This is a genomic window from Streptomyces sp. NPDC032091 (assembly GCF_055580265.1).
The window spans coordinates 1-57671 of record NZ_JBVILR010000015.1 but is presented as its reverse complement, the minus strand read 5'-3'; the positions used below and the strand labels follow the sequence as shown (position 1 = coordinate 57671).

Below are 57671 nucleotides of genomic sequence, written 5' to 3'. Positions count from 1 at the left end.
GCAGGGCGTCGGCGAACTCGTCGACGGCCTGGTAGAGGTCCAGCTCCGCTTCGGGACGCAGCCGGTCGGGTCCGTCGCCGCGCTCGACGGACGAGTCCAGGACGAAGCGGCCGGAGGTGACGTGCCGGGCGCCGAGCGCGGCCAGGACGGGGCGCAGGGCGTAGTCGATGGTCAGGACGTGGGCGAGGCTGCCGCCGGTGGCCAGGGGCAGGATCGTCTTCCCGGCCAGGCCGTCCTGCGGGAGCAGGTCGAGGAAGGCCTTGAGCAGTCCGGTGTACGAGGCCTTGTAGACCGGGGTCGCGATGACCAGGCCGTCGGCTGCGGCGACGGCCTCCAGGGCGCGGCGGATCTCCGGCTCGCCGCGGCGGGCCGACAGCAGGTCGGCGGCGGGGAGCAGGCGGATGTCGAGGTGGGCGGTGTCGAACCCGGCGTGGTCGAGGCGGCGCAGCACGTGCTCGGCGACGACGACGGTGCGGGAGTGGGCGGAGGGGCTGCCGGTGAGGGCGAGCAGCTTGGGCACGGGGGCTCCTTGTGGTTCCGGGTCAGACGGTGGTGGAGGCTCCGGAGGCGATGCCGAACGCCGGGTCCGGGACGCTCTCGGGGCTGATCAGGCGGGAGGGCACGCCGTCGGGGCCGACGGGGACGTCACCGTCGACGGTGACGCGGCGCAGGGTGCGCTCGTGGTCGTCGGAGTCGTCGACGCCGTAGTGCTGGGTGGCCCGGTTGTCCCAGATCGCGACGTCACCGGCCCGCCACTGCCAGCGGACGGTGTTCTCGGGGCTTTCGATGTGGGCCTGGAAGAGGTCGACGAGGGCGCGCGAGTCCCGGCCGGTCAGTCCGGCGATGCGCTGGACGAAGTTGCCGAGGAGCAGGGTGCGTTCGCCGGTCTCGGGGTGGACGCGGACCACGGGGTGCTCGGTGAGGAAGGTGGTGGAGGTGAACACCTCGCGGTACTGGGCGAGGGCCTCGGGGAGGGCGTCGGGCTTGAGGGCGGCGTAGTCGTACTCGTTGGAGTGGATGGCGCGCAGGCCGTCGGCGAGGGCGCGGAGCGGGGCGGGCAGGTGGGAGTAGGCGGTGGCGGTGTTGGCCCACAGGGTGTTGCCGCCGTACGGGGGGATGGTGACGGCGCGGAGGACGGAGAAGGCGGGGTAGGCGGGGACGAAGGTGACGTCGGTGTGCCACTGGTTGGCGCGGGCGCCGTGGTGGGAGTCGATGCCGAGGGCGTAGCGGCCGTCCGCGGAGGGGACGGTGGGGTGCGCGACGGGCGTCCCGAGCAGCCGGGCGAAGGCCTCGTGGCCGGCCTCGTCGAGGTGCTCCTGGCCGCGGAAGAAGACGACCTTGTGGGTGAGGAGGGCGGCGCGGATCTCGCCGATGACGGCGGCGTCGAGCTCGCCGCCGAGGCGGACACCGCCGATCTCGGCGCCGATGCGGCCGCCGAGGCGGGTGACGGTGGGGGCGGTGACGGTGGTCATGGGGACTCCCTGGGGTGGGTACGACGGGGCTCCGCCGGTGCCGGCGGGGCCGGCCCGGGCCGGTGGCGGAGCGGTACGGAAGGACGCGCCGGACCGGCCGACACGGCGGGACGACCGACGGGGCGGGGTACGGCGTGGGCGGGGCGGGCCGGGGTCGGCCGACGGGTGGGTCGCGGGCCGGGTGGGCCTCTGGCCGGGGTGGCCGACGGACAAGCGCCGGGCCGGGGTGGCCGACGGGTGGGCCTCGGGGGCGGCGGCGGCCGGGCAAGCCGGTGCGGGGTGCCCGGGTGGGCCGGCGGTGGGCCGGGGGTCAGGCCCCGAAGGGGGCCGGACAGCGGCCCGGACACGCGCCCGGCGCGGTACAGGGGCCGGGGGTGTGGAGCCGCGGGGCGAGGTGCGCGTTCGCGGTCATGGCTCGGAGCGTGTCAGCGCCGCTGGGCGGGGTCAACCCCGGGGGCCGGGGGTGGCGGGGGGCTGCCGCACCTGCTCTGACCTGGGGTTTCGCGGCGCCGGGCGGCCGAAAAGGGGTGGCTGGATTTCATGGGGCCGCAACGCCGCTGCCATGCGGGTTTCGCGTGGCGGGGGCGGGGCCCGGTGGGCCGCTGCGCGGGCGAGGTCCCCGACCCGCCCTTCCTCCGTTCCCCGGGCTCCGCCCAGACCCGAGGCGAACGCAGGTCGTTCCCTGCGGACCGTGTCCTGGGGGCCGGCCCCCAGACCCCGCGCCTCAAACGCCGGCGAGGCTGGAACGGGCGCCGGACCGGCGGTGCCGGCCGCAGATCCGGACGTACCCGCCCGGCCGGGGCGTGGGCTCATCTGAGAGGGCGAGATCACATCCGGTGGTTCTGGTAACCGTCGAGTAGCCACCCCTAGCATTCGAGCCATGACGGTCCTGCCTGACGACGGGCTCTCCCTGGCCGCCGAGTTTCCCGCCGCGACCCATGAGCAGTGGCAACGCCTCGTCGAGGGCGTACTGCGCAAGTCCGGCAAGGAAGTATCCGGCGAGGCAGCGGAAGCAGCGTTGTCCACCCCGCTCGAAGACGGGCTCACCACCCGCCCGCTGTACACGGCGTCCTCCGGCGCGGACGCGAAGGCCGGCACCACCGGGTTCCCCGGCTTCGCGCCCTTCGTCCGCGGCGGCACCCCGGCCGGCACCGGCACGTCCGGCTGGGACGTGCGCCAGCGGATCGCGGGCAGTGACCCCGTACGCGTCAACGAGGCGGCGCTGGCCGACCTGGAGAACGGCACCACCTCCCTCTGGCTGACCGTCGGCCGCGACGGGATCCCGGTGGCGCAGCTCGGCCGGGCCCTGGACGGGGTGTACCTCGACCTGGCTCCCGTCTCCCTCGACGCCGGCGCCGAATCCGCCGAGGCGGCACGGACGTTGCTCGCGCTGTACGCGGAGCGCGGCGTGGCCCCGGAGGCGGCCCGCGCCGCCCTCGGCGTCGACCCGCTGGGCCACGAGGCCCGGACCGGCGAGGCCCTGGACACCGCCCCGGCCGTCGAGCTGGCCCGCGAGGCGGCCGCCTCCTGGCCGGGCGTGCGCGCCCTGTCCGTGGACGCCCTGCCGTACCACGAGGCCGGCGGCTCGGCCGCCGAGGAGCTCGGGCTGTCCCTGGCCACCGGCGTCGCCTACCTGCGCATCCTCACCGAGGGCGGGCTCGCCACCGAAGCCGCCCTCGGGCAGCTGGAGTTCCGCTACGCGGCGACCGCCGACCAGTTCCTGACCATCGCCAAGCTGCGCGCCGCCCGCCGCCTGTGGGCCCGCGTCGCCGAGGCCTGCTGGGCCCCGGAGGCCGGCGCCCAGCGGCAGCACGCCGTCACCTCGCCGGTGATGATGACCCGCCGCGACCCGTGGGTGAACATGCTGCGGACCACCGTCGCCTCCATGGCGGCCGGCGTGGGCGGCGCGGACTCCGTCACCGTGCTCCCGTTCGACTCCGAACTGGGCCTGCCCGACGCCTTCGCCCGGCGCATCGCCCGCAACACCTCCACCATCCTCCTGGAGGAGTCGCACCTGGCGCGGGTGATCGACCCGGCCGGCGGCTCCTACTACGTGGAGCAGCTCACCGACGAACTGGCGCACGCCGCCTGGGAGTTCTTCCAGACCGTCGAGCGGGCCGGCGGCCTCGCCGCCGCCCTGCGCTCCGGCCTGGTCGCGGAGCGCCTGGCGGCCACCTGGGCCGCGCGCTCGAAGAAGCTGGCGACCCGCCGCGAACCGATCACCGGTGTCAGCGAGTTCCCGCTGCTGTCGGAGAAGCCCCTCGTCCGCGAGGCCGCCCCGGCCACGCCCTCCGGGGGCCTGCCCCGGGTGCGCCGGGACGAGGCGTACGAGGCGCTGCGCGCCCGCAGCGACGCGCACCTGGAGTCGACCGGTGCCCGCCCGAGGGTGTTCCTCGCCGCGCTGGGCCCGGCCGCCGCGCACACCGCGCGGGCCGGCTTCGCCTCGAACCTCTTCCAGGCGGGCGGCATCGAGCCCGTGCACGACCCGGTGTCGGTGGACGCGGCGACCGCCGCCGCGGCGTACGCGGCGAGCGGCGCGGACGGCGTGGCGGTGCTGTGCTCCAGCGACGCGCTGTACGAGGAGCAGGCCGCGGAGGTGGCCGCCGCCCTGCGCGCGGCCGGTGCCTCGACGGTGTTCCTCGCGGGCCGGCCCGGCACCTCGGCCGGCGCCGTGGACGAGTACGTCTTCGCCGGCTGTGACGCGGTCGCCGTGCTGTCCTCCGTACTCGACCGGATGGGAGTCGCGCAGTGAGCGGCATGAGCAGCATTCCCGATTTCTCCGGGCTCCCCCTCGGCGGGGCCGCCCCGGCCGCCACCGAGGACCAGTGGCGCGCGGCGGTGAAGGAGTCCACCGGGGCCGCCACGGGCGACCTGGTGTGGGAGACCCCCGAGGGCATCGGCGTGCAGCCGCTGTACACGGGCCGGGACCTGGAGGGCCTGGACTTCCTGGGCACGTACCCGGGCGTGGCCCCGTACCTGCGCGGCCCGTACCCGACGATGTACGTGAACCAGCCCTGGACGATCCGGCAGTACGCCGGCTTCTCCACGGCGGAGGAGTCCAACGCCTTCTACCGGCGCAACCTCGCGGCCGGCCAGAAGGGCCTGTCGGTGGCCTTCGACCTGCCCACGCACCGCGGGTACGACAGCGACCACCCGAGGGTGACGGGCGACGTCGGCATGGCGGGCGTGGCGATCGACTCGATCTACGACATGCGGCAGCTGTTCGACGGCATCCCGCTGGACAAGATGTCGGTGTCGATGACGATGAACGGCGCGGTGCTGCCGGTCCTCGCCCTCTACATCGTGGCGGCGGAGGAGCAGGGCGTCTCCCCCGACAAGCTCGCCGGGACCATCCAGAACGACATCCTCAAGGAGTTCATGGTCCGCAACACCTACATCTATCCGCCGAAGCCCTCGATGCGGATCATCTCGGACATCTTCTCCTTCACCTCGCAGAAGATGCCGCGGTACAACTCCATCTCGATCTCCGGGTACCACATCCAGGAGGCGGGGGCCACGGCCGACCTGGAGCTGGCCTACACCCTCGCCGACGGCGTGGAGTACCTGCGGGCCGGGCAGGGCGCCGGGCTGGACGTGGACGCGTTCGCGCCGCGCCTGTCGTTCTTCTGGGCGATCGGCATGAACTTCTTCATGGAGGTCGCCAAGCTGCGCGCGGCGCGCCTGCTGTGGGCGAAGCTGGTGAAGCAGTTCGACCCGAAGAACAGCAAGTCGCTCTCCCTGCGCACGCATTCGCAGACCTCGGGCTGGTCGCTGACCGCGCAGGACGTGTTCAACAACGTGACGCGCACGTGCGTCGAGGCGATGGCCGCGACCCAGGGCCACACCCAGTCGCTGCACACCAACGCCCTCGACGAGGCCCTGGCCCTGCCGACGGACTTCTCGGCGCGCATCGCCCGCAACACCCAGCTGCTGCTCCAGCAGGAGTCGGGGACCTGCCGGTCGATCGACCCGTGGGGCGGCAGCGCGTACGTGGAGAAGCTGACCTACGACCTGGCGCGGCGGGCCTGGCAGCACATCCAGGAGGTCGAGGCGGCCGGAGGCATGGCGCAGGCCATCGACGCGGGCATCCCGAAGCTGCGCGTGGAGGAGGCCGCGGCCCGTACCCAGGCGCGGATCGACTCGGGGCGCCAGCCGGTGATCGGCGTCAACAAGTACCGCGTGGAGAACGACGAGCAGATCGACGTCCTCGTGGTCGACAACTCCTCGGTGCGGGCGCAGCAGATCGCCAAGCTGCGCCGGCTGCGCGAGGAGCGCGACGAGGCCCGTACGCAGGACGCGCTGCGGGCGCTGACGAACGCGGCCGAGCGCGGCGCGGGCCAGGGCCTGGAGGGCAACCTGCTCGCCCTGGCGGTGGACGCGGCGCGGGCCAAGGCCACGGTCGGGGAGATCTCGGACGCCCTGGAGAAGGTGTACGGGCGACACGCGAGCCAGATCCGTACGATTTCCGGTGTGTACCGCATCGAAGCAGGCGAGTCCCCGTCCCTGGAGCGCACCCGTGCGCTCGTCGACCGGTTCGAGGAGGCGGAGGGCCGCCGTCCGCGCATCCTGGTCGCGAAGATGGGCCAGGACGGTCATGACCGCGGCCAGAAGGTGATCGCCACGGCCTTCGCCGACCTGGGCTTCGACGTGGACGTCGGCCCGCTGTTCCAGACCCCGGCGGAGGTGGCCCGTCAGGCCGTCGAGGCGGACGTCCACGTGGTGGGCGTCTCGTCGCTGGCGGCCGGCCACCTGACCCTCGTCCCGGCGCTGCGCGAGCAGCTGGCGGAAGAGGGCCGTGAGGACATCATGATCGTGGTGGGCGGTGTCATCCCGCCGGCGGACGTCCCCACGCTGCTGGAGATGGGCGCGGCGGCGGTGTTCCCGCCCGGCACGGTCATCCCGGACGCGGCGCACGACCTGGTGACGCGGCTCGCCGCGGACCTGGGCCACGAGCTGTAGGCGGACGCGGGATGCCCCCGAAGATCGACATCGATGTGTACGTGAAGGGCGTGCTCGACGGGAAGCGCGCGCACATCGCGCGCGCCATCACCCTCGTCGAGTCCACCCGGGCCGACCACCGGGCGCTGGCGCAGCGGCTGCTGACGGAGCTCCTGCCGCACTCGGGCAAGGCGCGCCGGATCGGCATCAGCGGGGTGCCGGGGGTGGGCAAGTCCACCTTCATCGACGCGTTCGGCACGATGCTGACGGGCCTCGGGCACCGGGTCGCCGTCCTGGCGGTCGACCCGTCGTCCACGCGGACGGGCGGCTCCATCCTGGGCGACAAGACCCGGATGGAGCGCCTCGCGGTCGACCCGTCGGCCTTCGTCCGCCCCTCCCCCTCGGCGGGCACGCTGGGCGGGGTCGCGAAGGCCACGCGCGAGTCGATGATCGTGATGGAGGCGGCGGGATACGACGTGGTCCTGGTGGAGACGGTGGGCGTGGGGCAGTCGGAGACGACGGTCGCGGGCATGGTCGACTCCTTCCTCCTGCTGTCCCTGGCCCGTACGGGCGACCAGCTCCAGGGCATCAAGAAGGGCGTCCTGGAACTCGCGGACGTCCTCGCGGTGAACAAGGCGGACGGCCCGCACGAACGCGACGCGAAGGCGGCGGCCCGGGAACTGTCGGGCGCGCTGCGCCTGATGCACCCGGCGGACGCGGCGTGGACCCCGCCGGTGCTGACGTGCAGCGCGCGGGAGTCGACGGGGCTGGAGGAGGTCTGGAACCGCCTGGAACAGCACCGGGTCCTGCTGGACGCGGGCGGCCGGCTGGCGGCGAAGCGGGCGGCGCAGCAGGTGGAGTGGACCTGGTCGATGGTCCGCGACGAGCTGCTGGAGCGCCTGCGGGCGGCCCCGTCGGTACGCGAGCTGGCCCCTGCCCTGGAGGCGGGGGTCCGAGCGGGCACGATTACCGCGACGTCGGCGGCGGAACGGATCCTGGCGGCGTTCGCGGGGGGTTGATGCCCCCGGCTGGGGGGCAGCCGCCCCTCAGCACAGCTCCACGGACGGTGGCAGCAGGTGCGCGCCTCGGATCCGGTCAGGGCTGTCGGGGTCCCTCTGGAGATACACCCTCTGGAGTGCGGGCAACACGGCCAGCGGCGCTATGTCGATCTCACCGGCCACCGCCGGGTCGCGAAAGAAGTGGAGCATCTCCAGGCGGGGGAAGGCGACGGGCAGCCGGCGGATGGCCGCCTGATCGGTCTCCTCCCCTCCGCCGTAGAGGCTCAGATGGGTGAGGGCCGCCAGGACCGCGTCTGCGGGAAGCGTGGCCAGCGAGGTGGCGGACACCCTGAGGGAGGTCAGGGGGGCGGCGAGGATCTCCCGCCACTCGGCTGTCGTGTTAGGCCAGGACGAAGGGTTGAGCACCAGCCGCCGAAGGCCGGCCAGTGCCCCGAGCCCGCGCAGCGCGAACGCGGGACCCGGATCGCCGGTGATGAGGAGTTCGGCCAAGGGGGCGTCGCGTGGCAGCTCCTGCGCCGTCCAGCTCAAGGCGGCGGGGCCGTCGACCAGGAGGCTTTCCAACTCCTTCAGCCCGGCCAGCGCGCTCAGGTCGAGATCCGGTCGGGAGGTCTCGACGATCAGACGCCGGAGCGGCAGCCCCTCCAGCCCCGCGAGGTCCACCAGTTCTCTGCAGCCCTTGATGGTGAGGACCCGCAGCGCGGTCTGGCCCGCCAGGGCTCGCAGGTCGGGCAGGGTGGCGCCGTAAAGCAGGATGTCCGTGGGGTCGTTCCGCCTGGTGAACGCCGCCAAGGCGGCCCCGGACACGTTGCTCCGGATGTCCAGGCGGTCGGGCCGGACCGCCAGGCGTTCCAGCTCCAGGAGCTGTTCGTCGGACTGCACGGTGTACACGAGGTCCGTCGCGTCGAGGCGCGCGATGACCTCGTCGCCGTACTCGGTACCGCTGAACCGGGCCCAGGCCCAGACGAGCTGGGCGCGGACCGGGAGGGAGGGATGCCGCGCGAACCGCGCCAGGAAGGAGACAGCGGCCTCGGAGGCGACGTGCGAGGCCGCGATCACCACGTGGTACGCCGCGATCTCGTCGAGCACGTCCGGGCCGGGGAGCAGGCCGAGGATCAGCGGGCCGACTTCCGCCAGGGCCCTGGCCTCGTCCTCGTTGCGGGGTGGGATGAGGGTGGCCGTGCGGGCCTCCACCTCCGCGCGCGTTTCCGGTGCGAGTGTCGTCGCGGATTCCAGGCAGGCCGCCGCCAGGAGGTAGATCCGCGCCTGGGTGCGCCGGTCGGCGGAGCCGTCGCCCAGGGCGAGCAGGTCGTGGAAGATCGTCACGCGTTCGGCCGGGCGGGCGAGGGCGACGGCCATGCGGATGACGTCCTCCCACTGGTCGTCGCCGGCGTGGGCGATCAGCAGGCCGAAGTCGCCCTCCTCCACGGCCGCCCGGGCGCCCAGGAAGTCCTGGAAGGTGCGGTGGACGAAGTCCACGGTGTCGGGGCCCGGTTCGCGGAGCAGGCCGCTGCGCTGGAGGAAGTGCTCGAAGACCGCGGGGGCGTCGCCCAGGGCCGCCGCCTCCGGGACGGCGGGCAGCGCCCGGGCGATGATGTCCTCGGCCCGGGAACGGTCCATCACCGTGCGGCCGTTCTTGATCAGCCAGTAGGCCAGCCGCTGGAGCAGGTCGAGCTGCGGCTCCTCCCGGAGGTCGGGCACGCGCATGTCCCGCTCGCGGTCGCGGCGGCTGACGAGCATGGAGAGGGCGGCCTCGTAGAGGTCCTTGCGGCCGTGGGGGAGGTAGCCGCGCCGGTCGCGGTGCAGGGCGCAGATCAGGCCGCACATCAGGGGGTTGGTGGCGAGGCGGCCGAGATCCGGCTTGAGGCGTACGGCGGTGAGGAGCTGGGCCTCGTACGCCTCCAGCTCCTTGTCCTCGTCGGTGCCCTGGCGGGCCGCCGCGTGCCAGCGCCTGATGAAGGTGGCGGTCTCGGCGGGGCCCATCGCGGAGAGCGTCAGCTCGGTGAAGCCCTCCTCGCCGAGCCAGTCCGCGCCGACGGCGGAGGGGCGGGAGGTGACGAGCCAGCGGTTGTCGCCGTCGTAGAGGTCCATCAGGTCCCGCAGCCAGGTGCGCGTCCGCGCGCGCTCGGCGTCGGGGACCTCGTCGATGCCGTCGACGAGGATCAGGCCGCGGCCTGCGGAGAGCACCCGGTGCGCCCAGCCGTCGGGCTGGCCGCCGCCGAGCGGGCAGTCGGCGGCGGTGAGGAAGTCACGGGGTGCGGGGAGCCGTTCGCCGTGGCGGGTGAGGGTGCGCAGGGGCAGGACGAAGGGGACGCGGTCCTCCAGGTACGCCATCTGCGGCGGGAGGTCCTGGCGGGCGGCTGAGACGGCCAGCCACTGCACGAGGGTGGTCTTGCCGGATCCCGCCTCGCCGCGCAGCAGGACGCGACGGCTGCCGGCCAGTGCCTGGTCGGCGGGTTGCGCCGTGGGGGCGTGGGCGAGGGCCTTGAGGAGCTGCTCGGCCCGGTCGGCGTCGACGGGACCGTCCACCTGGAACACGCCCGAGGGGAAGTCGTACGGGGCGTCCGGGTCGAGGTCCCCGGCCGGGACCGGCGTCAGGCCGTTCAGTCCGGTGGCCTCCAGGCTCAGGTACGCCGCGTCCAGCGGCCACCGTGCCGGGGTGCCGGTGAGGTCGATGCCGTAGATGGTCAGCTTCGCGTGCTTGCGGGCGACGTACGGCAGGTACTCCGCCTCGAACGCCGCGTCCCGCACGCCCGGGAGGGGGTCGCGGCGGATCAACTCGTCGACTTTGGCGGTCAGTTCGGCGATGCCCCGGGTCTGCTCCACCAGCGCGTGGGCGACGAACGTCGAGCGCTGGATGAAGAAGTGCAGGATGTGCAGGCAGGCGGCGTCCAGCAGCCGCTCGTAGAAGTACGTGCCGTCGGCGGTGAGTTCGCGTTCGGGGCGGTCGGCGGCGGCCCGCAGCGCGCGGGCGAACGCGGCCGCGCCGAGGCGGACCGCCTCCACGTCGCTGAGCGTCAGGTCGCCGAGGGAGTGCAGGGTGGTGGCGAGGGCGTCGGCCACCGCCCGCTGTTCGCCGGCGGTGACGGGGCGTTCGCCGTGGCGCAGCGCCTGGCGGACCAGCTTCCCGGCGAGGCCGCGCAGATCGGACTCCGTCAGGGTCCGCTTCTCGCCGCGGAACGAGACGTAGCCGGAGATCCTGATCGGCTTGTCGACGAGGCCCGCGCCGGGGCCCTCCGTGACGAAGAGCTTCCTGACGAGCGGGCCGATGGCCGCCGAGGCCAGCCGGCTGCCGATGATCCCGGGCTCCATCTGCGCGTCCCCCCGCGACGTCGTGATCGTTGCGGGGGAATCCTATGGCGCCCGGGACACGGGCGGGCCGGAACGGCTAGGCCGTCTCTTCCGGATCTTGCCTGGCCCGCGCCGCCCGGCAAGATCCGAAAGAGACGACCTAGGCGTCGACGAGGACCGGGTCCTCCTCCGCGAGGGCCGCGCGGAGGATGCGGGACTGCTCGACCGGGTTCTCGGAGGCCAGGAGGGCGGAGAGGACCGCGATGCGGGCCTGGCCGGCGCGCAGGGTGCCGGTGGGGACGGCTCCGGCGGCGACGAGGTCGACGGCGCCGCCGTGGGTGTAGATCTCGGTGACCGGGCCGGCCGGGACGCGGGTGGTCAGGGCGACGAGGACGCCGCGGGCCACGGCCTCCCGGACCGCGTCGACGATCTCGGGGGTGGCGTTGCCGGCGCCGGTGCCGACGAGGACGACGCCCCGGGCGCCGGCCGCGACGGCGGCGTTCAGGAGCACCGGGTCGCCGTCGGCGTGGTGCATCACCATGTCCACGCGCGGCGGGAGCTCCGGCATCGCGGGCAGCGGCAGGGCCTGCGGCCGGCGGGGGCTGCGCAGCACGGTGACCTTGCCGAAGCCGATCTTGCCGAGTACTTCCCGGGAAGGGTCGGCGAACGCGTCCAGGGCCACGGCCTGGGTCTTCATGGTGCCGCGGGCGGCGTGGACGCGGCCCGCGAAGGCGATCAGGACGCCGAGTCCGCGTGTGGTCGCGGCGGTGAGCAGGGCGTCGTAGAGGTTGCCGGGGCCGTCGCCCTCGGTGGAGCCCATGGGCAGCTGCGAGCCGGTGAAGACGACGCTGCGGGCGTCGTGGTGGTGCAGGTCCACGAGGAACGCGGACTCCTCCAGGGTGTCCGTGCCGTGGGTGACGACGATGCCGTCGACGGCCGGGTCGGCGAGGACCTCGTGGACGGTGCGCAGCAGGGTCAGCTGGTGGGCGGTGGTGAGGCGGGGGCTGTTCACGCTGAAGAGGTCGACGACCTCGACGGTGATGCCCTCGGGCAGCGGCGCGGTGGCCATGACCTCGCGGCCGCCGGCCTCGGCGGCGAAGCCCGAGCCCGTCCACCGGCTGGCTATCGTCCCGCCGGTGCTGATGACGACGATGCGCCCCATGGCCACCCTTCCCTGTTGTCTGGACCCCCCCGGACCGGGGATCGCACAAAGTTCCTAGAAAGGGCAATGATAGTGAGATCTACGCGCAATGCGATTGCGTGTTATAAGACGGGCATGCCAAATCGTGGGGGATAATTGCGCGATGGATGCCATCGATCGTGAAATCTTGCGCGAGCTCCAGCGCGACGGACGGCTCAGCAACCAGGAGCTGGCCCAGCGGGTCGGTCTGACCCCCTCGCCCTGCATGCGCCGGGTCCGGCAGCTGGAGCAGGACGGGGTGATCCAGGGCTACCGCGCGGTGATCGACCCGGAGGCGGTGGGCCGCGGGTTCGAGGTCCTGGTGTCGGTGGAGGTCCGGCGCGACCGGGAGGCGGTCGAGGCGTTCGAGGCGGCGCTCCAGGACATCCCGGACGTGATCGAGGCCTACCGCCTCTTCGGCAGCCCCGGCTGCCTGCTGCGCATCGCCGTCACCGACCTGCGGGCGTACGAGCGCCTGTGGATCGAACGTCTCACGGCCCTCTCCGGGGTCACCGAGGTCAACTCGCAGATCATCATGAAGCGCATCAAGGAGCCGACGGGCCTGCCCGTCTGAGCCCGTACGGGGAGTGCCCGGCCGGACATGCCCGTGGGCCGGGCTTCCGCCCGGCCCACGGCCGTACTCCCTGCCCGCCGCCGCCGCGCTACGCGGCCGCGGCGTGGTCCTGCCCCCGCGCCGGGGAGTTGCTCCGCGCCACCCACCGCGCCAGCACCGCGGCGGCCGCGCCCGAGTCCACCGCGCGGGCCGCCGCCGCGAGGGCGGGGACCAGCCGGTCGGCCAGCGGACGGGCGGACGGGGCGCCGGCCGCCAGGGCCGCCGCCGCCGAGAGCAGCACCGCGTCACGGACCGGCCCCCGCTCCCCGGCGAGGAGCCGGCGCGCCACCGCGGCGTTGTGGGCGGCGTCGCCGCCGCGCAGCGCCTCGGCCCCGGAGAGCGGCAGGCCGACCTCCCTCGGGTCGAAGCCCTCCTCGCGGACCTCGCCCGCGGCGACGGACCACACCCGTGAGGTGGTGGTGACGGTCAGCTCGTCCAGCCCGTCGTCGCCCCGGAAGACCAGGGCGTTGACGCCGCGCCGGGCGAGGACCCCGGCGATCAGCGGGGCGAGCCGGACGTCGGCGACGCCGACGGCCAGCGTGCGCGGCCGGGCCGGATTGGTGAGCGGGCCCAGGGCGTTGAAGATCGTGGGGATGCCCAGTTCCCGGCGGGGTGCCGCGGCGTGCCGCATCGCGGGGTGGAAGTCCGGTGCGAAGCAGAAGGTGATGCCGGCGGTCTCGGCGAGTGCGGCGACCCGGTCCGCGGGCAGCCGCAGCACCACCCCGAGCTCTTCGAGGACGTCCGCGGAGCCCGAGCGCGAACTGGACGCCCGGTTGCCGTGCTTGACGATCCGGGCGCCGGCCCCGGCGGCGACGATCGCGGCCATGGTGGAGATGTTGACGCTGTCGGCGCCGTCGCCGCCGGTGCCGACGATGTCGACGGTGTTCCCGGCCACCCGCAGCGGGGTGGCGTGTGCCAGCATGCCGTGCGCGAGCCCCTCCAGTTCCCCCACCGTCTCCCCCTTGGCGCGCAGGGCGACGAGGATCCCGGCGATCTGGGCCGGGGTGGCCTCCCCGCGCATGACGGTGTCCATCAGCCAGGCCGTGTCGGCCGCGGTCAGGTCCCGGCCGCGCAGCACGGTGTCGAGGAGGCGGGGCCAGGAGCGGTTCCCGGGGACGGCCGGTGTGCGGCCGTCACGTCCGAAGGCCATCTCAGCCCCAGTCCTCGCTGCCCGGGACCGGGCTGGTGGGGGGGACGGCCGGGGCGGCCGGGGCCGTGTCCGCGACCACCCGGACGGTACCGCCGTCGGCGGCGGACCCCGCATCCGCGGCGCCGGCCTGTACGGCGGCGACGACCGCCACGGCGGCGAAGGCCAGGCCCGCGGTCTTCCGGATGCGATTGCTCCGCGTGAACTTCATGGTGCTCATTCCCCCTGTTGGAAAGTCTGTCGGGGTGGCCGCCGTCGTTTCCGTCGCGGTGTCCCCCGGTTCGAGCAAAACACTAGGAGGACCCGACTTCGGCTCGTTATCGTCTCCGCTTCGCGGGCGAAGCACGGACGATAAAGCCCTGTCCAGGGGGGATAACCTCCGTGTGCCCGGAGGTTATCCGGCTATTGCGCGGGGCCCGCGGGCGCCACCATTGACCCTGGTGGCGGGCCCCTGCCGCCCACGGAGGCGAGGAGCGCGCGCATGATGCCCATGACGGTTCACGGGACCCCGCTGCAGCCGTCCTCGGCACGCACCGTCACATGTCACGTGTGGGTGTCGCGGCGGCTGCCGCGGCCCGAACGCCACTTCGGCCTGCTCGACGAGGCCGAGCGGGCCCGCTGCTCCGGCTTCGTGCACGAGCGGGACCTCTCCCTGTTCGTCACGGGCCGCGTGCTCGCCCGGAGCGCCCTGGGTTCCCTCACCGGCCTCGCGCCGGACGCGGTCCGCCTGCGCACCCGGTGCGCCGGCTGCGGCGGGGCGCACGGCAAGCCGCAGGTCATCGGCGAGGCGGCCGGCTGGGAGCTGTCGATCTCGCACTCCGGCGATCTGGTCGCGGTGGCCATGGCCGACGGGCATCCCCTCGGTGTGGACGTGGAGCAGTTCGTCACGCCCGAGGAGCCGGGCATCCCCGTCGAGTACGCGCTCGTGCTCACGCCCGAGGAGCAGGCGGCCGTCGAGGCGCTGCCCGTCGCGGAGCGGGCCGGGGCCTGCCTGACGCTGTGGACCCGTAAGGAAGCGGTCCTCAAGGCGACCGGCGAGGGGCTGAACACTCCCATGGACTCCTTCACCGTCAGCCCCGCCGGTCGGCCGCCCGCCGTGCTGTCGTGGCACGGCGCCGAGACCTCCGACCGGCCCTTTCCCGCCATGGTCGATCTCCCGAGGATCGACGGCTGCTTCGGGGCCCTCGCAGTTCTGGGGGCGGATTCCATAACTCCGTACGTGCGCCCCGGCGCGGAAATCGTGGCCGAAAGACTGCGATAACGAAAGGAAATCGCGCACCGATAGCTTCGCTGCATCGTTCCGGGCAACCGGACATCCCGAACAGGAGATGCAGCGTGATCGGTGACTTTGCGGACGGGCGTACGGACGAGAGCGCCGTGCCCCGTCCCATCGCGTGGAAGGCTCCACCCGCGGAGCCCGGGTCATGACCGCGCCGGACGCGGATCCCGTGGCCCGGTTCCTGATCGCCGCGGCCGTGGTGATCCTCGTCAGCCATCTGCTCGGATCGCTGCTGGGCAGGCTCGGCCAGGCCCCGGTCATCGGGGAGATCCTCGGCGGTCTGCTGCTGGGGCCCTCGGCACTCGGCTGGGTCTGGCCGGACGCCGCCGCCTGGCTGCTCCCCGCCCAGGTCACCTCGGCGCTCACCACCACCGCGCAGCTGGGCCTGGTGACCTTCATGTTCCTGCTCGGGTGCGAACTGCGCCCGCAACGAGTGCGGTCCGGGCGGACGGCCGTCGGGGCCGCGGTCCTCGGCGGCATGGGTCTGCCGTTCCTCGCGGGGGCGGCCATCGCGGTGCTGGCACCCGGCATGCTGCGGGGCTCGGCACCGGATGACGCCGGCTACGTGCTGTTCTTCGGGCTCGCCCTGTCGGTCACCGCGCTGCCGGTCCTCGCCCGCGTCCTCGTCGACAGCCGCCTGGACACGACCAAGCTGGGGTCGTTCGCCCTGGTCACGGCCGCGTTCGGGGACGGCCTCGCCTGGCTGGTGCTGACCGCCGTGCTCGCCTTCGGCGGCGCCGCCGGCAAAGGCGGCACCGGCCACATGGCACTCACCACCTGCCTGCTCCTCGTGCTCGTCGCCTGCACCCGGATGTTCGTCCATCCGCTGCTCACGGTCCTCCTGCGACGGACCGAGGGCGACGGCCACACCGGACGCCTGGTGCTGCCGCTGCTGCTCGCCGGCGCGTTCGGCTACGCGGGGCTGACGCAGATCATCGGCCTGCACCCGGTGATCGGCGCCTTCCTCTTCGGGATGGCGGTCCCCCGCGGCTCCGCTGCCGCCGCCCGGATGCAGCGGCAGCTCCAGGGCTTCACCCAGGCGGTGCTGCTGCCCCTGTTCTTCGCCGGCGTCGGGCTCACCGTCTCCCTCGGCGAGCTCGGGCTCGGCGCCGGGCACTGGCTGGTCCTCATCGGCGTCGTGCTCGCCGCCTCCCTGGGGAAGTTCCTCGGGGCGGGCGGTGCGGCATGGGTCTTCGGAATGCCCCGCACGCAGGCACTGCGCTTCGGCGCGCTGATGAACTGCCGGGGCGTCACCGAGCTGGTGGTGGCCGGGATCGGCTGGCAGGCCCACCTCATCAGCTCCGCGGGCCTGACCGTGCTCGTCGTGACGGCCCTGGCCACCACGGCCATGACCGGCCCGCTCCTGAAGGTGCTCGGCACGGCCGCTCCGGCCGCCGCCGACACCGCCCCCCGACCCTTCGTTCCCGCGGCCCGGCCCTCGTCCGAGGGCGCCGCCCCCCGCATCCTCGCCAACAGCACCCCTGTGGAGGTCTGACATGTCCCCGATCGGCACCGCCCGGATCACCGAGCGCAAGGCACACCTGGCCTCCCTGGACCAGGAGATCATGGAACTGATCCACGAGCGCAACGCCACCTGCGAGCAGCTGCGCGTCCTGCGGCGACTGGCCGGGCTGCGGGAGTTCCAGCTGGCCCACGAGAACGAGGTGCTCAGCCAGTACCACGAGGCCCTCGGCCGGCCGGGCACCGCGATCGCCCTCCAGCTGCTCTCCCTGGCGCGCACCGAGCGCGGCGCGGCCGTCCGCCCCGTTCCCGACCGGCGGGTGACGCCCACCGCCGCCTGATACCCGCCCGGGGAGGGGTCGTCCCCCACCGGCCCCTCCCCCGGCGCACCCCCTCGCTCCGCCCCGTACCGCCCCCCTCGCCTTCCGCCCCGCGCGGAAGGCGCTTTTCCCGTTTCCAGGAAAGGACGTCCACCATGGCCCACGCCACCCGCTCCGGGTTCGCGGCTCTGCTGTCCCTGCCGTTCCGCCGCGACACCTGGCGGCACATGCTGTTCGCGCTGCTGCTCCCGCTCACCTTCGCCCTCGTCCTCTCGCTCCAGTACGTGATGAAGGCGGCCCAGGAACACGGCCACCCCCAACTCGGCCCGGTCGTCCTGGTCGTGGCCCTGGGCGCCATCGCGCTGGGCGGCCCCGCCTTCGAACGGATGCGGCTGCGGGTCTTCTTCGGCGAGACCGTCGCGCCCCGCGAGGGCGGACGCGTACGGCACGGTCTGGCGTTCTTCGTCGTCAACATGCTCCTGTCGACGCTGTCCTTCGCGGCCGCGGCCGGCTGGGTCATCGTCTGCGCGCGCAACCTCACGTACCCGATCTGGGGCTGGACGCCGTACCCCACGCCCGCGTGGGGCGGCCCGACCCCGCTCGGGGCGGTGGCACTGCACTTCGCCGCCGGCGTGGTGGCCTTCTTCGTGATGCCCTGGGCCGTCATCCACACCACCAACTGGCAGCGCGCCGCCGTACGCCGCCACCTCGGCCGGGAGCGGTGACGGCCCACTGCCGCACCACTCCCCCGCATGGCTGTGCCCCCGACGGACGGATCCGTCGGGGGCACAGCCACGAGGGGGGCCGGATTGCTAGGCCGCCCTCGCCAGGAGGGCCGGGCGGGGGGCCGTGCGGCGGGCCGGTACGGGGGCCGGGGCCGCGGCGGGGGTGCCGGGGGGCAGGGCGGCGAGGAAGCGCAGCACCGCGAGGACCCGGCGGTTGTCGCGGTCGTCCGCCGGGAGGCCCAGCTTGCCGAAGACCGCGGCGGCCCGCTTCTCCACCGTCCCGGCGGAGACGCACAGCTCGTCGGCGATGGCGCTGTTGGTGCGCCCCAGGGCCATGAGGCGCAGCACGTCCCGCTCCCGGCCGCTCAGCGAGGCCAGGTCGTCCCCGGCCGCCGGGCCGGCGGGACGGAACAGCGGCGCGAGGACGCCCACCGCCCTCGGGTCGACGACCGGCTCCCCGGCGGCCACCCGCTCCAGGGCGTCGAAGAGGAACTCCGGCTCGGTGACGTGCTCCTGGAGCACGAAGCCGGCGCCCCGCTCGCCGCCGGCGAACAGCCGTGCGGCCAGGGCGGGTTCGGGGGCCGTGCTGTAGAGCAGCGCCGCGGTGGAGGGCAGCTCGCGGCGGGCCGCGACCACCGCCTCCACCAGGTCGCCGCCGCCGGCGCGGCCGGCGTTGACGAGCACGGCGTCGGGCCGGTGCCGGCGGACCAGGGCGGGCAGCGCGGCCCCGCCGGGGACGGCGGCGGCCACCTGGCGTCCGCCGCCGTCCAGTACCTGGGCCAGGCCCGCCCTCAGGACGGCCGAGCCTTCGACGATCACAATCCGCATGGGGACCACTTCCTTCGCCCCGCACCCGTGAGGAGTGCGGGGCGATCGGGGGGAACGACGCACGGGCGGAGGGTCACGCGTGCGCGGGGGCGTACCGCCGGGCGGCGGTCAGGAAGTTCTCCAGGAGCCGCATGCCGCCCGAGGTGGCCACGCTCTCCGGGTGGAACTGCACGCCCCAGATGGGCAGGGTGCGGTGCCGCAGCGACATCACGCACCCGTCGTCCTCGGCGTGGCCGGTCGCCCGCAGGGTCTCGGGCAGCGGCTCGGCCACAACCAGGGAGTGGTAGCGGGCCACCGTCATCCGGGGCCCGATCCCTTCGTACAGACCGGTCCCGTCCTGGCGTACGACACTGGTCTTGCCGTGCCGGACCCGGTCCGCGACCTCCACCCGGGCGCCGTGGGCCAGTCCGATCGCCTGGTGGCCCAGGCAGATGCCGAGCAGCGGGGTCCGGCCGCCGAAGGTGCGGACGAGCTCGACGTGGCCGGAGTCGGCGGGGTGGCCGGGGCCGGGGCCGAGGACGACGGCGTCCGCGTCGAGGGCGACCAGGTCGTTGACGCTCCTGGTGCCGGAGCGCACCACCTCGGTGTCGGCGCCCAGGCCGCGCAGGTACTGGTCGATGATGTGGGTGAAGCTGTCGTAGGCGTCGACCACGAGGACCTTCACGGCAGCAGTTCCTTTCCGGTCAGCGCCCAGTGGGCGGCGCCCATCTTGTGCAGGGTCTCGTGCCATTCCGCCTCGGGCGAGGAGTCGGCGACGATGCCCGCGCAGCTCTGGGTGCGGTAGGTGGTGCCGTCGTGGACCACGGTCCTGATGCACAGGGCGAACCGGCTCCAGCCGCGGAGGTCCACGAGGCCGACCGCGCCGGCGTACATCCCGCGCGGCTGGTCCTCCAGGTCCTGGATCAGTTCCATGGCCCGGATCTTCGGCGCCCCGGTGACGGTGCCCGCCGGGAAGGAGGCCCGCAGCACGGACCAGGTGTCGTGGGTGCGGTCGAGCCGGCCGCTGACGGTGGAGACGAGGTGGAAGACGTGCGAGTACGTCTCGACCGTCATCAGCCCCTCGGTCTCCAGGGTCTGCTCCCGGCAGACCCGTCCGATGTCGTTGCGGCACAGGTCCACGAGCATGGTGTGCTCGGCCCGTTCCTTCTCGTCGGCGCGCAGGGCGGCGATGCGCCGCTCGTCGGTCTCCCGGTCGCCGCTGCGCGGGGCCGTGCCCGCGATGGGCCGCATCACGATGCGCTCGCCGTCGTCGGCGTAGAGCATCTCGGGGCTGGCGCCGATCAGGGTGGTGCCGGATCGCGGCACCAGGTACATGTACGGCGAGGGGTTGCGGGCGCGCAGCCGCCGGTAGACCTGGAGGGGGTCGAGGTCGGTGGCGACCTCGATGCTGTGGCCGATCTGGATCTGGTAGACGTCCCCGATGCCGATGTGGTGGAGGCAGCGCCCGGCCCGGGCGAGGAAGGTCTCCTTGTCGGTGCTGTCGCGCACCGAGTGCGGCTCGGGGGCCTCGGGGACGGGGTCGCCGGACGGCGGCCGGAGGGCGGCCGCCGTCAGGTCGTACGCGGCGGCCGGCGGGAACTCCGCGGCGTGCGCCCGCAGGTGGCGGACCTCGTGCGCGGCGAGGTCGTAGTGGACGGTGTCGCGGAAGAGGGTGAGGACGCAGTCGGGTCCCCCGGTGTCCGCGGGCCGCTCGGGCAGCTCCTCCATGTGCCAGGCGGCCCCGTACCCGACCGTGGCGAGGAAGCCGAACGCGAAGCCCGCGGCCGGTACCCGGGTGTGGACGGTGAAGAGCCGCTGGGCGGCGCCGAGGAACTCCCAGAGCAGGCCGGGGTGGGTGAGCCCGCGCGCGGCCGGCCCGAGGGCCGGCATCCCCATGCGGTCGGCGACGCCGAGCAGCGCGCGGGTCAGTCCGTCGCAGCCCCGGATCAGCAGGTGGGAGGCGTGGACCTCGATCTCGGCGAGCCGGCCGTAGCCGACGACGGCCGAGCTGCGGTCCTGGAGCGGCCCGGCGGGGCTCTCCAGGACGTAGACGTCCTCGCTGCCGAACCGCTCGCACAGGGCCGTGTAGAGGTCGAGCGGTTCGTGGTCCGGCAGCGGCGTCTCCTCGACGTGTACGTCGATGGGCGCCGGCCCGGGCGCGGCGGCCGGGGTCGGTGGTTCGAGCAGGGTGGTCACGGGCTCTCATTCCTTGGTGCGTCAGCGGAGGGGTCCGCTCAGTCGAGTACGTAGCCGTCCTGGGCCCGCAGACCGCGCGACCGGCGCAGGTCGGTCAGGACGAAGCTGCGCTGGAGCCAGCGGTCCTGGCCGTCGTAGCGCGGGCGGAAGGACGTACGGCCGTGGACGGTGACCCGGTTGTCGACGATGGCCAGGTCACCGGGGGTGAGGCGGATCGTCTGCGCGGTCAGGTCGAAGAGCCGGTTGAGCTCGTCCAGGGCGCTCTGGGCGCGGCGGGTGGTGGCGCGGGTGGCCGCGAAGTCGACCCGGACGTCGGGGTCGTCGGCCGCTCCCGTGAGCACCGCGTGCGGTGCGGCGGCGCCGGGGACGGAGCCGAAGGAGGGCGGGGCCTCGGTGACGAACTCCTCCTTCTGCAGGGCCGCCCGGCTGGTGTCGGACAGCAGGGGGAGGACCTGGCGGACGCAGGCGGTGCGCAGTCCGGCGACCCCTTCGTGGTCGGCGCGCAGGCACAGCAGCATCACGAAGTCGGGGCGGTGGGGGTGGAAGGCGTTCTCGGTGTGGAAGGAGAGCAGGACCGATCCGGCGTTGCCCTGGAAGTCCTCCTGGCCGGGTACCGGGACGACGTCCTGGACGAGCGCGCCGGTCTTCTCGGGGCGGAAGGCGGCCGGGTCGCCGAGGCCGGAGGCGACCATCAGCAGGACGGCGGCGGCGACGTCGGCGGTGCGCTGGACGGAGCCGCGGACGGTCGGGGTCTCGGGCAGCGTCTCCTCGCCGACCGGCAGGCCGCGGACCAGCAGGGCGCCGGAGGGGCCGGAGTCGCGGCGGAAGGAGCGCAGGGCCCGGCGCAGGCCGACGGGCAGGTCGCACCAGGCGGTGCGGGCGGCGTCGACCCATTCGGGGGTGTCGATGCGGCCGTCGGCGACGGGGGCGAGGGCGCGGGCGATCTCGCCGACCCGGGCGGCGTCCTGCGGGCCGACGGTCACGGCGCCGCCCGGGGAGCCGGCGAGGGGCTTGTCGAGTGCCAGGGTCATGTACTCATCCCTTTCTGGGCTGTGCCGCGGTCGCTGATCGCCGCCACCAGGGGGGCGGCGATGCGCCGGTAGGTCCGGGTGGAGAGGGCCACGGACCGGTCGAGGCGGGCGGCGTTGAAGTAGATCTCGTCCTCGTCGAGCAGGTCGCGGTCGACGAGGAGGTGGAGCCGGGGGTCGAAGGAGAAGGGCACGATCGAGCCGCTGACGCAGCCCGTGAGCCGTTCCGCGGTGGCGCGGTCGGCGAAGCCGGCCCGGCCGCCGCCGGCGAGGGCGCCGACGGCTTCGGTGTCGACCCGCCGGTCGCCCGGGACCACGGCGAGCACGTAGCGGCGCGCCGAGCGGCCCCGGGCGACCCGGAGGACGATGGACTTGGCGGCCTGCCGCAGCGGGTGTCCGCGCAGCAGGCTCGCCGCCTCGGTGGCGCCCTCCGGGGCGTGGCGCAGGACGCGGTGGCCGGCCGTGCGGTCGGCGAGCAGGTCCATCAGCCGGCTGTGGGCGGTCGGCGGGGTGGTGGTGTCAGCCCGCACTGGCCATCGCCTCGATGACGGAGCGCGGACGCATGTCGGTCCAGTGCGCGGCGACGTAGGCCTGGCTCTCGTCGTGGCCGGCGTCCTCCAGGACGGCCTGCCAGCCGGCGGGGACCTCGGCGAAGGACGGCCACAGGGAGTACTGGCCCTCGTCGTTGACGAGGACGTGGTAGCGGCCCTCGGGGTCGTCGAACGGGTTGCTCATCGTCGTTCCCTTCAGAAACGGTGTGGTGGAGGTACCCGGCGCGTACCGGGTACCGGGTTCACGCGGCGGATCCGACGGCGGGTTCGGCGGCGGTGTCCGCCAGCTCGTCGCCGTACACGCCGCGCACCCAGTTGCTCTGGTAGACGGTGTCGAGGTAGCGCTCGCCGAGGTCCGGGGAGATCGCCACCGAGACCAGACCGCCGCGCTCCCCTCCGTGCCGGGAGAGCCACTCGGAGGCTCCGGCGACGACGGTGCCGGTGGAGCCGCCGAACAGGAAGCCGCGGGCGGCGAGGCGGTGGCACATGCGGACCGTCTCGGACTCGGGGACGACCACCACGTCGTCGACGAAGGACTCGTCGAGCAGCGGCGGCCGTACGCCCGCGCCGAGGCCGGGGAGCATCCGGGGTCCCGCCGGGTGGCCGAAGGTGACCGAGCCGACGCTGTCGACGGCGACGATCCGCACCTCGGGGCGGTGTTCCTTGAACCAGCGGGCGCTGCCCATCAGGGTGCCGGTGGTGCCGGCCCCGATGAAGAGCACGTCCACGCCGGGGAAGCGCTGGGCGATCGGCGGGGCGGTCCAGCGGTAGTGGGCCCGCCAGTTGTTGGCGTTGAGGTACTGGTTGAGCCATACGTGCCGGGAGTCGGTGTCGCACAGCCGGCGCACCAGGTTGAGCCTGGCGCCGAGGAATCCCCCTTCCGGGTCGGGTTCGGTGACGATGCGGACCTCCGCGCCGAACGCCTCCATGAGGCGCCGGGACGCGAGGTTGCAGCGCGAGTCGGTGACGCACAGGAAGCGTCGTCCCTTGCTGGCCGCGATCATGCTGAGCGCGACGCCGAGGTTTCCGGAGGAGGATTCGACGAGGATGGAGTCCTCGGTCAGCACCCCGCTCTCCTCGGCCGCCTCGATCATGGAGAGGGCGGCCTTCTGCTTGATTGATCCGCTGAAATTGAATCCTTCGCATTTGAGATAGACCGGTGTACCGAGAACCGGCCCGAGGTCGACGTAGAGATCGTCCTCGTTGAATTCCTGCGGGGCCGAGATGATCGGCATGGGTCCTCCCGCCCTTAGAGGTGAGGCTGAGAATGGCGGGCGGGTCAGCCGTAACGGCGCATCTCGTGGAAGAAGCCGTCGACGACGGACAGTTCGCCCGCCTCGCGCACGGTGTCGTAGACGTGTTTGCCGAGCGCGAGGTCGAGAATCCCGAGTCCGAACGGGGAGAAGATCACCGGTCGGTCAGCGGGCGGTCGGAGGGTGCCGTCCAGGACGTCGTGGAGGGTCCCGTGCACGAAGTCACGGTTGCCCACGCGCTGTTCGGCGAGGTGGAGCGAGGTGCCGGCCTTCAAGCAGTGCTCGACGTCGTCGACGACGTTGGTCGCGGCGAGCACCACCTCGGGCGCCAGGTCGCGCAGCGACACGTGCAGCACCAGCGGGTTGTGGCCGAACCAGTCGGGGTCCTGGACGTGCGGTTCGCCCGCGACGGTGGCGAAGACGACGAGGTCGCTGGAGCGGATCAGCTCCTCCGCGCCGTCGTGGACGGTGACCTCGCCGGGGGTGCCGGCGCGGTGCAGGTAGTCGGCGAACCCCTGGGCGTGGTCGCGGCTCAGGTCGTACACGCCGGCGGCCTCGAACTCCCAGCCGGTGCCGGCGAGGAAGGCGTGGATGTAGCGGGCGATCAGGCCGACGCCGAAGAAGCCCACGCGCCGGGGGCGTTCGCGGCCTTCGGAGAGCTTCGCCGCGGCGAGCGCGGCCGAGGCCGCGGTACGGGCGGCGCTGATGATGGAGCTCTCCAGGCAGGCCAGCGGGTAGCCGGTGGCAGGGTCGTTGAGGATCAGCACGGCTGAGGCGCGCGGCAGGCCGGCCGCGACGTTCTCGGGGAAGCTGGAGATCCACTTCAGCCCGTCGACGGCGTTCTCCCCGCCGAGCGAGGCGGGCAGGGCGATGATCCGGGAGCTGGGCCGGTCGGGGAAGCGCAGGAAGTACGACGGCGGGTTGACGGTGGCGCCGGCGCCGTGGACGCGGTAGGCCGCCTCGACGATGCCGGTGACCTCCCGGTGCCGGCCGGCGAGCACCCGGTCGACCTCCGCGCCGGAGATCACGGCGAAGGCGGGCGGGGCCGCGGTGCTTGAAGACATGGGGGTTCTCTCCTCGGGGTGGGCGGGGCGGGCGGGGCGCGGTGGCGGCCCGGTCAGGGGGCGAGGACGTGGCCCGGGAGGCGGACCGGGTCGCCGAGGACCACGACGATCTCGCGGTCGCCCTCGTAGGGCTCCCGGCTGTGCGCCATCCGCAGGTTGTCCACGATCAGCACGTCGCCGGTGCGCCACGGCTCGCGGTGGGTGGCGTCCTGGTAGGCCCGGTTGAGGGTCTCGATGACCTCGGGCGGGATCGGGGTGCCGTCGCCGTACGCCGTGTTGAAGGGCAGCGAGTCCGGCCCGTAGACGTCGGTCAGGTACTCGCGGACCATGGGGTCGAGCGTCAGCTCGTTGAGGAAGGCGATCTGGTTGAACCAGACGGGGCGCCCGTTGCCCGGGTGGTCGGTGACCGCGGAGCGCCGCTGGCGGGTGCGCAGCGCCGCGTCGGGCAGCCACTCGTGGGCGATCCCCTCGCGGTCGCAGTACGCGGCCACCTCGGCGGGGTTCTCGGTCCCGAACGCCTCGGTCCAGGAGACGCCGACCTCGCGGTAGGTGCGGGTCAGCTGCCAGCCGTCGCGGGCGAACCGCTCGACCAGTTCGGCGGGCAGCGCCCGCAGCACCTCCTGGGAGTCCGCGACGGCGGTGGCGCCGCCGGAGGCGGGCGCGGTCAGACAGCCGAAGAGAGCGACGGAGGGCACCTCGGCGGCGTAACTCACCTCGTGGTGCATGCACATGGGCTCGTCGGAGGGCCACTCGGAGGAGGACAGGGCGCCGGGGGCGAGGACGCGGCGCGGGGCGAAGGCCTCGCGCTCCGCCATCGCCTCGATGCCGAGCGCGGCCGCGATCGCGGCGACGGCCTCGGGGGTGCGGGGGTCGAGTCCGCGCACCACGACGGCGCCGCACTCGTCGAGGACGCCGCGCACGGTCGCGCGGTGCGCCGCCGCCCAGGACAGCGGGGCCCCGTCGGCCTCGGCGGTGATCACCGCCGGCCGCCCGGGCCGGGCCTCGGGCACGGGGGCCGTGAGGTCTAGCAGGGAGGTCATCTTCCGGTCTCCTTCTCGGTACGGAGCGGGGGGTGGGGGTTCGGCCGGGCGACACGGGCCGCCGCCGGGGCCCCGCCGGGGCCCGCGGGGGCCCCGGGGTCCGGGGCCCGGTGGACGTCAGACCGCGGCCGTCGCCAGGCGTTCGGCCATGCGCCGGTCGAGGAATTCCGCGAGGTCGGCGAGGACGGGGTGGGTGGCCAGTTCGACCACCGTGACGAGCCGTTCGAGGCCGATGGCGAGCCGCACCGCGGTCAGCGAGGTGCCGCCGAGTTCGAAGAAGTGCGCGTCGCGGGCGATCCGGTGGACCGGCACCTTCAGCGCCGTGCTCCACAGTTCGGCCAGGTGGCGCTCGGTGTCGGTCGCCGGCAGTTCGGGGCCCGCCACCGGCGCCTGCGCCGCCGAGTCCACGGCGCGCTGGGCCAGTTCCTTCTTGTCGATCTTGCCGTTGGCGGTGAGCGGCATCGTGTCCAGGCGGATCAGGCGGGCGGGCACCATGTACGAGGGCAGGACGGCCGCGAGCTGTTCGCGCAGCCGCACCGGCTCCCGGCCGTCGGCGGTGGTGACGTAGCCGACCAGGGTGCGCTCCTCGCCGCTGCCGACGGGCACGACGGCCACGTCGCGCACGCCCTCCGACCGCATCATGCGGTTCTCGATCTCCCCGATCTCGATGCGGAACCCGCGGATCTTCAGCTGGGCGTCGCGGCGGCCGTGGAACTCCAGGCGGCCGTCGGGCGCCCACCGGCCGAAGTCGCCGGAGCGGTACACGCGGCCGGGCCGGGCCGGGTCGGTCAGGAAGGCGGCGGCGGTGCGTTCCGGGTCGTTGACGTACCCGCGGCCCACGCAGACCCCGTGGAAGACGATCTCGCCGGGGGCGCCCGACGGCACCGGTTCGAGCCGTTCGTCGACGACCTGGATGCGGACGTTGCGCACCGGCCGGCCGAGCGGCACGGAGGACCCCGCGGGAGGCGTGCGCATCACTTCGTGGTTGGTGTCGTCGCTGGTCTCGGTGAGGCCGTAGGCGTTGGCCAGGGGCACGTGGGGGAAGGCCTCGAACCAGCGCTCGACGAGTTCCTTCTTGAGCGCCTCACCGGTCGCCGAGACCATCCTGAGGTCCGGCAGCAGGCCCGTCCGGCCCTCCAGGTAGGTGAGCAGGACCTCCAGGTAGGAGGGGACGAGCTGGACGACGTGCACGCGTCCGGTGCGCAGGATCTCGGTGAAGCGGCCGATCTCCAGCACGGCCTCCTGCTCGACGATGTGGGTGCGGCCGCCGACCACCAGCGCGGAGACGAGCTGCCACAGGGAGATGTCGAAGCACTGGGGGGCGGTCTGGGCGACCGTGGTGTCCTCGGTGATCTCCAGGTCCTCGATCTTGGCGAGGAGGTGGTTGACGAAACCCGCGTGCTCGCACATCGCGCCCTTGGGCTCCCCCGTGGAGCCGGAGGTGAAGTAGATGTAGGCGAGGGCGTCGGCGGCGACGGGAAGGTCCGGGTCCTGCTCGGCGAGGTCCCCGGGCAGGGCGTCGATCCGGTGGACGAGGGGGGTCGCGTCGGCGCCGGCCGCCGGGTCGGCGTCGATGGCCGCGACGGCCCCGGCCAGCCCCGGGGAGACGTCCGTGACGGTCAGCACCTGGCGGCAGCCGCTGCGCCGCAGCATGGTCTCGATGCGCGAGGCCGGGAAGTGCGGCTCGACCGGGAGGTAGGCGCCGCCGGCCTTGAAGACGCCGAGGACGGCGGCCGCCCAGTCCAGGTCCCGCTCCGTGACGACGGCGACCACGTCCTCGCCCCACAGGCCCTCGCGGCGCAGCTGCCAGGCGATCCGGTTGGCCTGCCGGTTGAGCTCGCGGTACGTCAGCGAGCGGTCTCCGTGCACCACGGCGACGGCGTCCGGCCGCAGCCGGACCTGCTCCTCGAACAGCTCGTGGAACCGCTGTTCGGGCAGCGGCCGGTCGGGGCCGGCGAACCGCTCCCACTGCAGGGCCAGCTCCTCCTCGCCGAGCAGGTGCCGCGCGTGGTGCGGGGCCTGCGGCTCGGTGAGCGCCCGGTGCAGGGCCGTGACGTAGTACCCGGCGATGCGGCGGGCCGCCGAGGCGTCCAGCACCTCGCGGCGGTGGCGCACCAGCAGCCGGCCGTCCTCGACGGCCACCCCGAGCACGACCCCGGCCGGCAGCTCGTCCGGCAGGTCGGCGGCGCGTTCGGCGACGAGGGCGTCGTACATGGCCGACAGCCCGCGCGGTGCCTGCGCGGCGAAGCCGCGGATCGCGTACAGGGTTCCGGTGGCCGCCTCGACCAGCTCGGTCCAGCTGCCGTCGTCGACGACGACCCGGGCCATCAGGGCGCTGCCGCCCGCCGGCTGGAAACCGGTGACGGTCTCCCGGTCACCGGTGAGTGCCGCGACCACCTTGGCGTGCACGGCGAGCAGGAGCGGGGCGCCGGCCAGCGGCCCTTCCCCGTCGGCGGGGAACTCCCCGTCCAGCTCCGCCCGGATCTCGCCCGTGCCGGTGGAGTCGGGCTCGCCGGCCCAGCTCGGCAGGGGGGTGTGGCCCCCCGCGCGGGTGACATGACGCCAGTACTCCCGGCCCGCCACACCGCCGACTTCGTCCGCCCCGTTCACCACGAGCGCTCGCCTCCATCGGGAATATCAGCTCATTCGCGTGGGCCGATTCCCGGCTCCACCTCTACGGAAAAGACGATATGGAGCCGCCTTATCGACGGAATATCGGTCCTGTTCCGGCGAATGATCGGACGCGAAAGCCCGGAGGCGGCGACCGGTCGGACCGGTCGCCGCCTCCGGGCGGGCGGGTACTGCTGATTTCACAGGCGCGTCGAGAGCATCCTGCCGATTTCGGCGGCCGGCGCCGGCCCGACCAGGGACTCGTGGGTGGCGGCCACCTCGAACCGCTCGATCACCCCGGACAGGTAGGGCTCCCAGGCGCTCTGGTCGGCCCATTCGCGCACGTTCTCCGTGGCGGCCACGAGCAGCAGGTCGCCCTTGAACAGCGGGGGCCGTACGGGCGAGACCAGCCGTACGTTGTTGACCAGGACGTCGAGCACCGCGCCGCGCTGCTCCTCGTCGAGGTGGCGCAGCTCGCTGTCGCTGAGCCCCATGTACCGGACGACCCGGGCGTGGACCCCCGCGGTGTCGGCGGGCACCGCGTCGGGGTCGTCGCCGTGCAGCCGTGCGTACGCCTGGAACAGGTCGCGCAGCACCTGGCCGGCGCTCAGTTCGTGGCGCCGGTGCTCCTCGACCGGGAAGGCGTCCAGCAGCACCACGTGCTCGACCTCCTCGCCTCGCGCCTGGAGTTCGGCGGCGAGCAGGTGGGCGAGGGTGCCGCCGAGGGACCAGCCGAGCAGCCGGTAGGGGCCGTGCGGCTGGACGGTGCGCATCTGTTCGACGTACCCGTCGAGCATCTCCTCCAGCGTGGCCGCCATCGGCGCGGTGCCGTCGAGGCCGGTGGACTGCAGGCCGTACAGGGGCTGTTCGGGGTCGAGGGTGCGCAGCAGGCCGGAGTAGGACCAGCCGAGGCCGCCCACCGGGTGCACGCAGAACAGCGGGGGGCGCGAGCCGGTGGTGCGCAGCGGGAGCAGCGGCGCGAAGCCGGAGCCTTCCCCGCCGTCCTCGCCGTCGATCCGGGCGAGCAGCAGCGCGGGGGTGGGTGCCTCGAAGACCTCCCGGACGGTGGGCTCGGCGCCGAGCACCTGGCCCATGAGGCCGGCGAGCTTGGAGGCGAGCAGGGAGTGGCCGCCGCGGTCGAAGAAGTTGTCGTCCATGCCGACCGAGTCGACGCCGAGCACCTCCGCGAAGAGGCGGCACAGCACGTCCTCGCGGGCCGTGCGCGGGGCGCGGCCCCCGGACTCCTCCGCCGGGGCGGGCAGGGCGCGCTCGTCCAGCTTCCCGTTGGGGGTGAGCGGCAGCGCGTCGAGGACGACGACGGCGGACGGCACCATGTACTCGGGGAGGCGGCCGTGGAGGGCGCCGAGCACCTCGGGGACGTCGACCCCGTCGGGTCCGGCCACCAGGTAGGCGACCAGGCGCCGGATGCCCGGCCGGTCCTCGCGTACGACGACGGCGGCCCGGGTGACGCCGGGGCCCTCCAGGAGCGCCGCCTCGACCTCGCCGCGCTCGATGCGGAAGCCGCGCAGCTTGACCTGCCCGTCGGTGCGGCCGACGAAGTCGAGCCGGCCGTCGCGGGTGCGGCGGACCAGGTCCCCGGTGCGGTACATGCGGCCGCCGGCCGGTCCGTGGGGGTCGGCGACGAAGCGGCCCGCGGTGAGGACGGAGCGGTGCAGGTAGCCGCGGGCGACACCGGGCCCGGCGATGTAGAGCTCGCCGATGGCTCCGGCGGGCAGCGGGCGCAGCGCCCGGTCCAGGACGTAGGTCCGCATGCCCGGGAGGGGGCGGCCGATCGAGTGGACCGACGCGGGGTCCTCGGGGTCCTGGAGTCCGTAGGTGACCTCGACGGTGGCCTCGGTGGGTCCGTAGGCGTTGATCATGCGGCGGCCGGGTGCCCAGCGGGCCACCAGCTGCGGGGTGCAGGCCTCGCCGCCGGTGATCAGGGTGGTCAGGGCGGGCAGGTCGGTCTCCGGCAGCCCGGCGAGGACCGCGGGCGGCAGGTGGACGTGGCTGATGCTCCGCTCGGCGAGGAAGGCGGCCAGCCGGTCCCCGACGTACCGCTCTTCGGGGATGACCAGGCAGGCGCCGGTCAGCAGCGCCATGCACAGCTCGGCGACCGACACGTCGAAGCTGGGGGACACGAACTGCAGGACGCGGCTCCCCTCGCCGGCGCCGAGGGCGGTGTGGCTGCTCGCGCCGAGGGCGGCGAGGCCGGCGTGGGTGACCACGACGCCCTTCGGGGTGCCGGTGGACCCCGAGGTGTAGATCACGTACGCGGGGTGGTCGGGCCGCAGCGCGGGCCGCGGCCTCGGCGCCGCCGGGGCGGGGCCGGCCGGCGCGTCGTCCAGGAGCACGACGGGCGCGTCGGTGGCGGGGAGGCGTCCGGCCAGGGCCGCGGTGGTGAGCACGGCCTGCGGGCGGGCGTCGTCGAGCATCAGCGTGAGCCGCTGGGCCGGGTAGTCGGGGTCGAGCGGCACGTAGGCGGCGCCCGTCTTGACGACGGCGAGGACGGCGACGGCCAGTTCGGCCGAGGCCGGCAGGGCCAGGGCGACGAACCGTTCGGGGCCCGCGCCGAGGGCGGCGAGCCGGTGGGCCAGTTCCTCGGCCCGCGCGTCCAGTTCGGCGTAGCCGAGGACGGTGTCCCCGCACTCGACGGCGGGTGCGTCGGGGGTCTCGCGCGCCTGCCGCTCGAACAGCGCCGGCAGGGTGTCGGGGGCGACGGCCGCGGGATTGCCGGTCCACTCCGCGCGCAGTGCCTCCTCCTCCGTCCCGGAGAGGAGGGTGAGCGCGCTCAGCGGGAGCGCCGGGTCCGCGGCGGCGGAGGCGAGGAGCCGGGCGAACCGGTCGGCGAGTTCCTGCGCGGTCTGCGGGTCGAACAGCGCCGAGGCGTACTCGACGATGCCCCGCAGGCCGCCCGCGTCCCCGTCGGCCGTCTGGGTCTCGGCGATGCTGAAGGAGAGGTCGCAGCGTGCGGTCCCTGTGCCGATCCCCTCGAACCGGACGGTCACGCCGGGCAGTTCCATGGCGGCCCCGGCGTTGTTCTGGAAGGCCAGCATCACCTGGAAGAGGGGGTGGACGGCGGCGGAGCGCACCGGGTTGACGGCTTCCACGAGCCGCTCGAAGGGCAGTTCCTGGTGGGCGTAGGCGGCCAGGTCGGCCTCGCGGACCCGGCGGATCAGCTCGCGGAAGGCGGGGTCGCCGGAGGTGTCGGTGCGCAGCACGAGGGTGTTGACGAAGAACCCGGCGAGTCCGTCGAGGGCCGGGGCGCCGCGCCCGGACACGGCGGTGCCGAGCGGGATGTCGTCCCCGGCGCCCATCCGGCTGAGCAGGGCCGCGAGTCCGGCCTGCACGACCATGAAGACGGTGGAGCCGGCGGACCGGGCCAGGGCGACCAGCCGGCGGTGGTCGTCGGCCCCGAGGTGGAACTCCACGAAGCCGCCGCGGTGGTCGGGCGCGGCCGGGCGGGGCCGGTCGGCGGGCAGGTCGAGCTGGAGGGGGGCGCCGGCCAGGACGGTCCGCCAGTGGGCGAGCTGGGTGGCGAGCAGGCTCTCGGGGTCGTTCTCGTCGCCGAGCAGCTCGCGCTGCCACAGGGTGTAGTCGGCGTACTGGACGGGCAGCGGCTGCCAGTCGGGCGCCAGTCCGGCGTGGCGGGCGGTGTACGCCTCGGCGAGGTCCCCGAGCAGCGGGGCGACCGAGCCGCCGTCGGCGGCGATGTGGTGGACGAGCAGCAGCAGGACGTGCTCGCGCTCGGAGATCCGCAGCACGGTGGCGCGCAGCGGGATCTCCTCGGTGAGGTCGAAGGCGTGGCGGGCGGCTTCGGCGAGCACCTCGGCGGCGTGCTCGGCGTCCGTCTCGACCACCTCGACGGGCGGCGCGACCCCTTCCAGGACCAGCTGGTACGGGTCGCCCGCGTCGTCGGGGAAGACGGTGCGCAGGCTCTCGTGCCGCTCGACCAGGTCGCCGAGGGCGGCGTTGAGGGCGAACAGGTCGAGGTCGCCGGTGAGCCTCAGCGGCATCGGTACGTTGTAGGTGGCGCTGGGGCCCTCCACCCGGTGCATGAACCACAGGCGCTGCTGGGCGAAGGAGAGCGGGATCCGCTCGGGGCGCCGGCCCGCGACCGGTTCGGGGCGGGCGGTCTCGCCGGCGGCCCGGCGGATCTGCTCCGCCAGCTGGGCCGGGGTGGGCGCCTCGAACAGGGCGCGGACGGGCAGGGAGACGCCGAAGACGGCGCGGACGCGGCCGAGGAGCTTCAGCGCGGACAGCGAGTGGCCGCCCTTGGCGAAGAAGCTGTCGTCGGGGGAGAGCCCGCGCTGGCCCAGGACCTCGGCGAACAGGCCGATGAGGATCTCCTGCTGCGGGGAGCTGCCCGTGGTCCGGGCCGGGGCGGCGGCGGCCGGGGCGGCGGCCGCTGCGTGCTCGGGCAGCAGGGCGCGCTCGGCGGCGGGCAGCCCGGGCAGTTCGCCCACGGTCGGCCCGGTCCGTTCGGCGGTCGCCTCCAGGATCCGCACGACGTGGCCGAGGACGGCCTCGGCCGCGGCGGGCCCGTACAGGTCGGGACGGTATTCCAGACGGACCAGGAGCCGTGCGCCGGCGAGGCCCGCGATCAGCCGCAGCGGGTAGTGCGCGGCGTCCTTGCCGGTGACGCCGCTGACCCGCACCCCGGCGTAGGACGGCGGGGCCTCGCCGCCGCCGGGGTAGTTCTCGACGGTGAGGACGGTGTCGAACAGGTCCCCGGTGCCGGCGATGCGCTGGACGTCGCCCAGGCGCAGCTGCTGGTGGTCGAGGAGCAGGGCCTGCTCGTCCTGGAGGGTGCGCAGGGCTTCGGCCAGGGGCAGGCCGGCGTCGAGGCGGACGCGGACCGGGACGGTGTTGATGAACAGGCCGACCATGGTCTCGATGCCGGGGATCTCCGGCGGGCGGCCGGAGACCACGGACCCGAAGACGACGTCGTCGCGGCCCGTGAGCTCCTTGAGGGTGAGTGCCCAGACGCCCTGGAGGAGGGTGTTGAGGGTCAGCCCGTCGGCCCGTGCCCCGGCGAGGACGGTGGCGGTGAGCTCCTCGGGCAGTTCGACGGTGTGGTACTCCGGCTGGACGGGCCGGCGCTCCGGTCCGGGGGCGACCAGGGTCGGGCCGGCGAGGCCGTCGAGGGCGCACCGCCAGGCCTGCTCGGAGACGTCCCGGTCCTGGCGGGAGAGCCAGGCCAGGTAGTTGCGGTAGGGGCTGACGGGAGGCAGGCCGGACGGGTCGCCGTGGTCGGCGTACAGGGCGAGCAGTTCCCGCTGGAGCACCGGGGCGGACCAGCCGTCCCACAGGATGTGGTGGTTGGTCAGGGCGAGGCGGTGGCGCTCCGCTTCCAGGCGGACGAGGCGGAACCGCAGGGCGGGCGGGGCCGCCAGGTCGAAGGGGCGGGCCTGCTCCTCGGCGAGCACGGCCCGCAGGGCCTCGTCGCGCCGTCCGGCCGGCAGGTGGCCGAGGTCGGTCTCCTCCCAGGGCAGCGGGACGTCGCGGTGCACGACCTGGATGGCCTGGCCGTTGGCCCGCTGCCGGAAGCCGGCGCGCAGGTTGGCGTGGCGGCGCAGCAGGGCTTCGGCGGCGGTGCGCAGGCGGGCGGCGTCCAGCGGTCCGGTCAGCTCCAGGACCATCTGGGTGGTGTAGACGTCGGCGTCGGCCGTTCCCGGCCGGGGTTCGTCGGCGAGGGCGTGGAAGAGGAGGCCTTCCTGCAGCGGGGAGAGCGGCAGGACGTCTTCGAGTCCGGATGTCTTCATGCGATGTACCTCAGTTCGGTTTCCAGGTCGTCGATTTCGTCCTGGCTCAGGGTCACCAGGGAGAGGTCGGAGGGGGTGAACCCGCCCGCGTCGGGCTCGCGCACGCTGTCGGCGAGGGCGCGCAGCGCGTCGAACCAGCCCTCGGCCAGGGCGCGCACCGCGCCCTCGTCGAACAGTTCGCGGGGCCAGGTCCAGGTGGCCGTCAGTTCGGGGCCGCCGGGGAGGTCGCGGGTGAGGGCGTTGATCTCCAGCGCGTGTCCGACCGGCATGTCCGGGTCGCGGGGCTCCGGGGACGGGACTCCGGAGACGGCCGCCCAGTCCCCGGCGGAGGTGAATCCGCCGGAGGCGCCCCCCGACGGGGCGGCGGGGAAGCGGCCCAGGTAGTTGAAGCCGATCTGCGGGGCGGGCCGGCCGGAGAGGGCGCCCGCCGACTCCTCGTCGAGGTGGCGGAGCAGCCCGTAGCCGATGCCGTGGTCGGGCAGGGCGCGCAGCTGTTCCTTGACCCGCTTCAGGGCGCTCGCGAGCGGGACGTCGCCCGGCTCGACGCGCACCGGGTAGAGCGAGGTGAACCAGCCGACGGTGCGGGAGAGGTCCAGCCCGTCGGCGATCTCCTCGCGGCCGTGTCCCTCCAGGTCCAGCAGGAGCGCCGGGGCGTCCGCCCCGTGCGCCCGCCGGTGGTCGCGGACGGCGAGGGCGAGGGCCGTGAGCAGGACGTCGTTCACTCCGCCGTGGAAGGAGGCCGGGACCGTGGTGAGCAGCGGGCCGGTGACGTCGGCGGGCAGGGTCAGGGTGACCGAGCACGCGGAGGCCCCGGTGTCCCGTGCCGGGTCGAGGGCGCGGGCGGCGAGCAGCGGGTCGGGGGTGGCGGCGATCTCCTGCCAGAGCGGGAGTTCGGCGCGCCGCCCGGCCGCCGCGGAGGCCAGTGCGCGGGTCCAGCGCCGGAAGGACGCCGGTACGGGCGCGAGTTCCTCGCCGTCCCAGGCGGCCGCCAGGTCGGGCAGCAGGATGCGCCAGGAGACGCCGTCCACCGCCAGGTGGTGCGCGAGGACCAGGAGCAGGCCCGGCCGGAGCGGGCCCCGGTCGTACCAGACGAAGCGGATCACGGTCCCCTGCCCGGGGTCGAGGAGCTGCCGGGCGGTCTCCCCTTCCGCGGTCGCGACGGCGGCGAGTTCCTCGTCGTCGAGGCCGTCGGCGTCGACCCGGTGCAGCAGGTCGGCGGCGCGGACCTCGCCGGGCTCGCGGACGTCGAGGCGCCAGCCGTCGCCGTCCGGCAGGGCCCGCAGGCGCAGGGCGTCGTGCCGGTCGAGGAGGGCCTGCACCGTCGCCGTGAGCCGCTGCCCGTCGGCGCCGGCGGGCACCTGGACGGTCATCGACTGGTTGAAGCCGGTCCAGGAACCGCCGAGCTCCCGCAGCCAGTGCATGATCGGCGTGGCCGTCGGCTCACCGGCGTCGGGTTCCTCGGCGGTGTCGGCGGTGTCCTGCCGCACGGCCTGGGCGATCAGCACCAGCTGGGCGACCGACTGGTGGCCGAACACGTCGCGGGCGGAGAACACCAGGCCCGCGCGGCGGGCGCGGCTGACCAGCTGGATGGCGAGGATGCTGTCGCCGCCCATCGCGAAGAAGCCGGCTTCGGGGTCGACCCGGTCGAGTCCGAGGACCTCGGCGAACAGGCCGCAGAGGATCTCCTCCTGCGCCGTCCGCGGGGCCCGGCCGCCGTCCGCCGGGGCGAACACCGGGGCCGGCAGCGCCCGGTGGTCCAGCTTGCCGTTCGGCGTGAGCGGGAGGGCGTCGAGCGTGACGAACGCCGAGGGGACCATGTACTCGGGCAGCCGGTCGACGGCCGCGGCGCGGAGCGCCTCCACGGGGGCGTCGCCGACGACGTAGGCCACGATCCGCTTGTCACCGGGCCGGTCCTCGCGGACGATCACGGTCACCTGGACCACGCCGGGCTGCTGCGCGAGGGCGGACTCGATCTCGCCGAGCTCGATGCGGAAACCGCGCACCTTCACCTGGTGGTCGACCCGGCCCACGAACTCCAGCTGGCCGTCGGCCCGCCACCGTACGACGTCACCGGTGCGGTACATGCGCCCGCCCGGCGCCCCGAAGGGGCTGGCCACGAAGCGGCCGGCCGTCTGCGCCGCCCGCCCCAGGTAGCCGCGTGCCAGACCGGAGCCCTCGACGTACAGCTCGCCGGGCACGCCGACCGGCACCGGCTGGAGCCGGTCGTCGAGGACGCGGATGCGGGCGTTGAGGATCGGGGTGCCGATGGGCGGGGTGACCGCTCCGGAGAGCGGGCCGCTCATCGTGGCGCACACGGTCGTCTCGGTGGGACCGTACGCGTTGATCATGCGGCGGCCCCGGGACCACTTGGCGACCATCGCCGGCGGGCAGGCCTCACCGGCCACGACCAGGGTCATGCCGGCCGGCAGGCCGTCCTCCGGCATCACGGCCAGCGCCGCCGGCGGCAGCGTCGCGTGGGTGACGCCGTGCCGGGCCAGGAGCGCCGCGAGCGGCTCGCCCGGCAGCAGTTCCTCCGACCGCGCCAGCACCAGCCGGGCCCCCGACAGCAGCGCCATGAAGACCTCGGAGGCGGCGGCGTCGAAGCTCGGCGAGGCGAACTGGAGCACCCGGCTGTCGGACTCCACCGCGAACCGCTCGATCTGGCCGGTGGCCAGCGAGGAGACACCGGCGTGGGTGACGACGACGCCCTTGGGGCGGCCGGTGGAGCCGGAGGTGTAGATCACGTACGCCGGCGAGCCCACCAGCAGCGGGGCCGTGCGGTCGGCGTCGGTCAGGTCCGCCGCGTCCAGGTCCTGGAGCGGGAGCCGGTCGACGGGCACCAGCGCCTCGGGGGCGCAGGGCAGCTGCCCGGCACGCCCGGCCTCGGTGAGGACGGCGACGGGTTCGGCGTCCTGGAGCATGTACGCGATCCGGTCGGCCGGGTACTCCGGGTCCACCGGAACATACGCGCCACCGGCCTTCATCACACCGAGGACCGCGACCAGCCACTCCAGCGACCGCGGCAACGCCACCGCCACCCGACGTTCCGGCCCCACACCCCGGCCCACCAGATACCGCGCCAGCCGGTTCGCCCGCCCGTTCAACTCCGCATACGACAGCGCCACATCACCGAACTCGACGGCCACCGCACCCGGCGCCAACCGCACCCGCTCCTCGAACAACTCCACGAACGAACCGTCCGGAACCGCACGAGCGGTGTCGTTCCACTCGCCCAGCATCCGCGCCCGCTCCCCCGGAGCCAGCACCTCCAACGCACCCACCCGACGATCCGGATCACCCGCGACCGCCTCCAGCAACCGCACCAACCGCCCCACCAACACCTCGACCGACCCACGGTCGAACACATCGGTGGCGTAGACGACGCTGCCGGCGATACCGGCGGGGTCGCCGTGGTCGGACCGCTGTTCGGCAAGGCTGAAGCCGAGGTCGAACTTGGCGGCGCCGACGTCGAGGCCGGACACCTCGGTGGGCAGGTCGCCCAGCCGGAGCGAGGCCCGCTCCTGCGACTGGAGGGTGAGCATGACCTGGAAGAGGGGGTGGTGGGCCAGGGAACGGACCGGGTTGACGACCTCGACCAGCCGCTCGAACGGCACGTCCTGGTGGGCGAACGCCCCCAGGTCCGCCTCGCGGACCCGCTCCAGCAGCTCGCGGAAGGTCGGATCCCCCGAAGTGTCCGTCCGCAGCACCAGCGTGTTCACGAAGAACCCGACCAGATCGTCCAGCGCCTCGTCCGAACGGCCCGCCACCACGGTGCCGACGGGCACGTCCGTGCCGGCACCCAGGCGGGTCAGCAGCGCGGCGAGCGCCGCCTGGAGGACCATGAAGGTGGTGGTGCCGGTCTTCGCCGCGAGCGCGGAGAGCGACCGGTGGACGTCGGCGGGGATACGGATGTCGACGTCGTCGCCGGTGTGGGTGGCGACGGCGGGGCGGGGCCGGTCCAGCGGCAGCTCGATCAGCTCCGGGAGCCCGGCCAGCTCCTGGCGCCAGTACTCCGACTGGCGGGAGATCAGGCTCGCCGGGTCCTCCTCGGAACCCAGCACCTCCTGCTGCCACAACGCGTAGTCCGCGTACTGGACCTCCAGCTCGTCCCACGCGGGGGCCGCGCCCTCCACCCGGGCCGCGTAGGCCTGGGACAGGTCCCGCAGCAGCGGGCCCGCCGACCAGCCGTCGGCCACGATGTGGTGCAGCACCAGCAGCAGCACGTCCCCGCCACCGTCGACACGGAACAACGTCGCCCGGAACGGCAGCTCGGCATCCAGCGCGAACGCGTACCGCGCCGCCTCACCCAGCCCCTCCTCCAGCCCCGAAGCCGCAACCTCCACGACCTCCAGCAGCTCCCCGACCTCACCGGCCGGGACCACCTCCTGCCGCGGCACCCCGTCCACAGCCGGGAACACCGTCCGCAGACTCTCGTGCCGCCCCACCACATCACCCAGCGCCGACCTCACCGACTCCACGTCCACCGACCCGTCCAGCCGCAACGCCAACGGAACGTTGTACGTCGCGCTGGGGCCGTCGACCTGGTCGAGCACCCACAGCCTGCGCTGGGCGAAGGACAGCGGCACCGTGTCCGGCCGCTGCCGTGCCGTGGGGGCGGTACGGGCGCGGTCGGCGCCGTTCAGACGCTGGGCCAGGCCCTCGGCCGAGGGGGCCTCGAAGAGGGTGCGCACCTGGAGTTCGACTCCGAAGACGGAGCGGATGCGGCTGATCAGGCGGGTCGCGAGCAGCGAGTGCCCGCCCATCTCGAAGAAGTTGGCCTCCGGGTCCACCCGGTCGAGGCCGAGGACCTCACCGAACAGGCCGCAGAGGATCTCCTCCTGCGCCGTCCGCGGGGCCCGGCCGCCACTCTCGCCGGCGAACACCGGGGCCGGCAGGGCCCGGTGGTCCAGCTTGCCGTTCGGCGTGAGCGGCAGCGCCTCCAGCGTCACGAACGCCGAGGGGACCATGTACTCCGGCAGCCGCTCGGCCACCGCCGCGCGCAGCGCCTCGGCGGGGGCGTCACCCACCAGGTAGGCCACGATCCGCTTGTCGCCGGGCCGGTCCTCGCGGACGATCACGGTCACCTGGTCCACGCCCGGCCGGCCCGCGAGGGCGGACTCGATCTCGCCGAGCTCGATGCGGAAACCGCGTACCTTCACCTGGTGGTCGACCCGGCCCACGAACTCCAGCTGGCCGTCGGCCCGCCACCGTACGACGTCACCGGTGCGGTACATGCGCCCGCCCGGCGTCCCGAAGGGGTCGGCGACGAAACGGCCCGCGGTCAGCTCCGCGCGGCCCAGGTAGCCCCGGGCGAGGCCGGCGCCCGCGACGTAGAGCTCGCCGGACACGCCGACGGGCGCCGGCCGCAGGGCGGAGTCCAGGACGTACACCCGGAAGTTGGTGAGGGGGGTGCCGATGGGCGGGGTGACCGCTCCGGAGAGCGGGCCGCTCATCGTGGCGCACACCGTCGTCTCGGTGGGACCGTACGCGTTGATCATGCGGCGGCCCCGGGACCACTTGGCGACCATCGCCGGCGGGCAGGCCTCACCGGCCACGACCAGGGTCATGCCGGCCGGCAGGCCGTCCTCCGGCATCACGGCCAGCGCCGCCGGCGGCAGCGTCGCGTGGGTGACGCCGTGCCGGGCCAGGAGCGCCGCGAGTGGCTCGCCCGGCAGCAGTTCCTCCGACCGAGCCAGCACCAGCCGGGCCCCCGACAGCAGCGCCATGACCACTTCCCAGGCGGCGGCGTCGAAGCTCGGCGAGGCGAACTGGAGCACCCGGCTGTCGGCGGTGATCCCGAAGGACTCGATCTGGGACAGGGAAAGGCTCGCGACGCCCGCGTGGCTGACGACGACGCCCTTGGGGCGGCCGGTGGAGCCCGACGTGTAGATCACCCAGGCCGGGGAGCCCACCAGCAGCGGCGCCGTGCGCTCGGCGTCCGTCAGGTCGGCCCCGGAGTACGCCTCCAGTGCCAGGTCCTCGACCAGGGTCGGGCGGACGTCGTCCGGCAGGACCCCGACCGTGTCCGCCCGGGTGAGGACGGCGACGGGTTCGGCGTCCTGGAGCATGTACGCGATCCGGTCGGCCGGGTACTCCGGGTCCACCGGAACATACGCGCCACCGGCCTTCATCACACCGAGGACCGCGACCAGCCACTCCAGCGACCGCGGCAATGCCACCGCCACCCGACGCTCCGGCCCCACACCCCGGCCCACCAGATACCGCGCCAGCCGGTTCGCCCGCCCGTTCAACTCCGCATACGACAGCGCCACATCACCGAACTCGACGGCCACCGCACCCGGCGCCAACCGCACCCGCTCCTCGAACAACTCCACGAACGAACCGTCCGGAACCTCACGAGCGGTGTCGTTCCACTCGCCCAGCATCCGCGCCCGCTCCCCCGGAGCCAGCACCTCCAACGCACCCACCCGACGATCCGGATCACCCGCGACCGCCTCCAGCAACCGCACCAACCGCCCCACCAACACCTCGACCGACCCACGGTCGAACACATCGGTGGCGTAGGTGAGCGCTCCGCCCACCCCGGCCGGGGTGCCGTCGGCGGTGTGCCGCTCGTGGAGGGTGAAGGCGAGGTCGAACTTGGCGGTGCCGACGGCGAGGTCCTCGACCCGGGCGGTCAGGGAGCCCAGGGAGGGCTTGCTCTCGGCGTTGTTCTGCAGGACGAGCATGACCTGGAACAGCGGGTGGTGGGACAGCGAGCGGACCGGGTTGACGATCTCGACCAGCCGCTCGAACGGCACGTCCTGGTGGGCGAACGCCCCCAGGTCCGCCTCGCGGACCCGCTCGACCAGCTCGCGGAAGGTCGGATCCCCCGAGGTGTCGGTGCGCAGCACCAGGGTGTTCACGAAGAACCCGACGAGGTCCTCCAGGGCCTCGTCCGAACGGCCGGCCACGGCCGTGCCGACGGGTACGTCGGTGCCCGCGCCGAGGCGGGTCAGCACCGCCGCGAGCGCCGCGTGGAAAACCATGAACATGGTGCTGTTGGTGTGGCGGGCGAGCCGGGCCAGGGCCGCGTGGCTGTCGGCGTCGAGCTCCAGCGGAACGATGTCGCCGGTGTGGGTGGCGACGGCGGGACGGGGCCGGTCCAGCGGCAGCTCGATCAGCTCCGGGAGACCGGCCAGCTCCTGGCGCCAGTACTCCGACTGGCGGGAGATCAGGCTCGCCGGGTCCTCCTCGGAACCCAGCACCTCCTGCTGCCACAGCGCGTAGTCCGCGTACTGGACCTCCAGCTCGTCCCACGCGGGGGCCGCGCCCTCCACCCGGGCCGCGTAGGCCTGGGACAGGTCCCGCAGCAGCGGGCCCGCCGACCAGCCGTCGGCCACGATGTGGTGCAGCACCAGCAGCAGCACGTCCCCGCCACCGTCGACACGGAACAACGTCGCCCGGAACGGCAGCTCGGCATCCAGCGCGAACGCGTACCGCGCCGCCTCACCCAGCCCCTCCTCCAGCCCCGAAGCCGCAACCTCCACGACCTCCAGCAGGTCCACGGCCTCACCGGCCGGCACCACCTCCTGCCGCGGCACCCCGTCCACAGCCGGGAACACCGTCCGCAGACTCTCGTGCCGCCCCACCACATCACCCAGCGCCGACCTCACCGACGCCACGTCCACCGACCCGTCCAGCCGCAACGCCAACGGAACGTTGTATGTCGCGCTGGGGCCTTCGAGGCGGTACAGGAACCACAGGCGCCGCTGTGCGTAAGAGAGGGGAATCATGACGTCTCCTTGGACCGCTTCATCGGCCGCAGCTTGGGCCGGGCTTTCTCGGCTCCCGCGAGGCGACCGACGAGGGTCTCCACGGTCGGGCTCTCGAACAGGGTGCGAATCTCGATCTCGGCGTCGAAGACCGAGCGGATGCGGCTGATCAGGCGGGTCGCGAGCAGCGAGTGCCCGCCCATCTCGAAGAAGTTGGCCTCCGGGTCCACCCGGTCGAGGCCGAGGACCTCACCGAACAGGCCGCAGAGGATCTCCTCCTGCGCCGTCCGCGGGGCCCGGCCGCCACTCTCGCCGGCGAACACCGGGGCCGGCAGGGCCCGGTGGTCCAGCTTGCCGTTCGGCGTGAGCGGCAGCGCCTCCAGCGTGACGAACGCCGAGGGGACCATGTACTCCGGCAGCCGCTCGGCCACCGCCGCGCGCAGCGCCTCGGCGGGGGCGTCCCCCACCAGGTAGGCCACGATCCGCTTGTCGCCGGGCCGGTCCTCACGGACGATCACCGTGACCTGGTCCACGCCCGGCCGGCCCGCGAGGGCGGACTCGATCTCGCCGAGCTCGATGCGGAAACCGCGCACCTTCACCTGGTGGTCGACCCGCCCCACGAACTCCAGCTGGCCGTCCGCGCACCAGCGCACCACGTCGCCCGTGCGGTACATGCGCCCGCCCGGCGTCCCGAAGGGGCCGGCCACGAAGCGTCCGGCCGTCTGCGCCGCCCGCCCCAGGTAGCCCCGGGCGAGGCCGGCGCCGCCGATGTACAGCTCTCCCGGTACGCCGACCGGCACCGGCTGGAGGCGGGCGTCGAGGACGTACGCGGTGGTGTTGTCCATGGGGCCGCCGATCGGCGGGATCCCGCGGTAGTCGTAGGGGCGTCGGACCAGGTGCCGGGTGGCGTACGTGGTGGACTCGGTGGGTCCGTAGACGTGCACGACCCGGGTGTCGGGGCAGTGGTCGACGGCGTGGCGCATGGCCGTGAGCGATCCGGCCTCGCCGCCGGTCCAGACCTCGCGCAGGGCGGCGAGCGGGTTGCCCGGCTCCTCGGCGAGCAGGTTGAACAGTGCGGTGGTGAGGAACACCGCCGTCAGGCCTTCGCCGTCCAGCATCCTCTTCAGCGCGTCGATGTCGACCTCGCCGGGCGGGGCGATGACCACCTCGCCGCCGGCGAGCAGCGGTACCCACAGCTCGTACGTCGAGGCGTCGAAGGCGAGCGGCGAGTGCAGCAGCACCCGCTGGTGGGCGCCGCCCCGGAAGGAGCCGTCGACGGCGAGCGCGGCGATGTTGCCGTGCGTGACCGCGACGCCCTTGGGGGTGCCGGTGGAGCCGGAGGTGAACATCGCGTAGGCGAGCTGTCCGGCGTCGACCGGGACGGCCGGGTCGTGGTCGGGCATGCCGTCCGCGGTCGGCTCCAGGGTCCGGGCTCCCGGCGGGAGTTCCAGGTCGGTCCGGTCCGTGACGACCATCGTGATGGCGGCCTCGTCGAGGATGACCCGGAGGCGGGACGCCGGGTAGCGCACGTCCAGCGGGACGTACATGGCGCCCGCCTTGAGGATGCCGAGGATCGCGACGACGGCGTCGAAGGAGCGTTCCAGGAAGAGCGCCACCCGCGACTCGGGGCCCACGCCCTCCCCGATGAGCCGGTGGGCGAAGCGGTTGGCGCGCCGGTCGAGTTCGGCGTACGAGAGGGTGTCGGAGCCCAGGCGCAGGGCCGGGGCGTCGGGGGTGCGGGCGGCCTGTGCGGTGAAGAGCCGGGGCAGGGAGCCCTCCGGGACGGGCCGGCCGGTGTCGTTCCAGGTGTGCAGCAGGGTCCGGCGTTCCTCCTCGGTGACGATGGGGAGGGCGCCGACCGGCTGCTCCGGGTCGGCCGCGGCCGCTTCGAGGACGCGCACGAGGCGGTCGGCGACGGCCTGGGCGGTGGCCCGGTCGAAGAGGTCGGTGGCGAAGCCGAGGTTGCCGCCGACCCCGTCCCGGTCCTCCTGGAAGGACAGGACCAGGTCGAACTTGGCGACGCCCGCGCTCAGGTCCTCGGTGCGTGCGGTGACCCCGGGCAGCGCGAGGGATCCGTCCGCCCCGTCCTGCTGGACGAGCATGACCTGGAAGAGGGGGTGGTGGGCCAGGGAACGGACCGGGTTGACGATCTCGACCAGCCGCTCGAACGGCACGTCCTGGTGGCCGAACGCCCCCAGGTCCACCTCCCGGACCCGTTCCAGCAGTTCACGGAAGGTGGGGTCACCCGAGGTGTCGGTGCGCAGCACCAGGGTGTTCACGAAGAACCCGACGAGATCGTCCAGGGCCTCGTCCGAACGGCCCGCCACCGCCGTGCCGACGGGCACGTCCGTGCCCGCGCCGAGGCGGGTCAGCAGCGCGGCCAGCGCGGCGTGGACGACCATGAAGACGGTGGTGCCGGTGGTGCGCGCGAGGGACTTGAGCGCCTGGTGCGCGTCGGTGCCGATCCGGAAGGGGATCAGCTCGCCCCGGTGCGAGGCGACGGCCGGGCGGGGGCGGTCCAGCGGCAGTTCGATCAGCTCGGGGAGTCCGGCGAGCCGGCCGCTCCAGTAGCCGACCTGGCCGGCCAGGGGGCTCTGCGGGTCGTCCTCGGAGCCGAGCACCTCCTGCTGCCACAGCGCGTAGTCGGCGTACTGCACCGTGAGCGGGGCCCACTGCGGGGCCTGCCCGCCCTGGCGGGCGGCGTAGGCCCGGGACAGGTCCCGCAGCAGCGGGCCGGTGGACCAGCCGTCGGCGGCCGCGTGGTGGATCAGCAGGAGCAGGGCGTGCCGCTCCGGCGCGTGCCGGAACAGGGTGGCCCGTACGGGGGGTTCGGCGTCCAGGGTGAACGCGTACCGGGCGGCCTGGCCGAGCGCCGTCTCCAGGGCGGCGGGCGTGACGTCCTCGACGTGCAGGTCCACGCGGGCGCGGTCGGCCGGCAGGATCTCCTGGCGGGGTACGCCGTTCTCCTCCGTGAGGAGGGTGCGCAGGCTCTCGTGCCGGGTGACGAGGTCGCCGAGCGCGGCGCGCAGGGCGGCGGCGTCCAGCGGGCCGTCGAGGCGCAGCACGAGGGGGACGTTGTACGTGGCGTTCGGCCCTTCCAGCCGGTTGAGGAACCACAGGCGGCGCTGGGCGGCCGAGAGCGGGATCCGCTCCGGGCGCGGCTGCGGCACGAGCGGGACCCGGGCCCGGCCGGCGGTGTCGATGCGCGCGGCCATCTCGCGGACCGTGGGGGCCTCGAAGAGGGTGCGCAGGGAGACCTCGGCGCCGAAGACCGACCGGATGCGGCCGATCAGCCGGGTGGCGAGCAGCGAATGCCCGCCGAGGTCGAAGAAGTTGGCGTCCACGGCGACCTCGTCGAGGCCGATGACCTCGGCGAAGAGGCCGCGCAGGATCTCCTCGCGGGCCGTGCGCGCCTGGGGTCCGGCGGCGGGGGCGGTGCGCTCCGCCGGGGCGGGCAGGGCGGTGCGGTCCAGCTTGCCGTTCGCGGTGGCGGGGAACTCGTCGAGCAGGACGACGGTGTCCGGGACCATGTACTCGGGCAGCCTCTCGGCCGTCCAGGCGCGCAGTTCGAGCGGGGCGGGCGCGGGGCCGGCGGGTACGGCGTAGGCGACGATCCGCTTGTCCCCGGGACGGTCCTCGCGGACCACGACGGCGGCCTGGAGGACGTCCGGGTGGGCGCCGAGCACGGATTCGATCTCGCCGGGCTCGATGCGGAAGCCGCGGACCTTGACCTGGTGGTCGACCCGGCTGATGAACTCCAGGAGTCCGGCGGAGTTCCAGCGCGCCAGGTCGCCGGAGCGGTACATGCGGGCGCCGGCCGGTCCCCAGGGGTCGGCGACGAAGCGGCCGGAGGTGAGCTCGGGGCGGCCGTGGTAGCCGCGGGTGACCAGGTCGCCCGCGATGTAGAGCTCGCCCGGCACCCCGGCGGGCACCGGCCGCAGCCGGGCGTCGAGGACGTACATCCGGGTGTTCCAGACGGGGCGGCCGATGGTGACCACTCCGGCCGGGACCGGTTCGCCGGGGCCGATGCGGAACTCGGTGCAGCCGACGGTGGTCTCGGTGGGACCGTACTCGTTGATCACGGTCGCTTCGGGGTGGCGGGCCCGCCACTGTTCGAGGACCTCGCCCATCAGCGACTCGCCGCCCAGGACGAGCTGGCGGGCCGGGGAGAAGCCGCCGTCCAGCTCGATGAGCAGGGGCAGGTGGCTGGGGGTGGCCTTGACGAAGTCGGGCTGCCGGTGCGGGGCTCCGTCGCCGGTGCGGCCGTCGAGTTCGACCAGCTGGACCGTGCCGCCCGCGGTGAGCGGGGCGAACAGGCCGGTGACGGTCAGGTCGAAGGAGACCGGCGAGTGGACCAGGGCCCGCCCGGCCACGCTGTCGTACGCGTCCCGCGCCCAGGCCAGGTAGGCGTTGAGGGAGCGGTGTTCGACCACGACGCCCTTGGGGCGGCCGGTGGAGCCGGACGTGAAGATGACGTAGGCGGGGTGGGAGGGGGTGAGCGGGGCGGTGCGCTCGGCGTCGGTGACGTCGGCGGCGGAGGTCGCCCGCAGGTCGGCCTGGGTTCCGGCGGCGTCGAGGGTGAGCTGCGGGACGCCCGCGGGCATCCGGCCGGCGGTGGCGCGGGTCGTGACGGCGGCGACGGGCTTGATGTCGTCGAGGACGAAGGCGATCCGGTCGTCCGGGTGGGCCAGGTCCAGCGGCAGGTAGGCGGCGCCCGCCTTGGCGATGCCGAGGAGGGTGGCGACCAGGTCGGTGGAGCGGTCGAGGGCGACGGCCACGTAGGTCTCGGGGCCGGCGCCGAGGGAGATGAGGCGGCGGGCGATCCGGTTGGCGCGCTCGCCCAGCTCGCGGTAGGTCAGGCCGACGCCGGCGTGTTCGACGGCCGGCGCGCCCGGGGTGCGCAGCGCCTGCCGCTCGAACAGCTCGGGGAGGGTGGCTTCGGCGAGCGGGCGGGCGGTGTCGTTCCACTCGACGAGGATCCGCCGGCGCTCGGCCTCGTCCATGACCTCCAGGTCGCCGATGGACAGCTCGGGTTCGGCCGCCGCGGCGGCGAGGAGGCGTACCAGGCGGGTCGCCAGGAGTGCGGCGCTGTCGTGGTCGAACAGGTCGGCGGCGTACTCCAGGGTTCCGGCGAGGCGGCCCGCGCCCTCGGCGCCGGAGGGTGCCTCCTCCTCGAAGAGGAAGGACAGGTCGACCTTGGCCGCGCGGCGGTCGACGGTGTCGAGGGTGACGTCGAGGCCGGGCAGCGAGAAGGAGGTCCGCTCGGCGCCCTGGAAGGTGAGCATGGTCTGGAACAGGGGGTGGTACGCGAGGGAGCGGACCGGGTTGAGGTGCTCCACCAGCCGGTCGAGCGGCAGGTCCTGGTGGGCGAAGTCGGCGAGGTCGCCCTCGCGGACCCGGCCCAGCAGCTCCAGGAAGGTGGGGGCGCCCGAGGTGTCGGTGCGCAGGCACACCGTGTTGTTGAAGCAGCCGATCAGGCCGTCGAGGAGCTCGTCGGAGCGGCCCGAGGTGGCGGTGCCGATGGGGATGTCGGTGCCGGCTCCGAGGCGGGTGAGCAGCGCGGCGATGCCCGCCTGGACCGTCATGAACACGGTGGTGCCGGTGCGCCGGGCGAGCAGGGTCAGCCGGTCGTGCAGGTCGGCCGGCACGGTGAACCTGACCCGGCCGCCGCGGCCGGACGCCACGGGGGGCCGGGGCCGGTCGGTGGGCAGTTCCAGGACGTCGGGCAGGCCCGCCAGGCGCTCCTGCCAGTGGGCGAGGTCGTCCTCGGGGCGTTCGACGCCCTGCCGCCACAGGGTGAAGTCGGCGTACTGGACGGGGAGTCCCTCACCGGTGGGGGCGCGGCCCGCGAGCCGGGCGGTGTAGGCGGTCGACAGGTCCTGGGCGAGCGGGCCGAAGGAGGCGCCGTCGGCCGCGATGTGGTGGAGCAGGACGAGCAGCGTGTGCCGCTCGGGCGCGGTGGCCAGCAGGACGGTCCGCAGCGGCGGCTCGGCCGCGAGGTCGAAGCGGTGGCGGGCCTGGCGGGTGAGTTCGTCGGCCAGGCCCTCCGGGGTGGCGTCCACGGTGTGGAGCTCGGGGTGCGCGCGGTCGAGGACCAGCTGGCAGGGCTCGCCGGCGTGCTGGGGGTAGACGGTGCGCAGCACCTCGTGCCGGTCGGTGAGGTCGCCGAGCGCGGCGGCGAGCGCCTGCCGGTCGAGCGGGCCGGTCAGCTCCAGCGTGAGGGCGATGTTGTACGAGGTGTCGTCCGTGTCGAGCTGCTGGACGAACCAGAGCCTGCGCTGGGCGCTGGACAGCGGCAGCCGCTGGGGGCGGACGGCGGGGGTGAGCTCCGCCCGGCCGCCGCCGGCGGTCTCCAGCCTGCGGTCGAGGCGGGCGGGGGTGGGCGCGTCGAAGACGGCGTTGACCGGGATGGAGACGCCGAGGATCCGGCGGATGCGGTTGACGAGGCGGTTGGCCTTCAGCGAGTGGCCGCCGAGGACGAAGAAGTCGTCGTCGGGGCCGATCTGGGCGACGCCGAGCACCTCCGCGAACAGGCCGCAGAGGATCTCCTGGCGGGCGGTGCGCGGGGTGCGGCGCTCGGGGGAGGCGGCGCGCGGCGCGGCCAGCGCGGCCCGGTCGACCTTGCCGTTGGGGGTGAGCGGCAGCGCGTCGTGCACGGCGACGTGCGCGGGGGCCGCGTACTCGGGCAGGCGGGTGGCCGCGAACAGGCGGACCTCGTCCGCGTGGACGCGCCGGCCCGGCGCGGCGACGACGTGCGCGATGAGCGCGTCGCCCTGCACCGTGACGACGGCCCGGGCGACGCCGGGGGCGGCGAGCAGCGCGGCCTCGGTCTCGGCGGGCTCCACGCGGTGGCCGCGGATCTTGAGCTGGTCGTCGCGGCGGCCGGTGAACTCCAGGGTGCCGTCGGGCAGGACGCGCACCTGGTCCCCGGTGGCGTAGCTGCCGGCGAAGCCCTCGGGGGCGGTGTCGTCGGCGTAGCGGGCCAGGTACGGGGTGCGGACGACGAGCCCGCCCTCCTCCACGGCCAGCTCGACCCCGTCGATGCCCGGTCCGAGGGGGACCCTGGCGCCGTACCGCTCGGGGGCGGGGCGGCCGGGTTCGGCGGCGGCGTACACGGAGACCGCCTGGGGGGTCTCGGTGGTGCCGTAGAGGTTGAGGACGCGGGCCTGGGGGGCGAGTGCGGTCCAGGCGTCGACGGTGTGCCAGGCGAGTGCCTCGCCGCCGAAGCCGGCCAGGCGGAGCGCGGGCCAGCCGCCCTCGGGGGCGCTGTCGGCGAGCGCGTCGCCGAGGCCCGGGGTCAGGTGGGCGAGGGTGATCCGCTCGTCGGCGAGCCACTGGCCGATGGCCTGGGCCTCGCGTATGTCGGCTTCGGGGAAGACGACCGTGCCGCCGCTCCACAGCGGGACGAACACGTCGCGCAGCAGCGGGTCGTGGCCGAGTCCGGAGAGCACGGCGCCGCGCACCGTGCGGTCGATGCCGTACGCGGCGGCGTACCACTCGATGAAGTGCTCGACCGGCTCCCAGCCGCCGACGATGCCCCGCGGGCGGCCGGTGGTGCCGGAGGTGAAGGCGACGTAGGCGGCGGGGCCGCCTACGTCGGCCGGCATGGACCCGCTGTCGGGGGCGCCGCCGAGCACGTCGATCACCGGCAGGCCGTCCGCGAGCCCGTCGGGGACGCCCCCGGGGTCGCAGGCGAGCCATGCCTTCACCCGCGCCTGCCCGGCCTGGAGCCGCAGGCGGCCGGCCGGGTGCGCGGAGTCGCACACCAGGAAGGCCGCGCCGCTGCGGGCGACGGCCACCAGCGCGAGGGCCAGTGCCGGCGTGCGCCGTGCGTGGACGGCGACCGTGTCGCCCGCCCCGATTCCCGACTCCCGCAGCCGGGCGGCGAGCCCGGCGGTCATGCGGTCGAACTCCCGGTAGCTGAACCGCGTCCGCGCACCGGACACCGCGATGCCGTCCGGGGTGGCGGCCGCGTGCTCCGCGAGCCGTCGCAGCAGACCCGTCCGTACCGGGGACTTCCCGGCCGGCCGCAGGTCCCGTATCGCCTCACCTGACATCGTTCCGACTCCTCAATTCGCGTTCCACATGCCTCGGACATTAAGGAGCCGGTTTTTCATGGCGTTATCGGGAGCGTTTCGGCCGCCCGGCCGCCGCGTCGAACCATTTCGATAAGTCATCGATAAAAGGGCGTCCTAGCCTCTGCGTCGCCGCTGTTCCTGCGGACACCGAGAGGATCGATCCGATGACGATCACGACCCCTGCGATACGCGTAGAAGACCTGGCTAAGACATTCGGGGAGACCCGCGCCGTGCGGGGTGTCTCCTTCGACGTGCCCGAGGGCACCGTGCTCGGCCTGCTCGGCCCCAACGGGGCGGGCAAGACGACGACCGTGCGTATGCTGTCCACCCTGGTCAGGCCCGATTCGGGGCGGGCGCTCATCCACGGCTACGACGTGGCGCGCCAGGCCCGGGAGGTGCGCTGCCTGATCGGGATGACCGGGCAGTACGCCGCCGTCGACGAGGACATCTCCGGCTGGGAGAACCTCTACCTGATCTGCCGGCTGCTCAGCATGAGCCGCGCCAAGGCGCGTGCGAGCGCCGACGCGATGCTGGAGCGGTTCAGCCTCACCGAGGCCGGCGGCCGCCCGGCCAAGGGTTATTCCGGAGGAATGCGGCGCCGTCTGGATCTGGCCGCCAGCCTCCTCGGAGAGCCGAAAGTCCTTTTCCTCGACGAGCCCACCACGGGACTCGACCCGCAGAGCCGCAACGCCCTGTGGAACGAGGTGCGCGGCCTGGCCGCGAACGGGACGACCGTGCTGCTCACCACCCAGTACATGGAGGAGGCCGAGGCGCTCGCCGACGCCATCACGGTCATCGACCGGGGCGAGGTCATCGCCTCCGGCACCGCGCTGGAGCTGCGCGAGCGCATCGGCGGCCCGGTGCTCCACGTGACCCCCCAGCTCCGCGGGGACCTGCCGGCGGTGCGCCGCGCCCTGGATCTGGCGGGGCTGGGGCCGGTCGGGGTGGACGAGCGGGACGGGCTGGTCCGGCTGCCGCTGGACCACGAGGGCCGGCTGATCACGGAGGCGGTACGGGTGCTGGCCGCCTGCGGCCTCCCGATCGCCCGGCTCGACACCCGGGTGCCCAGCCTCGACGACGTCTTCCTCACCCTGACCGCCGCCGCGCCGGAAGCGCCCGGGGACGGCGCCGGTCCGGCCGGCGCCGCGCCGGTCGCCCCCCTGACGACCGCCGGCCGCGCCGGCGCCGGGACCACCAGGAGCGCCGCATGAGCTCCGCCGTCGCCACGGGCGGCCTCCCCTCGGCGGCCGGCCGGGCCGTCACCCACACCCTGGCCATCACCCGGCGCAATCTGCGCAAGGTGCTCAGCAGCCCGGGGCAGATCCTCGACGCGACGCTGATGCCGGTCGTCTTCGCCCTGATCTTCGTCTACATCTTCGGCGGCGCGATCTCGGGCAGCGCCGCCGCCTACCGGCAGTACGTGATGCCCGGCATCATGGCGCTGACCACCACCATCGCCTCGCGCACCTCCGGCATCAGCCTCAACGTCGACTTCGGCAACGGTGTGATGGACCGGTTCCGCACCCTGCCGATGGCCCCGTCGGCGGTCCTCGCCGGCCGGATCCTCGCCGACGCCCTGCGGATGCTGGTCAGCCTGCTGGTGGTGTTCGCGTTCGCCCTGCTGATCGGCTTCCGGGTGCAGACCGGACCGGTCCAGGCGGCCGCCGCCATCGCCGTGATCCTGCTGTACGGGATCGCGCTGGCCTGGCTGCACGCCCTGATCGGGCTCACCGCCCGCACCATCGAGACGGTGCAGAGCGTGGGCATGCTGGCGATGGTGCCGCTGCAGTTCGGCAGCTCCATCTTCGTGGCGCCCGGCACGATGCCCGGCTGGCTGGGGTTCCTCGTCGCGCACAACCCCATGAGCTCGGTGGTGGACGCCTCCCGCGCCCTGCTGACCGGCACCCCCGCGGGCCACCACGTGATCGCGGCGCTGGCCTGGAGCCTCGGCATGATCGCCGTGCTCGCCCCGCTGGCCGCCCGCCAGTTCCGCAGGAGGCGGTAACACGATGACGACGACCACCCTGACCACCGGCACCCGGGCCGCCACCTGGCTGCGCACCCTGCACGGCCCGGCCCGGCCCCGCGTCCGCCTGGTCTGCTTCCCGCACGCGGGCGGAGCCGCCAGCTTCTTCCGCGCGTGGCCGGGACGGCTGTCCCCGGACACCGAGGTGCTCGCGGTGCGCTACCCGGGCCGCGAGGACCGGATCACCGACGCGCCGGTCACCTCCATGGCCGCGCTCGCCGGCCCGATCAGCGCCGCCCTCGGCGAACTGCCCGAGATCCCCACGGCGTTCTTCGGCCACAGCATGGGCGCCTCGGTGGCGTACGAGGTCGCGCTGCGGCTGGGCGGCTCCGCCCACGGCCCCCGGCTGCTCATGGTCTCCGGACGGGCCGCCCCCCATCGGCTGCCGGTGTTCCGCTTCGACGACGACGAGGCCCTGGTCGCCGACGTCCGCCGGCGCGGCGGACCCATGGCGCCCGCGCTCGACCACCCCGACCTGCTGGACCTCGTCCTGCCCGCGCTGCGCGCCGACTACGGGCTCCTGGAGGCCTACGCCGGCGAGGCGGAGCTCCGTCGGCTGGGCGTCCCGGTCGCCGCGTTCTACGGCACGAAGGACCCCGACGTCGCCGTCGACTCGGTCCTGGCCTGGGCCGACACCAGCCCCGGCGCGTTCTCGGCGGTCCCGTTCCCGGGCGACCACTTCTACCTGGTGCCGCACGCCGACGCCCTGCTGGAGGAGGTCGGCGCACGGCTCACCACGCTGACCGGCGCCCCCGCCTCCGCTCTGCCGGGGCACTCCGGCGCCTGACCCCGCACCACAACCCCCATCCCCCCACACCCCCGTCCCCCCACACCCCACTACTGCCCGTACCGGCTGTCCCCCGGCCGGTACGGGCCCGTTCACGCGCGGGTCACACACCCCCCACCCCCCACCCCCCATGTCCCACCCGTTCCATGTTCAGCGTGCAACCGCAAGGGAGCTGCCGATGCAGCCCGTTTTACGCCTCCGGGCAGGCGCCGACGTCCTCGCCGTCACCGACGACGCCTGGACCCGTGAACTGATCCCCCCCACCTGGAGCGGCCCCGCCTGGTCGCTCCCCGGCGCCGCCGCCTACGGCTCGGGCCCCGCCGCGGAGCCCGCCGCCACCGTCACGGTGGTCGGCGCGCCCGCCGCGGCGGCCGCCCTCGGCGCGGCCGTCCTGGCCGACCTCCCCGAACCGCCGTACGTCCTCACCGTGCCCCGCGGCGCCGTCCCCCTCCCTGAAGGGGAAGCGGAGGAGTGGGAACTGATGACGACCCGGGCCGCCCCGCCGCTACAGCCGCGCGAGGAGGACGTCGTCCTCCTCGATCCCGGCCCCGAGCTGGCGGACCTCCTCAACGCGGCGAGCCCCGGCCACTCGGTGCGCCCGGGAGCCCCCGAGGTCCACCTGTGGGCGGGCCTGCGGGCCGGGGACGGCGGCCTCGCGAGCGTCGGGGCGCTGCTGCTGCGCGAGGCCACCCGGGCCCCGCACATCGCCTCCATCGCGACGGCCCCGGCCCACCGGGGCCGGGGCCTGGCCGCCGCCGTCACCGCGTGGCTGACCCGCCGGGCACTGGAGGGCGGCGCGCCCTGGTGCAGCCTGGCCCACCACTCGACGGAGCGGACCGCGCACCGGGTGTACGAACGGCTCGGGTACCGCACCGTGCAGGAGTTCACCAGCGTCACCCTCGACGCGTGGTGAACGCGCACCGGAGCCGGTGCGCCGAAGGGGCGGCATCCTCGGATGCCGCCCCTTCGGGGTCCCGCCGACGTCGCCGTCTCACTCGACCGCGTCCTCCAGGAGCCGCTGGACCGCCGCGACCCGGCCGGAGACCTCGCCCAGGTCGTCGCGCAGCGCCCGCTGTTCCGCGGCGAGCCGCTCGACGGCGGCGTAGCGGCGACGGGTGTGCCCCGTGGAGAACCAGAACAGCGCGCCGACGACGAGCATCGTGCAACTGAGCATGACGGCCGCCGCGATGACGGCCCCTGCCGTGGCGTCCATGGTGCGCGCCCTTCTTCCCCTGTGGTGCGTGGCCGACGGAACGAACGCTATCGGCGCCGGACGCCCCCGGCCATGTGGGAAAACCCGAACAACGGGCGGGGGCGGGGCCTCACGATCCGCTTCGGCCGCCGGGTGACCGGACGGCCAGGGCGGCCCGCTCCTGCCAGGGTCTGGCCCCGATGCGGTCGAAGATGGCCTGGGCCGCCGACAGGTACTCCTCGGCACCGGACCGGCCCAGGGACCGCAGCGCCTCACCGAGGGCCAGGTTGATCTGCCCCTCCACCAGCGGGCTGCTGATCCGGGAGGCGATGTCCAGGGCGTCGGTCAGCGTGTCGAGGGCCTGCTGTCCGGACCCGGCGAGGAGCCGGGCCTCGCCCAGGCCCAGCAGCGCGTGCGAGAGCCCGACCATGTCGGACTTCTCCTTGACGATGTGCACCACGCGCAGGAACGCCTCCTGCGCCTGCTCCGCACGCCCCAGCGCCAGGTAGGCGCGGGCGAGCCGGTGGGTGCTCTGGGCCACGCCGCGCGCCCCGCCCCGGCCCGTGCTCTCCGAGAGCCGCACCGCCTCCAGGCCGTGGCGGACGGCCGCCTCCGGCCGGCCCAGGTCCAGTTCGATCTGCGCCATGTTGTTCATCGTGTGCGCCTCGGAGGAACGGTCGCCCACCTCCTGGAAGATCTCCCGGGCCACCTCCAGCCGCCGCATCGCGGTGTCCAGGTCACCCTGCATCCGGTCGTGGATCGCCAGGTTCCGCAGGGTCAGCGCCTCTCCGTGGCGCTCGCCGACCTCGATGTGCAGGGCCAGCGCCTCCTCCAGCCGTACGGCGGTGAGCGGCAGGTTCCGCAGCCGCAGCTCGACGGCGCCGAGGTCCGTCAGCATGGTGGCCTGCCCGCGCAGGTTGCCCGAGGCGCGGGTGGCGGCCAGGGCGCGCTCGGCGCACAGCCGCCAGTCCTCGATGTAGTTGCGGGTCTCGAAGAGCACGGCCATCGACACCGTCAGGTCCCAGACCAGCTCGTCCATGCCGAGTTCGGCGCCCTGGTCGATCACCGTGCGCAGGGAGAGCCGTTCCGCCTCGAACCACTCCAGGGGCGCGACCAGCAGTTCGTCGGTCAGCGCCGGGGCCAGCGGCCGGCGCACCGTCGAGCCGTGCAGGACGCTGTAGTCCCCGCCGTACTCCCGGCGGTGGGCCTCCTCGGCGAGGGTCAGGTAGGTGCGGAAGAGCCGGTCGCGGGCGGACCACCGCTGCTCCTCGCTCTCCTCCCGCTCCGCGCACTCGCCCGCGTACAGCCGCAGCAGGTTCTGGAAGCGGTAGCGCATGTGGCCGGTCGCGTCGATGCCGACCACTTCGAGGAACTGGGCGTCGACGAGCTGCTCGATCAGCGCCTCGGCCTCCCTCACCTCGATGTCGAGCAGGGCGGCCGCGGCCCAGGCGGCGAAGTCGGGGGCGGTCAGCAGGCCCAGGCTGCGGTACAGGTGGGCCGCTTTGGGGCAGAGGTAGCGGTAGCTGAGTTCGAGGCTGGCCCGGACCTGGGACTCCCCCTGGCTGAGCTCGTCGAGCCGGTTGCGTTCGCAGCGGAGGCGGTCGACCATGTGCCGGACCGTCCAGTGCGGCTTGGAGGCCAGCCGGGCCGCCGCGATCCGCAGCGCCAGCGGCAGCCGGTCGCACAGCTGCGCCAGGGCGACCGCCTCGGCGGGCGTTCCGGCGAGCCGGGACTCGCCGACGATCGCGCCCAGCAGGTCGACCGCCTGCTTCTCGGAGAGCAGGCCCAGGTGCACCCTGGCCTGCGGCGGCCAGGTGACCAGCTCCTCCAGCTGCTCCCGGCTGGTGATCACGACGCAGCACTCGCCGACGCCCGGCAGCAGGTCCCTGACCTGGGTGTAGCTGCGGACGTTGTCGAGGACGATGAGCATCCGGCGGTCGGCCAGCATCGACCGGTAGAGGGCCGTCCGCTCCTCCAGGCCGAGCGGGACCTGGTCGCTGGGCACGCCGAGCGAGCGCAGGAAACGGCTGAGCACGTCGCCCGCCTCGGTGGGCGTGTGGTGGCCGTCGTAGCCGCGCATCTCGGCGTAGAGGCGGCCGTCGGGGAACCGGTCGTGGACCCGGTGGGCCCAGCGCACCGCGAGGCCGGTCTTGCCGACGCCCGCGACGCCGGTGATCAGACCGACCCGGGGGCCGCTCGTGCCGCCGTCCTCGGACACCAGCGTGTCGAGGCCGCGCAGTTCGCCCGCGCGGCCGATGAACCCCGGGATGTCCGGGGGGAGTTCCGAGGGCACCACGCGCGGCTCGGCGGCCGCGGACCCGGCCGACGGCGCGGGGGCGGCGGACTTGGGCGCGTCGAGGGCGGGGTCGTCCTGGAGGATCGAGTCGTGCAGGTTCTGCAGGTCGGGGCCGGGTTCGAGGCCCAGCTCGTCGATGAACTGCTTGCGCACCCGGCGGAAGGCCTCCATCGCCTCCGCCCGGCGGCCGGACCGGTAGAGGGCCAGCATCAGGTGTCCGAGCGTCCGCTCGCGGAGCGGGTGCTCCCGTACGACGGCGGCCAGCTCCGGCGCCACCTCGTGGTGGTGGCCCAGCGCCAGCTGGACGGCGGTCGAGTCGTCGAACGCGTTGAGCCGGTACTCCTCCAGCCGGCCCGCCTCGTCCTCGACCGGCCGCCCCATCACCCCGGAGAGCGCAGGGCCCCGCCACAGGGCGAGGGCCTGGGCGTACCGCTGGGCGGCCTCGGCGAGCCGCCCGTCCCGGGCGTCCTGCTCGGCCTCGCCGACCAGGGTGGCGAAGTCGACCCAGTCGACGTCGTGTTCCTTGGTGTTGAGCAGGTAGCCCGGATGAACGGTGACGATCACGTCGTCGCCGGCACCCTCCGCCTTGAACGTCTTGCGCAGCGCGGCGACACAGATGGCCACCTGCGTACGGGCCGTCGCGGGCGGCTTCCCGTTCCACACGACGTCGACGAGCGTGTCGACGGGGACCACGCGGCCGGGGCTGAGGATCAGCAGGGCGAGAATGGCCCGCTGCCGGGCCCCGCCCACCTGAACGCTGCGGTCCCCCGCGGTCACCGCCAATGGCCCGAGCACTCTGAATCCGAGTCGTTCCCCCACCGGACCTCCCCCGTCCGCCTACAATCTGCCACTTCGAGCAATGTCGCACGGTTCGCGCCACGAGCAGCCACCGGGCCGGGTCACTAACAGGCCACCCCGCCCCGACGGCCGGAGGTCCGGGGGCCGACGGTCGTACGGCCCCTCCCACCGGCCCGCTGCACCACCGGCCATCACCACGGATGTCCCAACCCCCGCCACCCGGGGGCCATTCCCCCGGGCCGTCCTCCCCGCCCCCGTACAGACAAAGCCTTGTAGATCATGCCGCATGGTTCCCGCCAGACACCGCCGGGGGCAGGGTCGAGAACAGGCCGATTTGGCCGCACCCACGGCTGGTTAGGTGCGGACCAACCACTCCGCACCCCCACCCCCACCCCATCCCAGCCAAGCGGAAGCCCCCACCCCGCCACGCCCGGCAGGACCGTATGGCCGGGGGACGCACCGCCGGTCATCGCATCACCATCGTCGACGAGGACAGCGGACCGGGCCCCCTCGAAGATCGTGCTGCTCGACTGCCGCTCCAGCGGATCGGTCGTCCAGGGCCCTGGCCTCCGAGGCCATGACCAGCACCCATTCGGTGATCCAGCTCGACCTCGGTCCGAACCTGTTCGACCTCGTGGTCATCGGCGAGGCCGGCCAGTGCTCCATCCCGTCCGGCTGCCGCCGCCGAGCAGGAACGGCAGGCGCGGGTACGGGCAGGGCTGAGCGCGGCGATGCCGGAGGACCGGCGCCTCGCCCACCACGTGCATTCCTCGTACCGCGCCCCCGCGCAGCACGATGAACGTCCGCGCCAGGTTCCCGCTGTCGACCCGATCGGTGACCACGTGGCAACACCCACCAGGCACCACGCACCGGGTGGCCGCCCAGGTCAACCTGTGGAACGTGGCGGTCACCCGGGCCAAGTCCCGGCAGACGAGTAAGTCCGAAGTCCTGGTCAGTGGTCGTAGGCGATCAGTGATCGTGTGATCGGTGTTCCGGTGGCCCGGTTGTGCCAGATCGCGGCGG

33 protein-coding genes (1 of these 33 running past the window's edge) are annotated in these 57671 nt (G+C 74.2%); 12 read left to right on the top strand and 21 right to left on the bottom strand.

Annotated features, from left to right (window positions below; genetic code table 11):
• Positions 1-520, bottom strand: the 5' portion of a protein-coding gene (ssuE, locus tag ACZ5NJ_RS23485; protein WP_468767120.1) for an NADPH-dependent FMN reductase. The gene continues 35 nt to the left of window position 1, outside the view; only the first 520 of its 555 coding nucleotides appear in the window; its start codon is at positions 518-520; its stop codon lies off the left edge, out of view.
• Between the two features lie 22 nt (positions 521-542).
• On the bottom strand, positions 543-1472 hold the full coding sequence (locus ACZ5NJ_RS23480) for a TauD/TfdA dioxygenase family protein (RefSeq protein ID WP_468767119.1): 930 nt from the start codon (positions 1470-1472) through the stop codon (positions 543-545).
• An 880-nt stretch (positions 1473-2352) separates the two neighbouring features.
• Here ACZ5NJ_RS23480 and ACZ5NJ_RS23475 point away from each other — a divergent pair.
• From ACZ5NJ_RS23475 to meaB, 3 genes are read left to right on the top strand one after another with little or no spacing between them, the layout of a single operon-like run.
• A complete protein-coding gene (locus ACZ5NJ_RS23475) occupies positions 2353-4224 on the top strand; it encodes a methylmalonyl-CoA mutase subunit beta (RefSeq protein ID WP_468767118.1) in 1872 nt (623 codons plus the stop codon).
• Positions 4225-4229: 5 nt separating this feature from the next.
• Complete coding sequence (gene scpA / locus ACZ5NJ_RS23470) at positions 4230-6431, top strand: methylmalonyl-CoA mutase (protein WP_468767117.1); 2202 nt, start codon at positions 4230-4232, stop codon at positions 6429-6431.
• A gap of 11 nt (positions 6432-6442) precedes the next feature.
• Positions 6443-7429: a methylmalonyl Co-A mutase-associated GTPase MeaB gene (gene meaB / locus ACZ5NJ_RS23465; RefSeq protein WP_468767116.1), complete on the top strand. Its 987-nt coding sequence runs from the start codon at positions 6443-6445 to the stop codon at positions 7427-7429.
• Positions 7430-7456: 27 nt separating this feature from the next.
• On the opposite strand, the gene ACZ5NJ_RS23460 is transcribed toward meaB, so the two are convergent.
• Together ACZ5NJ_RS23460 and ACZ5NJ_RS23455 are read right to left on the bottom strand one after the other, a co-directional pair.
• Complete coding sequence (locus tag ACZ5NJ_RS23460; RefSeq protein WP_468767115.1) at positions 7457-10738, bottom strand: NACHT domain-containing protein; 3282 nt, start codon at positions 10736-10738, stop codon at positions 7457-7459.
• Positions 10739-10877: 139 nt separating this feature from the next.
• Positions 10878-11879, bottom strand: coding sequence for an asparaginase (locus ACZ5NJ_RS23455; RefSeq protein WP_468767114.1), 1002 nt, complete (start codon positions 11877-11879; stop codon positions 10878-10880).
• Positions 11880-12021: 142 nt separating this feature from the next.
• Between ACZ5NJ_RS23455 and ACZ5NJ_RS23450 the strand changes: the two genes are divergently transcribed.
• Complete coding sequence (locus ACZ5NJ_RS23450; protein WP_468767113.1) at positions 12022-12471, top strand: Lrp/AsnC family transcriptional regulator; 450 nt, start codon at positions 12022-12024, stop codon at positions 12469-12471.
• An 88-nt stretch (positions 12472-12559) separates the two neighbouring features.
• On the opposite strand, the gene trpD is transcribed toward ACZ5NJ_RS23450, so the two are convergent.
• Both trpD and ACZ5NJ_RS23440 read right to left on the bottom strand, forming a co-directional pair.
• The gene (trpD, locus tag ACZ5NJ_RS23445) at positions 12560-13660 is read right to left on the bottom strand and encodes an anthranilate phosphoribosyltransferase (RefSeq protein ID WP_468767112.1); all 1101 of its coding nucleotides are present in this window, start codon (positions 13658-13660) and stop codon (positions 12560-12562) included.
• A gap of 1 nt (position 13661) precedes the next feature.
• The gene (locus tag ACZ5NJ_RS23440) at positions 13662-13877 is read right to left on the bottom strand and encodes a hypothetical protein (protein ID WP_468767111.1); all 216 of its coding nucleotides are present in this window, start codon (positions 13875-13877) and stop codon (positions 13662-13664) included.
• A gap of 261 nt (positions 13878-14138) precedes the next feature.
• Here ACZ5NJ_RS23440 and ACZ5NJ_RS23435 point away from each other — a divergent pair, with 261 nt between their 5' ends.
• The 4 genes from ACZ5NJ_RS23435 (at position 14139) to ACZ5NJ_RS23420 (ending at position 17442) form a co-directional block, all read left to right on the top strand.
• Positions 14139-14918 (top strand): 4'-phosphopantetheinyl transferase family protein, encoded by a 780-nt coding sequence (locus ACZ5NJ_RS23435; protein WP_468767110.1) that lies wholly within the window; start codon positions 14139-14141, stop codon positions 14916-14918.
• Positions 14919-15081: 163 nt separating this feature from the next.
• Positions 15082-16431, top strand: a complete 1350-nt coding sequence (locus ACZ5NJ_RS23430) for a cation:proton antiporter domain-containing protein (RefSeq protein WP_468767108.1) — start codon at positions 15082-15084, stop codon at positions 16429-16431.
• Position 16432: 1 nt separating this feature from the next.
• Positions 16433-16738: a chorismate mutase family protein gene (locus ACZ5NJ_RS23425; RefSeq protein WP_468767106.1), complete on the top strand. Its 306-nt coding sequence runs from the start codon at positions 16433-16435 to the stop codon at positions 16736-16738.
• A 134-nt stretch (positions 16739-16872) separates the two neighbouring features.
• Positions 16873-17442 (top strand): sensor domain-containing protein, encoded by a 570-nt coding sequence (locus tag ACZ5NJ_RS23420; protein WP_468767104.1) that lies wholly within the window; start codon positions 16873-16875, stop codon positions 17440-17442.
• An 87-nt stretch (positions 17443-17529) separates the two neighbouring features.
• Here the strand turns inward: ACZ5NJ_RS23420 and ACZ5NJ_RS23415 are convergent, their stop codons facing one another.
• The 13 genes from ACZ5NJ_RS23415 to ACZ5NJ_RS23355 form a co-directional block, all read right to left on the bottom strand.
• Positions 17530-18270 (bottom strand): LuxR C-terminal-related transcriptional regulator, encoded by a 741-nt coding sequence (locus ACZ5NJ_RS23415; RefSeq protein WP_468767103.1) that lies wholly within the window; start codon positions 18268-18270, stop codon positions 17530-17532.
• A gap of 73 nt (positions 18271-18343) precedes the next feature.
• Positions 18344-18934: an anthranilate synthase component II gene (locus tag ACZ5NJ_RS23410; RefSeq protein WP_468767102.1), complete on the bottom strand. Its 591-nt coding sequence runs from the start codon at positions 18932-18934 to the stop codon at positions 18344-18346.
• On the bottom strand, positions 18931-20445 hold the full coding sequence (locus tag ACZ5NJ_RS23405) for an anthranilate synthase component I family protein (protein ID WP_468767101.1): 1515 nt from the start codon (positions 20443-20445) through the stop codon (positions 18931-18933). Before ACZ5NJ_RS23405 ends, ACZ5NJ_RS23410 begins: the two co-directional genes overlap by 4 nt.
• A gap of 38 nt (positions 20446-20483) precedes the next feature.
• The gene (locus ACZ5NJ_RS23400; protein ID WP_468767099.1) at positions 20484-21476 is read right to left on the bottom strand and encodes a TauD/TfdA family dioxygenase; all 993 of its coding nucleotides are present in this window, start codon (positions 21474-21476) and stop codon (positions 20484-20486) included.
• On the bottom strand, positions 21473-21958 hold the full coding sequence (locus ACZ5NJ_RS23395) for a YbaK/EbsC family protein (protein WP_468767260.1): 486 nt from the start codon (positions 21956-21958) through the stop codon (positions 21473-21475). The genes ACZ5NJ_RS23400 and ACZ5NJ_RS23395 overlap by 4 nt, the downstream gene beginning before the upstream one ends.
• Before the next feature lie 34 nt (positions 21959-21992).
• Positions 21993-22208, bottom strand: a complete 216-nt coding sequence (locus ACZ5NJ_RS23390; RefSeq protein ID WP_468767094.1) for an MbtH family protein — start codon at positions 22206-22208, stop codon at positions 21993-21995.
• Between the two features lie 58 nt (positions 22209-22266).
• Entirely contained in the window at positions 22267-23259 is a 993-nt protein-coding gene (gene sbnA / locus ACZ5NJ_RS23385) for a 2,3-diaminopropionate biosynthesis protein SbnA (protein ID WP_468767092.1), read from the bottom strand.
• 44 nt (positions 23260-23303) lie between these two features.
• Positions 23304-24341, bottom strand: coding sequence for a 2,3-diaminopropionate biosynthesis protein SbnB (gene sbnB, locus ACZ5NJ_RS23380; protein WP_468767090.1), 1038 nt, complete (start codon positions 24339-24341; stop codon positions 23304-23306).
• A 53-nt stretch (positions 24342-24394) separates the two neighbouring features.
• Positions 24395-25381, bottom strand: a complete 987-nt coding sequence (locus ACZ5NJ_RS23375) for a TauD/TfdA family dioxygenase (protein WP_468767088.1) — start codon at positions 25379-25381, stop codon at positions 24395-24397.
• A 117-nt stretch (positions 25382-25498) separates the two neighbouring features.
• Positions 25499-27994 (bottom strand): amino acid adenylation domain-containing protein, encoded by a 2496-nt coding sequence (locus ACZ5NJ_RS23370; RefSeq protein WP_468767086.1) that lies wholly within the window; start codon positions 27992-27994, stop codon positions 25499-25501.
• A gap of 197 nt (positions 27995-28191) precedes the next feature.
• Positions 28192-33756 (bottom strand): amino acid adenylation domain-containing protein, encoded by a 5565-nt coding sequence (locus ACZ5NJ_RS23365; RefSeq protein ID WP_468767085.1) that lies wholly within the window; start codon positions 33754-33756, stop codon positions 28192-28194.
• A complete protein-coding gene (locus tag ACZ5NJ_RS23360; protein ID WP_468767084.1) occupies positions 33753-41492 on the bottom strand; it encodes an amino acid adenylation domain-containing protein in 7740 nt (2579 codons plus the stop codon). The genes ACZ5NJ_RS23365 and ACZ5NJ_RS23360 overlap by 4 nt, the downstream gene beginning before the upstream one ends.
• A complete protein-coding gene (locus ACZ5NJ_RS23355; protein WP_468767083.1) occupies positions 41489-49528 on the bottom strand; it encodes an amino acid adenylation domain-containing protein in 8040 nt (2679 codons plus the stop codon). Before ACZ5NJ_RS23355 ends, ACZ5NJ_RS23360 begins: the two co-directional genes overlap by 4 nt.
• 185 nt (positions 49529-49713) lie before the next feature.
• Here ACZ5NJ_RS23355 and ACZ5NJ_RS23350 point away from each other — a divergent pair, with 185 nt between their 5' ends.
• The 4 genes from ACZ5NJ_RS23350 (at position 49714) to ACZ5NJ_RS23335 (ending at position 53275) form a co-directional block, all read left to right on the top strand.
• Entirely contained in the window at positions 49714-50760 is a 1047-nt protein-coding gene (locus ACZ5NJ_RS23350) for an ATP-binding cassette domain-containing protein (RefSeq protein ID WP_468767081.1), read from the top strand.
• Positions 50757-51554 carry an ABC transporter permease gene (locus ACZ5NJ_RS23345; protein WP_468767080.1) on the top strand — a complete coding sequence of 266 codons (798 nt, stop codon included), beginning with the start codon at positions 50757-50759 and terminating at the stop codon, positions 51552-51554. Before ACZ5NJ_RS23350 ends, ACZ5NJ_RS23345 begins: the two co-directional genes overlap by 4 nt.
• Positions 51555-51558: 4 nt before the next feature.
• Positions 51559-52362, top strand: a complete 804-nt coding sequence (locus ACZ5NJ_RS23340) for a thioesterase II family protein (RefSeq protein WP_468767079.1) — start codon at positions 51559-51561, stop codon at positions 52360-52362.
• Between the two features lie 178 nt (positions 52363-52540).
• On the top strand, positions 52541-53275 hold the full coding sequence (locus ACZ5NJ_RS23335) for a GNAT family N-acetyltransferase (protein WP_468767078.1): 735 nt from the start codon (positions 52541-52543) through the stop codon (positions 53273-53275).
• A 78-nt stretch (positions 53276-53353) separates the two neighbouring features.
• Here the strand turns inward: ACZ5NJ_RS23335 and ACZ5NJ_RS23330 are convergent, their stop codons facing one another.
• Together ACZ5NJ_RS23330 and ACZ5NJ_RS23325 are read right to left on the bottom strand one after the other, a co-directional pair.
• Complete coding sequence (locus tag ACZ5NJ_RS23330) at positions 53354-53575, bottom strand: hypothetical protein (protein ID WP_468767077.1); 222 nt, start codon at positions 53573-53575, stop codon at positions 53354-53356.
• Between the two features lie 109 nt (positions 53576-53684).
• A complete protein-coding gene (locus ACZ5NJ_RS23325) occupies positions 53685-56627 on the bottom strand; it encodes an AfsR/SARP family transcriptional regulator (protein ID WP_468767259.1) in 2943 nt (980 codons plus the stop codon).
• Positions 56628-57671 lie beyond the last annotated feature (1044 nt).

What these genes read in the sequence shown, in the direction of transcription:
- ACZ5NJ_RS23480 (WP_468767119.1), bottom strand. Translation starts at nt 1,472, where the DNA reads ATGACCACCGTCACCGCCCCCACCGTCACCCGCCTCGGCGGCCGCATC.
- ACZ5NJ_RS23475 (WP_468767118.1), top strand. Translation starts at nt 2,353, where the DNA reads ATGACGGTCCTGCCTGACGACGGGCTCTCCCTGGCCGCCGAGTTTCCC.
- scpA (WP_468767117.1), top strand. Translation starts at nt 4,230, where the DNA reads ATGAGCAGCATTCCCGATTTCTCCGGGCTCCCCCTCGGCGGGGCCGCC.
- meaB (WP_468767116.1), top strand. Translation starts at nt 6,443, where the DNA reads ATGCCCCCGAAGATCGACATCGATGTGTACGTGAAGGGCGTGCTCGAC.
- ACZ5NJ_RS23460 (WP_468767115.1), bottom strand. Translation starts at nt 10,738, where the DNA reads ATGGAGCCCGGGATCATCGGCAGCCGGCTGGCCTCGGCGGCCATCGGC.
- ACZ5NJ_RS23455 (WP_468767114.1), bottom strand. Translation starts at nt 11,879, where the DNA reads ATGGGGCGCATCGTCGTCATCAGCACCGGCGGGACGATAGCCAGCCGG.
- ACZ5NJ_RS23450 (WP_468767113.1), top strand. Translation starts at nt 12,022, where the DNA reads ATGGATGCCATCGATCGTGAAATCTTGCGCGAGCTCCAGCGCGACGGA.
- trpD (WP_468767112.1), bottom strand. Translation starts at nt 13,660, where the DNA reads ATGGCCTTCGGACGTGACGGCCGCACACCGGCCGTCCCCGGGAACCGC.
- ACZ5NJ_RS23440 (WP_468767111.1), bottom strand. Translation starts at nt 13,877, where the DNA reads ATGAGCACCATGAAGTTCACGCGGAGCAATCGCATCCGGAAGACCGCG.
- ACZ5NJ_RS23435 (WP_468767110.1), top strand. Translation starts at nt 14,139, where the DNA reads ATGATGCCCATGACGGTTCACGGGACCCCGCTGCAGCCGTCCTCGGCA.
- ACZ5NJ_RS23430 (WP_468767108.1), top strand. Translation starts at nt 15,082, where the DNA reads ATGACCGCGCCGGACGCGGATCCCGTGGCCCGGTTCCTGATCGCCGCG.
- ACZ5NJ_RS23425 (WP_468767106.1), top strand. Translation starts at nt 16,433, where the DNA reads ATGTCCCCGATCGGCACCGCCCGGATCACCGAGCGCAAGGCACACCTG.
- ACZ5NJ_RS23420 (WP_468767104.1), top strand. Translation starts at nt 16,873, where the DNA reads ATGGCCCACGCCACCCGCTCCGGGTTCGCGGCTCTGCTGTCCCTGCCG.
- ACZ5NJ_RS23415 (WP_468767103.1), bottom strand. Translation starts at nt 18,270, where the DNA reads ATGCGGATTGTGATCGTCGAAGGCTCGGCCGTCCTGAGGGCGGGCCTG.
- ACZ5NJ_RS23400 (WP_468767099.1), bottom strand. Translation starts at nt 21,476, where the DNA reads ATGACCCTGGCACTCGACAAGCCCCTCGCCGGCTCCCCGGGCGGCGCC.
- ACZ5NJ_RS23395 (WP_468767260.1), bottom strand. Translation starts at nt 21,958, where the DNA reads ATGGACCTGCTCGCCGACCGCACGGCCGGCCACCGCGTCCTGCGCCAC.
- ACZ5NJ_RS23390 (WP_468767094.1), bottom strand. Translation starts at nt 22,208, where the DNA reads ATGAGCAACCCGTTCGACGACCCCGAGGGCCGCTACCACGTCCTCGTC.
- sbnA (WP_468767092.1), bottom strand. Translation starts at nt 23,259, where the DNA reads ATGCCGATCATCTCGGCCCCGCAGGAATTCAACGAGGACGATCTCTAC.
- sbnB (WP_468767090.1), bottom strand. Translation starts at nt 24,341, where the DNA reads ATGTCTTCAAGCACCGCGGCCCCGCCCGCCTTCGCCGTGATCTCCGGC.
- ACZ5NJ_RS23375 (WP_468767088.1), bottom strand. Translation starts at nt 25,381, where the DNA reads ATGACCTCCCTGCTAGACCTCACGGCCCCCGTGCCCGAGGCCCGGCCC.
- ACZ5NJ_RS23365 (WP_468767085.1), bottom strand. Translation starts at nt 33,756, where the DNA reads ATGAAGACATCCGGACTCGAAGACGTCCTGCCGCTCTCCCCGCTGCAG.
- ACZ5NJ_RS23360 (WP_468767084.1), bottom strand. Translation starts at nt 41,492, where the DNA reads ATGATTCCCCTCTCTTACGCACAGCGGCGCCTGTGGTTCCTGTACCGC.
- ACZ5NJ_RS23355 (WP_468767083.1), bottom strand. Translation starts at nt 49,528, where the DNA reads ATGTCAGGTGAGGCGATACGGGACCTGCGGCCGGCCGGGAAGTCCCCG.
- ACZ5NJ_RS23350 (WP_468767081.1), top strand. Translation starts at nt 49,714, where the DNA reads ATGACGATCACGACCCCTGCGATACGCGTAGAAGACCTGGCTAAGACA.
- ACZ5NJ_RS23345 (WP_468767080.1), top strand. Translation starts at nt 50,757, where the DNA reads ATGAGCTCCGCCGTCGCCACGGGCGGCCTCCCCTCGGCGGCCGGCCGG.
- ACZ5NJ_RS23340 (WP_468767079.1), top strand. Translation starts at nt 51,559, where the DNA reads ATGACGACGACCACCCTGACCACCGGCACCCGGGCCGCCACCTGGCTG.
- ACZ5NJ_RS23335 (WP_468767078.1), top strand. Translation starts at nt 52,541, where the DNA reads ATGCAGCCCGTTTTACGCCTCCGGGCAGGCGCCGACGTCCTCGCCGTC.
- ACZ5NJ_RS23330 (WP_468767077.1), bottom strand. Translation starts at nt 53,575, where the DNA reads ATGGACGCCACGGCAGGGGCCGTCATCGCGGCGGCCGTCATGCTCAGT.